Raw genomic sequence first — 56211 nt, 5'->3', positions numbered from 1 at the left:
GAGACCGGTCACGGGTCCGATGTCGCGGCGATCGGCACGACGGCCACCTACGACGAGGCCAAGCAGCAGTTCGTGATCAACACGCCCTTCCGCGGGGCGTGGAAGGACTACCTCGGCAACGCGGCGCTGCACGGCACCGCTGCGGTCGTGTTCGCGCAGCTCATCACCAAGGGCGTCAACCACGGCGTGCACGCGTTCTACGTGCCGATCCGCAACACCAAGGGCGGGTTCCTGAAGGGCATCGGCGGTGAGGACGACGGACTCAAGGGCGGCCTCAACGGCATCGACAACGGCCGGCTGCACTTCACGAACGTGCGCGTGCCGCGCGAGAACCTGCTCAACCGCTACGGCTCGGTGGCCGAAGACGGCACCTACTCGAGCCCGATCGCGAGCCCCGGCCGTCGCTTCTTCACGATGCTCGGCACGCTCGTGCAGGGCCGTGTCTCGCTCGACGGCGCGGCCACGAGCGCTGCGGCGATGGCGCTCACGATCGCCATCACCTACGGCAACCAGCGCCGTCAGTTCAACGCCGCGAGTGACACCGACGAAGAGGTGCTGCTCGACTACCAGCGGCACCAGCGGCGCCTGCTGCCGAAGCTCGCGACGACCTACGCGCAGGTCTTCGCGCACGACGAGTTCCTGCTGAAGTTCGACGCCGTGTTCTCGGGCAGGGAAGACACCGACGACGACCGTCAAGACCTCGAGACGATCGCCGCGGCGCTGAAGCCGCTGTCGACGTGGCACGCGCTCGAGACACTGCAGGAGGCCCGCGAGGCCACGGGTGGCGCCGGCTTCCTCGCCGAGAACCGCATCGTCGGCCTGCGCCAGGACCTCGACATCTACGTGACCTTCGAGGGCGACAACAACGTGCTGCTGCAGCTCGTGGCCAAACGCCTGCTCACCGACTTCTCGAAGCAGTTCGCGAACGCCGACGCGGGGGCGATGGCACGTTACGTCGTGCAGTCGACCGCCGAGCGCGCGTACCACGGCAGCGGCCTGCGACGCCTCGCGCAGACCATCGCCGACTTCGGCTCGACGGCCCGCTCGGTCACCGAGCTGCGCGACGAAGAGACGCAGCGCGAACTGCTGACCGATCGCGTCGAGGCCATGATCGCCGAGATCGCCGGCCACCTCCGCGATGCGCGCAAGCTGCCCAAGGCCGACGCCGCGGCGGCGTTCAACCGGCACCAGAACCAGCTCATCGAAGCGGCTCGCGCGCATGGCGAGCTGCTGCAGTGGGAGGCGTTCACCCGCGCTCTCGCGAAGACCACCGATCCCGGCACCAAGCAGGTGCTCACGTGGGTTCGCGACCTGTTCGGCCTCGGGCTCGTCGAGAAGCACCTGGCGTGGTACCTCATGAACGGGCGGCTCTCGCCGCAGCGCGCGCAGGCCGTGACCGCGTACATCGACCGACTGCTCGAGCGGCTCCGGCCGCACGCGCAGGACCTGGTCGACGCGTTCGGCTACACGCCCGAGCATCTGCGGGCGAAGATCGCGTCGGGCGCCGAGCTCGAGCGTCAGGACGAGGCGCGTGCCCACTACGCGGCGCAGCGGGCGGCGGGCACCCTGCCGGTGCCCGAGAAGTCCAAGAAGTAGCATCCGCTCGCGGGTCGAGGAGGTCGCTCTGCGACCGTCTCGAAACCACGTTGCTCGAGTTCGGTTTCGAGACGGCGCTGGCGGGCCTCCTCAACCCATGTGCCTTCCTAGCGCCGCAGGCGCCGGTACGCCGTCGCCGCGAGCGGCAGGAACACGCCGGTGATCACGAGTGGCCAGACGGATGCCGCGACCACGGCGTTCTCGGCGAGCCACCCGCTCGTCGCGCCCGTGGGGTTGCCGAACAACTCGCGCGCGGCGGTCGCGGTCGCGGAGACCGGATTCCACTCGGCGATCACGCCGAGCCACCCCGGCATCGTCTCGGCCGAGACGAAGACCGTCGACAGGAAGCCGATCGGCCAGACGAGCACCTGCACCGCCGTGGTCGCCCCGGTGCCGCGAAACGTCAGCCCGAGGAAGATGCCGAGCCAGAGCAGGCCGAACCGCAGCCAGAGCAGCAGCACGACGGCGACGGTGATCTCTGCCGGGCCGGTCGTCGGGTGCCAGCCGATGAGCAGGCCACCGAGCATCAGCACCGCGAGGCTCAGCGCTGACGAGCCGAGATCGGCGATCGCACGACCGAGTGCTACCGAGGCGCTCGTGATGGGCAGTGACCGGAAGCGGTCGGTGATGCCGCGCTTGGCGTCTTCGGCCATCGCGGTCATGGTCGATTCGAGACCGAAGAGCATGGTGAGGGCGAACATTCCGGGCAGCAGGTACGCGATGTAGTCGCCGCCGCCCGGTAGCTCGATCGCGCCGCCGAAGAGGAACCCGAACATCAGGATCAGCATGATGTTGAACGCGAGGCCGAACACGATGCCCCAGGGTTCGCGAATCTGGTGCAGGGCGTCGCGTCCGGCGATGAGCAGGCCCTCGCGCAGCGCGTTCGGGCGTCGGTCGCGCAGGTCGGCTGCCGCGGCGATGGGGGAGCGGGTGGTGGTCATCGTGCCTCCTGGACGGGGTCGAGTGCGGTGGGGCCGGTGTCGCCGGTGTCGCCGGTGTCGCCGGTGAGATGCAGGAACACCTCGTCGAGCGTGGGGCGGCGCAGGGTGAGGTCGTCGACGGCGAGACCCGCGGCGTCGAGTTCGCGCACGATCGGCGCGAGCGCTCGCGCGCCGTCGGCGACCTCGACGGTCACGGTGCGGGTATCCGCATCGACGGATGCCGCGGCGCCGGTAGCCCGGCCGATCACGTCGACCGCCTCGGCGAGCCGGGCGACCTCGGCGATGACCGCGTCGACCCGGTCGCCGCCGAGGCGGCGCTTGAGGTCGTCGGGTCGATCTTCGGCGATCACGCGGCCGTGGTCCATGACCGATACCCGGCTCGCGAGTTGATCGGCCTCGTCGAGGTACTGCGTGGTGAGCAGCACGGTGGTTCCGGAGGCGGCGATCTCGCGCACCGCCTGCCACACGGTGGCGCGGCCGCGCGGGTCGAGGCCGGTGGTCGGTTCGTCGAGGAACAGGATCGCGGGGGTGAGCACGAGGCTCGCGGCGATGTCGAGTCGTCTGCGCATGCCGCCCGAGAATCCCGTGACCGTCCGGTCAGCGGCATCCATCAGCTCGAATGCATCGAGCAGGTCGTGCGCCCGCGCTCGCGCGCGGGCTTTCGAGATGCCGCTGAGCCGGGCGAAGAGCACGAGGTTCTGGCGGGCGGTGAGCGCCTCGTCGACGGCGTGGAACTGGCCGACGAGGCCGATGCGCTCGCGAACCGCGGCGGGGTGCCGCCGCACATCGATGCCGTCGATCATGGCGGTCCCGCCGTCGATCGTCGTGAGCGTCGCGAGCGCGCGCACCGCCGTGGTCTTGCCGGCGCCGTTCGGGCCGAGCAGGCCGTGCACGGTACCCCGCTCGACGTCGAGATCGAAGCCGTCGAGCGCGCTCGCACGCCCATAACGCTTGCACAGGCCGGCGGCATGCAGTGCGGGGCTGGAACTGGGGTCTGGGTGGGTGGTCGGAGTCATCGCTCTCCTTTAACGTACTCTGTACGGAATTATTCCGATCGAGAGCGTACACCATACGGAGAATGTAGGCTAGCCCGCATGGCGACCGAATCCACCGGCCGGGGCGAGCCCGATCGCACGCTCAGGCTGCTGTGGCGCTCACGCCTCGGCGAGCCGGTCGGCACGCGCGGGCCCAAGCAGCGATCGAGTGTCGACGAGGTCGTCGGCGCCGCCATCCAGCTCGCCGACGACGAGGGTCTCGAGGCGGTGTCGATGCGCCGCATCGCCGATCGTCTCGGGCTGAAGCCGATGTCGGTCTACACCTACGTGCCGGGCAAGGCCGAACTGATCGACCTCATGGTCGACCAGGTGTCGGGCGAGGTGACGCTGCCCGTGCTCGACGGATCGCTTCGCGACCGACTCGCGGGAATCGCGCGCTTCCAGTGGAACGGATACCTGCGGCATCCGTGGCTCCTCTCGATCGACACGAGCCGGCCGCCGCTCGGGCCGAACGTGTCCGATCACTGGGAGTGGTGCCTGCGAGCCGTCGACGGGCTCGGCCTCACCGATCTCGATATGGATCGCGTCATCGCCCTGCTGCTCGGTTTCGTCTCGGGCCCGGCGCGCGACTACGCCGATGCCGAGCGGTTGCGCGCGTCGAGCCTCGAGTCCGACGTCGAATGGTGGGAGCGCAACGCGCCGCTGCTCGAGCAGATCATGGATCCCGAGCGGTATCCCGTCTCGGGGCGGGTCGGGCAGGCTGCGGGCGAGGCCTACAACGCCCCCGCCGACCCGGCCGATGCGTTCGAGTTCGGTCTGGCCCGCGTCATCGACGGCATCGTCGGGTACGTCGAGCAGGCCGACGAGCGCTGAGCGGAGCCGACGAAGGCCGGCCTACTCAGCGGGCGGCTTCATGAGCGCGCCCGCCGCGAGACCGACGGCGGCACCCGCCGCCAGCCACAGCCAGAATCCGGTCCACAGGCTCACCACGACGCCGATGATCAGGCCGACGACGATACCGACCATGATCTGCTTGCGACGGGCGGCGGGCGAGGGTGCGTCTGGGGCCATGCCCCCCAGCCTAAGTCGCAGGGATCACGTGGTGCGCGGGCGATACTCGCGAACGTGCGCCACCTCGAACACGAGCGGATGTGCGGAAGTGTCGCGAGCAGTATCGGTCGGCAATTCGTAGACATCGAGCATGAACTGCACCGGATAGTCGATCGACTGCTCGACGACCTTCACGAGTCGCCCGTCGATGAAGAACCGAAGTCGATCGGGCAGCCACTCGACGGCATAGTCGTGGAATGCAGTGAGATCGCCCTCGACACGCACCTTCTCGAAGTCCATCACGAGCCGCGGGTCGCGCTGGGGCTTCACCCCGACCCCGACCAGGCCGCCGGCCGCGTCGACCTCACTGCCGAAGATCTCGAAGATGCAGATCTCGCCGCAGTTCACCCCCTGGTCCTCGAAGCCGATCGGCCACAGGGCGACCATCGCCGACGGGTGGCGGATTCCGCGCACCCGCGCCTCGATCACGCCGAAGTGCGGAAGCCACAGCCGCTCCTCATCCTGCTCCTCGCGCACGACCAGTCCCGCTCGGAACCGGTGCTGACCGACCGGGCTGCCGACCGGCCCTGAGAACTGACCGGTCTGCAGGTGGGACACGCGCACATCGCCGTCGTACTCGGGTGACCACGGGGGCGTGTCCGCATCGATGCGCAGCTTCAGCGTGCCGCCGGAGACCTCGGAACGGGCACGAGTCGCCGCCCTCGAGCTCCAGTGCGGTGTGTAGTAGGGGAACCACCGCGTCTCGGCCAGGTCGTCCCCGTCGAACTGCTCGTCGACGGCGAGGTCGTAGCCCGAGAGGTCGAGTGTCGCGGCATCCGTCATCGTTGCCCCTTCAATCGGCGACCCATGCGCGCCATCGCTCAGAGGAGGCCGAGGGAGCGCACGGCCTCGCGCTCGTCTTCGAGCTCCGCCACCGATGCCGCGATGCGGCCTCGGGCGAAGTCGTCGACGTCGAGCCCCTGCACGACACGCCACGACCCGTCGACCGACTCGACGGGGAACGACGAGACCAGACCCTCGGGCACGCCATACGACCCGTCGGAGACGATCGCCGCGCTCGTCCACCCGTCGGGGGTGCCGCCGACCCAGTCGCGCACGTGATCGATCGTCGCCGAGGCCGCCGACGCGACCGATGACGATCCCTTCACCTCGATGATCTCGGCACCGCGCTTGGCCACGCGCGGAATGAACTCGTCGGTGAGCCACCGCGTGGCGGCGTCGGCACCGCCGAGGCGCGCCGCCAGCCGCTCGGGCACGGGTTCGCCCGCGGCGGTCGCGTAGGCGATGTCGGGGAATTGCGTCGCCGAGTGATTGCCCCAGATCGTGAGACCGCGGATGTCGCCGACCGAGGCGTCGACGGCGACGGCGAGCTGCCCGAGGGCACGGTTGTGATCGAGACGCGTGAGGGCGGTGAACCGATCGCGCGGGACATCGGGTGCATGCGCGGCCGCGATGAGCGCGTTCGTGTTCGCGGGATTGCCCACCGCGACGACCCGGATGTCGTCGGCCGCCCCCGCGTTGATCGCCGTGCCCTGCGGGCCGAAGATGCCGCCGTTCGCCGTGAGCAGGTCGCCGCGCTCCATTCCCGGCCCGCGCGGGCGCGCGCCGACGAGCAGCGCGTGGTTCGCGCCGTCGAAGGCGGCGGTCGCGTCGTCGTAGATCTCCACGTGGGCGAGGAGGGGAAAGGCCGAGTCCTGCAGTTCGAGGGCTGCGCCCTCGGCCGACCTCAGCCCCTGCGCGATCTCGAGCAGGTTGAGACGCACCGGCGTCTCGGGGCCCAGCATGGCACCCGAGGCGATGCGGAAGAGGAGGGCGTATCCGATCTGCCCGCCGGCTCCGGTGATGGTGATCGTGACGGGCCTGTTCGCTGCCATGGGTCGAGCCTAGCCGCGGCGCATCTGCCGTGAGTATGGTGAGAGCTGTGGAAGTCGAGGGTTCCGCACGATCACCGGTGCACGACGACGACCGAACGCCGCCGCGCATCCCGAGGCGCACGGCGCTGCGACGCTGGGCGTTCACCACCGGCTATCTCGGGCTCGCTTCTGCGCTCGCGCTCGCCCTGTTCTTCGCACTGGCCGATCCGTTCGGCGCCGAACTGCGCACCTGGTACTGGCTCGGTCCGGCGAACGACGTGCTGAGCGTCGTACTGGCGCTGGCACAGATCGTTGCCGCCCTCCTGCTCTGGCGCGCGCTCGCCCCAAGTGCAACACTTGCCGCGCTCGCCGTGGTGATGTCGCTCGCGACCGCCTACCTGGCGGTCACCACTGTGCGCATGCTCATGGGCCTCGCGACCCTCGACGACCAGTACGTGGCCGCGATCCCGGCGATCGCGCTCATGTTCGGCTTCCTCGTCGCCGCCGGCCTCGTCGGTCTGCGGCGCGATCGGATGTGCCACCGCCTCGCTCGCTGGGCTGTCGCGATCGGCTCGGCCGGGGGCGCCGCCCTGCTCGTGTTCGCGATCGGGTTCCTGCTGCCCGCCGGATCGGCCGGCCAGTGGACCGTGTTCATCATCGGCGGTATCGCCGGAGCGTTCGCGTATGTCGCCTATCCCGTGTGGTGGCTCGTCGTGGGCTTGATTCCCCTGCAGAGATGAGTGGGCCGGTGCCTGCGGCGCGGCACCCGGGCGGGGCATCCGTCGCTCGGTACCGTGAGCAGATGCGAGAGATGTATCCGGAGATCGAGCCGCTGGAAACCGGCATGCTCGACGTGGGGGACGGACAGCACATCTACTGGGAGGTGTCCGGTAACCGGAACGGCAAACCCGTGGTGTTCCTGCACGGCGGCCCGGGCGCCGGCACGAGTCCGTCGCATCGTCGCCTGTTCGACCCCGAGCGCTACCGCATCGTGCTGTTCGACCAGCGCGGCTGCGGGTTCTCGATCCCGCATGCCAGCGAACCGAAGGCCGACCTCTCGGCGAACACGACGTGGCACCTCGTCGCCGACATGGAGCGACTGCGCGGGCACCTCAGCATCGACCGCTGGCAGGTCTTCGGCGGCTCGTGGGGGAGTGCGCTGGGACTGGCATACGCGCAGACGCATCCCGAGCGGGTGACCGAACTCGTGCTGCGCGGCATCTTCACGCTGCGTCGCCAGGAGCTCGACTGGTTCTACGAGGGCGGCGCGTCGGCGGTGTTCCCCGACCTTTGGGAGGAGTTCCTCGCTCCGGTCGCGCCGGCCGACCGCGCCCACCTCATCGAGGCATACGGGCGGCTGCTCGCCGACCCGAACCCCGAGGTATACGAGCCCGCGGCGATCGCCTGGTCGCGGTGGGAGTCGTCGACGATCACCCTGCTGCCCCATGCCGAGACGATCGCCCGGTTCACGGCACCCGAGTACGCCGCGGCGTTCGCGCGCATCGAGAACCACTACTTCCGCCACGGCGGCTGGTGGGCCGAGGGTCAGCTGATCCGGGATGCCTCGCGGCTTCGCGACATCCCGACCGTGATCGTGCAGGGCCGCTACGACATGTGCACGCCCGTGATGACGGCGTGGGACCTGCACCGCGCCTGGCCCGAGGCCGAGTTCACCATCGTCGACGATGCCGGGCACGCCTACGACGAACCCGGCATCCTCGACGCCCTCATCACCGCGACCGATCGCTTCGCCGAGGATTCGCAGGGCGATTCGCCTTCGGACGCGAACGAGTCGGAGTAGTTTCACGTCATGACGTTCAATCCCGACGCGGACATCAGCGGGGGCAAGGCCTCCAAGCGAGGGCGCAACACGGGCATCGCCGTGGCGGGCGGCGGCATCGGCGTTATCGCGCTGTTCGTGATCTCGCAGTTCCTCGGCGTCGACCTCACGGGCCTCTTGGGCGGCGGCGAGCAGCCGCCTGCTGAGGACTCATCACTCGAGCAGTGCCGAACCGGTGCCGACGCCAACGAGGACATCGAGTGCCGCATGCAGGGAGCCTCGGCCTCGCTCGAGGCGTACTGGTCGACCGAGGGCCCGGCGATCGGGCTCAGCAACTACGTCGGACCGCAGGATCTGATCCTCTTCGACACTGCGACGACCACGGGATGCGGCAACGCGTCGTCGGCGACCGGGCCGTTCTACTGCCCGCCCGACCAGATGATCTACATGGACGTGACGTTCTTCGACGAGCTGCGCAGCCGATTCGGCGCCAGCGGCGGCCCGCTCGCGCAGATGTACGTCGTCGCACACGAGTGGGGCCATCACATCCAGAACATCGGCGGCATCCTCGAACGCTCGCAGGACGGGCAGACCGGCCCGACGTCGAACGCGGTACGGGTCGAGCTGCAGGCCGACTGCTTCGCGGGTGCGTGGACGGCGAATGCCGCGACCGTGCCCGACGACAGTGGGGTGCCGTTCCTGCAGGAACCCACCGAAGCCGAGATCCGCGATGCGCTCGATGCCGCGGCCGCCGTCGGCGACGATCGCATCCAGCAGGCAACGCAGGGGCAGGTGAGTCCGCATACCTTCACCCACGGCACCAGCGAGCAGCGTCAGCGGTGGTTCGCGGTCGGATATCAGCAGGGTGCCGGCGCCTGCGACACGTTCGGCGTCGCCGGGTCGCAGCTCTGACCGTGAGTCCCCCAGCCGTCGCTGCACGATTCTCGGGAATCCGCGTCATGATCGCCGCGGTCGGGCGTCTCTTCGGTGAGCGCGTATCGTGCGCGCCGGAAACCGAGAGAGCTCGATCCATGCGCCGAAGTCGCGACACCAGTGTTCCCCATCGCGAGTTCTTTCGCGCGGTCGTGATCGGTGAGACGGTCGCGCTCGCGTGCACCTGCGCGCGCGGCGAAGACCACTGGTTCGAGCCGGGTGAGGAGAACCCAGGCGATCCGCGCATCGGTGCGCGACTCCGAGCGAAGCTCGCCCTGGCCGACGACGGCGAACGCCCGTCGAATGAACGCGGCTGACGAGCGGGATCCCCGTCTCAGCCGGCCAAGGTCGCGACGATCGCCTGACCCAGCTGGACCGGCTTGGTGAACTGCGGCCAGTGCCCGGTGGGCAGGTCGACGTAGTCGGCGTGCTTCACCTTCGCGAGTTCGCGGGTGAACGGCGAACCCGCGGCGATCCACTCGGTGAGCATGGCGCTCGGGAACTCGCACGCGATGACCGTGATGGGAACGTCGTACCGGCGTTCGTCGGTGAGTTGCATCGCATCGGTCGCGACCGCGGCGGGCTGGGGGATCGCACGGGCACGGAACGCGGCCCTGATCTCGTCGTCGAGGTCGACGAGGTCTGCGTCGTCGAACGCCTCCCATGCGGGGAAGGGCATGTCGGCGCCCTCGATGGGCAACTCGTCGTTGATGCTGGCGCCTTCGCCGAGCGGCCCGGCATCGACGTACACGACGCGGGCGATGCGATCGGGCCGAGTGTCTGCGACGCCGTGCGCGATGGCCCCGCCGCCCGAGTGGCCGACGAGCACGACCTCGCCGTCGAGTGAGTCGACCACGGCCGCCACGGCATCGATGTGGGTGCGCAGTCCGATGCCCGATCGGTCGGCGTCGACCGATTCGAGGCCGGGAAGCGTGAGCGCATGCACGGTGTGGCCAGCCTCTTCGAGGAGCGGCGTGACCTGCTGCCACGATGATGCGTCGAGCCAGAATCCGGGAATGAGAATGACGTCCATACGGCGAGGCTAACGGGCGCCACCGACACCGCGAACGGGGGCTGCGGTCGCGTCAGCCGCGTGCTCCGGAACCGCTGCCGACGGCTCAGGGCGCGCTCGGTCGCGCCGGCCTGCGCGACAGCCGACGCGCCCGCCGCCCCTGCGACCGGTCGCGAGCAGCACGATCCCGGCGGCGAGCACGACGAGCCCGGCGACCGCGCCGGCCGGGAGCGTCTCGCCGAGGACCACCACGCCGAGCAGCCCCGCCGTCAGCGGCTCGGCGAGCGTCAGCGTCGACACCGTCGCGGGCGCGAGCCCGGAGAGGCCGAACCCGAACAGCACGTAGGCGAGCGCCGTCGCCACGAGGCCGAGCCAGAGCGCCATCGCGATGCCCGGACCGGTCGCGAGCCACGAGGCATCCGTCATCGCGAGCACGGGCACGCTCGCGACGCCGGCCGCACCGAACAGCGCGCCCATGCTGCCGGTCGCGGTCCAGCCGCGATCGAGCAGCGCCTTCGCCGCGAGCGTGTAGACGGCGTAGGAGGCGCCGGCGCCGACCGAGGCGAGCAGGCCGAGCGGGTCGGCCGATGCGGCTCCGGCACCGCCACCGACGACCTCTGCGCCCGACCCGGTCGAGGCCGCGAGGATCGCGACCCCGACCGTCGCGATCGCCGTCGCCGCCCCCCAGCGGTGGCCGGGGTAGCGCCGGTGCAGCGCCCAGTCGAGTGCTCCCGTGAGGACCGGCGCCGAGCCGAGCGCGACGACCGTGCCGACGGCCACGCCGTTCGCGGCCGTGCCGGCGAAGAACGCGGGCTGGTAGGCGAGCACGCCTGCCGCTCCGACCCCGATGAGCGCCCAGGTGGGCAGTCGGCGCGCGGGGGCGCGAACGGCGGTCGGATGTCCCGGGCCACGCCGGCGCGTCGATGCGGCGGGTGTGCCGACCGCGTCGCGCCGACGCGCCGCGACGCTCAGGACGACCGCGACGAGCCCGAGTGCGCCGCCGCCCACGACGAGCCGCGCGGCGCCGATCGAAAGCGCGCTCGCGTCGGGCCCGAGGGCCTGCGCGGTGCCCGTGGTGCCGAAGCACACGGCGGCGAGCAGCACGGCCAGGACGAAACGCATGGCATATTGTTACACAATCTGCGCACCGCGGCAGCGGGTAGGCTGCGGATGTCGCACGCGCGGCGCGGCGACGAGGCCGTCGCCACGCGGCATCCGATCGCCCTGAATCCCCGCAGGGTCACCCGAACCGGAAGGATTCCCGTGCGCGCCGTGCACTTCAACGCCTTCGGTGAGCAGCCCGAACTCGCCGACATCCCCGAGCCCGAGTGCCCGCCTCGCGGGGCGGTCATCAGGGTGCGCGCGACCGGTCTCTGCCGCAGCGACTGGCATGCGTGGATGGGGCACGACGACACGGTGTCGCTGCCGCACGTTCCGGGGCACGAGTTCGCGGGCGAGATCGCGGTGCTCGGCTCGGAGGTCGGCCCCGAGTCCGGCTGGGCCGTCGGCGACCGGGTCACCGCGCCCTTCATCTGCGCCTGCGGGCGCTGCGACGAGTGCCGCTCGGGCAACGAGCAGGTCTGCGACAACCAGTCGCAGCCGGGCTTCACGCACTGGGGATCGTTCGCCGAGTACGTCGCGATCGACGAGGCCGAGCTCAACCTCATCCGCCTGCCCGACTCGCTCGGGTTCGTCGAGGCCGCATCGCTCGGGTGCCGGTTCGCGACGGCGTACCGAGCGATCATGGCGCGCAGCCGACTCGCCACCGGCGAGCAGATCGCGGTGCACGGATGCGGCGGGGTCGGGCTCTCGGTGATCATGATCGCCGTGGCGGCCGGGGTGAAGGTCTACGGGGTGGACGTCTCGGACGCGGCGCTCGCCGCAGCCGAGAAGCTCGGTGCCGTGCCGGTGCGCGGCGGCGAGGGCGCGGCGGAGCGCATCCTCGACGCGTCGGGCGGCGGCGTCGACGTGTCGGTCGACGCGTTCGGCAGCACCGAGACCTCGTTCGCGTCGGTGCGGAGCCTCAAGAAGCGCGGCCGCCACGTGCAGATCGGGCTGATGCTCGGTGACAATGCGCTCGCCGCGATGCCGATGGATGCCGTCATCGCCGGCGAACTCGAGATCCTCGGCAGCCACGGCATGGCCGCGCACGAGTACCCGTCGATGCTCGGTGCGGTCGCGTCGGGCTACTTCAGGCCGATCGAGCTCGTCGGTCGGCGCATCACGCTCGACGAGGTGCCGAAGGCGCTCGCCGCGATGGGCACGGCCGGCAACAGCTCGGGCATGACCGTCGTCGAACTGTAGTCGGGGGCTCAGCGGCTCGGCGTCAGCACCGCCAGCACGGTGTCGGTGATCAGGGCGGGAGCCTGCGCTTCGGTGATGTCGCCGCGGTGCAGGGCGTCGGCGGCACCGTGCACGGTGCTGTGCGCCACCTCGATGAGCCAGGCGATCGGCAGGTCGGATCGGAACGCGCCCGACGCCTGGCCGCGCTCGATCAGCCCGCGCATGCGGATGATGGGCTGCACGTGCGCATCGTGGATGTCGTCGGGCGGCAGCGCCGCCTCGGCGGCCACGACGAGGGAACCGTACCGGTGCGTCAGCCGCCACGTCGCTTCGAGCAGCCGGGCGATCGCCTCGCGCGGGTCGCCCTCGAGGTCGAGGTCGTTCAGCTCTCGGTCGGTGTCGTCGATGGCGCGATTCACGACCTCGCGGATCAGCGCCGCCCGCGAGTCGAAGTGCCCGTAGAGGGTGACCCGCCCGACTCCGGCTGCTTTGGCGATGTCGTTGACACTGACGTTCGGGTCCTTGGCGAGCGACACGGTGGCCGCCTCGATGATCGCGGCGATGTTCTTGCGGGCGTCGGCGCGCTTGGCGCCGGTGGCCGCCGCGGTGCCCAGGGTCTGCATCGTCATCCTCTCGTCCTCGTGTTGAGACACTATCGCCGAATCCCGGTTCTCGGACACATGTGTCAACATTGTGGTTGTCAAACAATGATGTTCGAGTTAGATTCTCTGCGAACAGTTTTTCGACGACGAGAGGAACCACCGATGCCCGAGTTGACCGTCGACTTCATCACCTCGCTCGACGGCTACGGCGCTGCAGAAGGATGGCCGGGGTTCTGGGGCATGGAGGGGCCCGAGTACCTGCAGTGGCTGGCCACGACGCCCGAGCGCGACCACCCGGCCCTGATGGGGGCCAACACCTATCGCCTGATGGCGGGGATGGCCGCGGAGCACCCCGATGAGGCCGGCATGGCCGAGATGGCGGCGATGCCGAAGGTGGTGTTCTCCTCGACGCTCGATGAGCCGTTGTTCTGGCCGAACACCGAGTTGATCCGCGGCGACGCGATCGAGGCGGTGCGACAGATGAAACGCGAGGGCACCCTGCCGCTGCGCACCCTCGGCAGCCTCTCGCTGTGCCGCTCGATGCTCGCCGCCGGCCTCGTCGATCGGTTCCGCGTCGTGCTGTTCCCGGTGATCACCGGCGCCACCGGCCGGGAGCGCATCTACGACGGGTACCCCGACGTCGCGCTCGAGCTGGTCGCCAGTCGCCTGTTCGACGGGCGCCTGCAGTTGCTCGAGTACGTCCCGACCGTGCTCGCCGGGCCGCCCCGCTCCGGGGGTGCATTCGCGCCACCCCGAGACGAGTACGCACGTGATTCTGGCGCGAAAGCACCCCCGGAACGGAAGAGCGTGATTTCCGAGTGACGGATGCCCCGGGGCGGGCCACAATGGTCGGGTGGACCCCGTCGCAGCGCTCGAGGAGATCGCCTTCCTGCTCGAACGCGATCGGGCGTCGGCGTTCAAGTCGAAGGCGTTCCGTCGGGCGGCCGAGGCCGTGCGGGGGCTCGACGCCGACGAGATCGCCGCGCGCGTGCGCGACGGCAGGCTCAAGCGCATGGCGGGCATCGGCGACTCGACGTTCACGGTCATCGCACAGGCCGTCGACGGTGCAGTGCCCGACCGGCTCGCCTCGCTGCGGGCCGAGGCGGGCCTCTCGCCGACAGGCGTCGTCGAGGGCCTGCGCGCCGAGCTGCGCGGCGACCTGCACAGCCACACCGACTGGAGCGACGGCACCACGAGCCTCGAGGTGATGGCCCGCGCGGGCGCCGCACTCGGCCTCGGGTACCTCGCGATCACCGACCACTCGCCGAGCCTGCGCGTCGCCAACGGCTTGAGCGCCGAGCGCCTCACCGAGCAGCTGGGGCTGCTCGCCGACGTGCAGGCACGCGTCAGCGACATCCGCCTGCTCGCCGGAATCGAGGTCGACATCCTGCTCGACGGCAGCCTCGACCAGACGCCCGAGATGTTCGAGCGACTCGATGTGGTCGTCGCGAGCGTGCACTCGAAACTGCGCATGGAGCGTCGCGAGATGACCGAGCGGATGCTCCGTGCGATCGCCGACCCGCACATGAACGTGCTCGGGCACTGCACCGGGCGGCTCGTGGAAGGCTCCCGCGGCACGAGACCGCAGTCGGAGTTCGATGCCGAGGTGGTGTTCGCGGCGTGCGCCGAGCACGACGTCGCGGTCGAGATCAACTCGCGGCCCGAGCGTCAGGACCCGCCCGACGAACTCATCCAGGTCGCGCTCGAGGCCGGGTGCCTCTTCTCGATCGACAGCGACTCGCACGCCCCGGGGCACCTCTCGTTCCTCGAGCTCGGCGCCGCGCGCGCGACCGCCAACGGGGTGCCGGCCGAGCGCATCATCACGACGTGGCCGGTCGAGCGGCTGCTCGAATGGACTGGCGCTGGTCGTTGACCCCATGGAATGACGTGGCGTGGCGCGCCGTCAGACGAACGAATGGCGCAGACCGTTGGGTTGTCGGTCGGCAGAACGCGCGGGAGGATCGACGCATGGGTCGACGCTGGGGCGGTCGCATGCTGCTCGTGATGGCGGCGGCGCTCGGTGCCGCCGTGCTCGCGGGGTGTGCCACGGCCGCGCCGTCGCCCGGCGCGGCGCCGAGTCCGTCGGCGCCGTCATCGGGCATCGACACCGACGCCACGCTGCGGTGCGGCGACACGCCCGTGCCCGCTCGAGCACTCACCGAGCCGCGGCCGGCCACCGAGCTGTCGGCCGAGGTGCTGGCCGTGCTCGAGAATCCGCTGGCGGATGTCGACGAGCCGCTGTCGGATTGGCTCATCGCTCATGAGACCGTCGAGCGCGTGGTCATCATGCGCGAGCGCGAGGAGCCCGTGGATCTGGGCGGGGGCGACATCGCAACCTACGATCTCCGTGCGATCGAGGCGGCCGACGAGCATGCGCTCCCGCTCGACGCGCCGTGGGGCCTTGTCGGCGCAGCGAACTGCACCCCGAGGATCGACCTCGGAACCCTCACCGGGGCGGGCGTGACGCTCGACCCCGACGCTCTTCCGGATGGTGGTGACGAGCGGATCGTCCTGCTCGTCACCGAGCGGGAGTGCAACTCCGGCCGGCCGGCGACCGACCGGGTCGAACTCGTCGAACTCGTCGAGACCGAGACCACCGTGGAGGTCGTCATCGGAGTGCGACCCCATGAAAGCGGGGCGTTCACCTGCCCGTCGAATCCGCCGACCCCCTTCACGGTCGAACTCGAGCAGCCGCTCGGTGACCGCGTGATCTTCGACGCTGCAGTGGCTCCCGCTCGCGAGATCAGCGCGGGGGAGCGGTACTGACCTCGCGCAGCCGCCCGACGAACGGGGCGAAGACGACGGCGACGAGCCCGAGGAATCCACCGAGCACGAAGGCGCCCTGCGTCCCGACGACCTGCGCTGCGACATCCGCTGCACCGTCACCGGCGGCAGCCGCCGCGCCGATCGCCATTGCGGCGATGAAGAGCGCGGTGCCCCGATCAGGGGGCCGCTGCAGCTTTTCAGCAAGGCTTCAGGTCACCCGAGGACGATTGGCCCCGACGGAGGGGGGTCTGTCGATGCGCGCGCCGATCGCTGCGAGCGACACGCACCCTGCCGAGGCGTCGAGCGCCGGCCTGAAGCCTTCCGTGCGCACCCGCAGACGAGTTCTCGAGTGGGGTGCACGGTTCGCCGCGCCACTGCTCGGGTCGGCCGCGGCAGTGCTGGTGTTCGCCGGAGCCGGGGTCCCGTCGTACTGGGGCGACGAAGCCGCGAGCGTGGTCTCGGCCGGCCGGCCGCTGCCGAGCCTGTTCGCGATGCTCGCTCACGTCGATGCGGTGCACGGGCTCTACTACCTCTTCCTGCACGGCTGGACCGCCCTCGTCGGCACCTCGGAGGCCCTCGTGCGGTTGCCGAGCGCGGTCGCCATCGGGTTCGCCGTCGCCGGAACGGTCGTGCTCGGCGTTCGGCTCGGCTCACGGTCGACCGGAATCCTGGCGGGAATGGTGCTCGCAGTGCTCCCGGTCGCAACCCGCCTGGGGATCGAGGCGCGTTCCTACCCATTCGTGATGGCCGCGGGGGTCTGGCTCCTCGTCTGGCTCGTCGTGCTCGTGCGGCGCCAGGAGCTGCGATGGTTCGTCTGGTCGGCGTACGCGGCGGCGTGCGCCGCGGCCCTGTACCTCTACCTCTACCTCGCGCTGCTCGTGTTCGCGCAACTCGCGATCGTCATGGCGTTGCGCGGCACCCGGCCGACGATGCTGCGATGGCTCGCGGCATCCGTCATCGCAGCACTGCTCGCCGTACCGATCCTCCTGGTCGGCATCTCGCAGAGCGATCAGGTCTCCTTCCTCGCCAGGCGCGACTATGCGAGCGCCGAATCGGTGCTGGTGCGCCAGTGGTTCGGAACTGCCGAGTGGTTCGCGGCCGTGGGGTGGCTGCTCGTGCTCGCCGCGGTCGCGACGGTCGCGTTCGTTCCGGCGATGCGGGGGTCACGGCCGCTCGTCGTCATCGCCTCGGCGTGGATCGCCGCGCCGACGGCCGCGCTGCTCGTGATCGACGCGTGGATCGCACCCACCTACAACCCGCGCTACCTCTCGTTCTGCGCGCCGGCGCTCGCCATGCTGCTCGCGGTCGGACTGCGTGGTCTCGGGGTCGTCGTGGCGGAACTGAGTCGGCGTGACGGCGCTCGCCGTCTCATACCGCTCGTCGGGCTGGTGCTCGTCGCAGCGCTCTCCGTGCCCGGGTATCTCGCCCAGCGAGGCCCGTTCGGCAAGGGCGGCGCCGACTTCCGCCAGGCCGCCGACGTGATCGCGGCCCGCGCATCGACGGGTGACGCGATCGTCTTCGACGACTCGGTGCGTCCGTCGAGAAAGCCCCGGCTTGCGTTGAACCTCTACCCCGACCGGTTCGCGGGGCTCGATGACGTCGCCCTGCGACAGCCGCTGGCCGCCACGAACCGCCTGTGGGACGCGGTGACGCCGCTCGACGAGGTCGACGATGTTCGCGAGCACAGCCGAGTCTGGGCGGTGGTGGTGGGCCGGAAAGCGCCCGACCTCGATACGCTCCGGTTGCTCGGATTCTCGGTCGAACGCGCCATCCCGGTGCACCGCGTGGTGGTCTACGAGATGGTCAGGCCGTGAGCGCGCCGTCGGGGCGCCTGAGCAGACAGGCTGCGACGTTCGTCGCGGTCGGCGGCGCGGGATGGCTCCTCGATGTCGCCGTGTTCAACCTGCTCACCGCCACCGTGCTCTCATCGGACGTCGAGGGCGGGCCCATCGTCGCCAAGGCGATCTCGACGACGCTCGCGATCATCGCGAACTGGATCGGCAACCGCACCTTCACGTTCCGTGAGACGCGCCGCACCGACGTCGTCCGTGAGGCCGTCGAGTTCGTGCTCGTGAGCCTGGCGGGAGGTGCGATCGCGATCGGATGCCTCGCGGTGTCGCACTACGTGCTCGGATTCACGTCGCGTCTGGCCGACAACATCGCGGCGAACGTCGTGGGGCTCGCGTTGGGTGCGGCCTTCCGCTTCGTCGTCTACCGCTCGTGGGTATTCAGCCCGCGCCGCGCATCGGCGGAGCCGGTGCGCTCGGTGGTGGAGCGGGCGCCGTGACCTCCCCCTGTGCCCGACGCTAGGCGCCTACTGTGCCCGACGCGGCGCCTCCTGTGCCCGACGCTAGGCGGAAGTCGGCCCCTGTCCGATGCTCAGCCATTCGTCGCCCTCGTCCCTCGTTCCGCCGGAACGCGCCGATGCGGATGTCGTCTCGTCCTGCTTCATCGCCTGCAGCTGGCGGTCGATCTCGGCCTGCGCGCTCAGTGCCGCGAGTTGCCGTTCGATGTCGGCGTCGGGCGCGGCGGTCAGGTCTTTCAACGCACCGCTCGAGAGCAGTTCGTCGGTGGCCGCGGCGCGGGCCTGCATCTGGGCGACGCGGTCTCGTGCGCGTTCGAGGCTGGTGCCGACGTCGTCGATCGTCGCGCCGATGCCGGCGACGGCCTCGTTCGCCCGCACCTGTGCTTCGGATGCCGTGTAGGTCGCTTTGATGGTCTCCTTCTCGACGCGGAACGCCGCGATCTGCTCGGAGAGCTGTCGCTCACGTGCCTCGAGCTGCTCGGTCTGCTTCTGCAGCGACGCGAACTGCTGTTGCAGGTTCGCGACCTGGCGCTCGAGCAACGAGCGGCGCTCGAGTGCGGCACGGGCGAGGTCCTCGCGGCCCTGACTCAGCGCTTCGCTCGCCTGACCGGCAAGGCGTTGGTAGCGCGCACCCATCTCGTGGCCTTGCAGGTCGATGCGCTTCTTCGCGGTCGCGACCTCGGCCAGCGCCTGGCGCACCTGCTGCAGCAGCTTCACCTGCTGGTCGTAGCTGTCATCGAGCGTCTCGCGCGGGTCCTCCATCTTGTCGAGGGCCTTGGAGGTCTTGCTTCGGAAGATCGTTCGCATACGTGACGTGTTGTTGCTCATGATCGGGGCTCCTTGTCTCGTGCGGTTGAGGCGGTCGGTTGGCTGATGCCGGTCGGTCGGCTGATGGTCGTCGGTTGGGTGATGCCGGTCGGTGCGGCGGGTTGATCGCGTTGATTCAGGGTGCGCAACTCGTCGACGCCGGCGCGCAGCGCGACGACTTCGCGGTCGATATCGGAGCGCAGTGCGGCGAGGGTGTCGTCGGTGAGGCCTTCGAGGCCCGAAGCGACGGCCGAGCGGAGGCGGCGAACCAGGCCGGCGACCTGCTCGACGCGGTGGCCGGCGGCTGCGAGACCCGCGGTCAGCACGGCGGTGTCGATCTCGCTCTCCATCAGGCGCAGCTGAAGCTCGAGGGCGGCACCCTCGTGCTCGATGCGCCGGAAGAGCTTCGGAAGGTCACCGCGTGGTCCATCACCGCGGGCGGCGAGGTCGGCCGCCGCCCGCCCGCTGGCAAGGATCTCGTCGAGTCTGATTCGCAGCCTGAGCACCTGCCTGCGCGGCCCCGAGCTGAACTGGGCGCGGGTGCGCAGCGCCGCACCGGCGAGCGCGCGATTCCGGCGCGCGCGCTTCACGAGCGCCCGGATGACGAGCACCACCGTCGTGATCGAGATGGCGACCATGGCCAGCAGCGAGACGAGCACCCAGATGAGGACGTCCACGACGACCACCTCTCCACATTCCGAGAAGCGCTCCCGAGGTGCCCTACTGCATCGAGCACGGTCGTCGCGCCACCCAGGTCGAACACGCGATATAACGCAAACTTACGCTGACAGACGGCCGAGTGTCAGGGCATAGACGAAACTCGCAGCTTACGAGGGGCATCGAGCGGCAACGAGCCGACCCGCGGCGGTCTCGGGTGAACGAGAAGACCCCCGGCGAACACGCAGGCCGATCCGGACCTTTTTGAGTTTGATAACCATTATCGATAAGCTTCGCGAGTCCGACATCTGAGAGGCCAGAGTGGAAACGAATCCTCCATTGGAGCGCGCCGGCACACCCGTCGGGCAGGCGAGGCCGGCCACGGCTCCCGCCCGTCGTCCCGCCGGCGCAGCTCTGCCTCGTCGAGCACGGGGACCGGGACGAATCGGGCGACCGTCGGTCGTGATCCTGAGCGTCGCGCTCGGCATTGCTCTCGCCGCCCTCATCGTGGTTTCGGGCGCCGTCGGCACGGTTGAGGTGGGGGTCCTCGATGCCGCCCGCATCACACTCGGCCACCTCCTGCCGAACGCACCGTGGATGTCCGACGGCAGCCTGACGGTCCTGCAAGACCAAGCGGTCTGGCAGTTCCGGCTCCCGCGAGCGATCCTCGCCGGGCTCGCGGGCGCCGGCCTTGCCCTCGCGGGAGCCATCATGCAGGTCGTGGTACGAAATCCGCTGGCCGATCCGTACATCCTCGGTGTCTCGTCAGGCGCGAGCGTAGGGGCTGTGCTCGTCATCGTCCTCGGGTCGGCCGCAGTCGCAGGTCTGCCGCTGAGCGGCGCCGCCTTCGTCGGGGCGCTCCTCGCGAGCGCGCTGGTCGCCGTGCTGGCGCAGCAGGGTGGCCGGCTCCCGCCGACACGGATGATCCTCGCGGGCGTGGCGCTCGGAACGCTGTTCAGCGCCATCACGAGCTACCTGACGATCACCACTGACGCACAGAACGTCGTGAGTGTCGTGTTCTTCCTGCTCGGCAGCGTTTCGGCCGCGACGATGGCGAGCCTCCTGCCCCCGGCCTTGGCCATACTCCTCGCGTGCCTGATCGTCGGCACGCAGGCGCGCTCGATGAACGCGCTGCTCACCGGCGACGAGTCCGCCACCGCGCTTGGCGTTCAGGTGAATCGGCTTCGAGCGCTACTCCTCGTCGTCGCGTCACTCCTCACCGGCGCCATCGTCTCGGTGAGCGGTGGCATCGGGTTCGTCGGTCTCGTCATTCCACACGTCGCTCGAATCCTGGTCGGGTCCGATCATCGACGGATGCTCCCGGTGACCGTGCTCGGCGGTGCCGTCTTCCTCATGATCGCCGACCTGCTCGCCCGCACGGTGGCCGCGCCGACGGAGATCCCGCTCGGCATCCTCACTGCATTCGTGGGCGCGCCCTTCTTTCTGTGGCTGATGCGGCGCGGTGCGGCCTCGCGCGCGGGCTTCGACCGATGAGGGTCGATTTCGACGCGGTGAGCGTCGAGCTGGGCGGCAGGGAAGTCCTCCACCGCGTGAGCCTCTCGGTGGAATCCGGTCATTTCGTCGGGCTGCTCGGACCGAACGGGAGCGGAAAGTCCACGCTCCTGCGCACGCTCTACCGGGTGCGCACGCCGGCCGGCGGACAGGTGCGGCTCGACGAGGCGGACGTGCTTCGGATGCGTCGCCGAGAGCTCGCCCGCACGGTGTCGGTGATGCTGCAGGAGACGTCGAGCGAGTTCGATCTGACGGTCCTCGAAGTGGTGTTGCTCGGGCGTGCCCCGTACCACGGGTCGTTCGGACGTGACACGGCCGTCGACCTGCGCATCGCGCACGATGCGCTTCGGCGAGTCGGTTCGCTCGACCTCGTCGACCGCATGGTGGGCGAGCTCTCGGGTGGCCAGAAGCAGCGCGTCATGCTCGCCCGGGCGCTCGCGCAGGGGGGCCCGGTGCTCGTGCTCGACGAGCCGACGAACCACCTCGACATCGCGCACCAACTCGAGCTCATGCGCATCGTCGGCACGCTGGACTGCACCGTGATCGCGGCCCTGCACGATCTCAATCTCGCCAGTGCACACTGCGATGAGGTCGCGGTACTGAACGACGGCCGGCTCGTCGCGTTCGGCCCACCCGACGATGTGCTCACTCCCGACCTGGTGCGTGAAATCTTCGCCGTCGACGCGCGATACCTGCCCGACCCGGCCGCCGACCGTGCCGTGCTGGCCTTCGGGCACCTCGACGACATCGTGACGCCCCTGCCACGCCGCAGTGGACACCGCCCTACCGGCTGATCGGCTGCCTGCACCCGACCACACTGACCCTGTTCACCAATCACCTGGAGATCACACGATGAATGCAAATCCCCGGCGCAGTGCCGGCATCCGAGCGACGTCAGCCGTCGCCTCCGCAGCGGCCCTGGTCCTCCTCACCGGTTGCGGTACCGGCGTGTCAGGAGGCTCGGACGGCGCGGCGGCTGCCGACCAACAGCAGCTCACGATCGAGAACTGCGGCCGCGAGGTCACGATCAGCGGTGTCCCGGACGCGGTCGTCGGCATGAGCCCGTCCCAGACCGAGTTGCTCCTTCGCCTCGGCCTCGCGGATCGGATCGTCGGGCAGGCCCAAGTCGACACGACCGCTCTTCCTGCAGACATCGCGGGTGTTGCTGCAGACATCCCCGTGCTCAGCGACGCCCAGCCGCCGGCTCGTGAGGACCTGCTCGCGGTCGGACCCGATTTCGTCTACTCGCCCACCACCTACGAGTTCACCGCCGAGCAAGGTTTCGCCAGCATCGAGCAGCTCGAGGAGGCCGGCACTGCGGCGTACGTGGCGACCGGCGGATGCTTCGACCGGCGCATGGAGGGAACCGTCGACGACCTCTTCGTCGACCTCGAGAACCTCGGCCGGATCTTCCAAGTGGAGGACGAGGCGGGCAAGATGATCGACACTGCCGAAGCGGAGCTCGCCGAGGTCGCAGCGGCGCTCGATGGACTCGACAAGCCGAAGGTCGCGCAGGTCTACATCGAGGGCACCTCGTTGTCGGCGATCGGCGCCGGTATCGAGTACGACATCCTCCGGCTCGCCGGGGCCGACAATGTCTTCGGCCCGCAGGATGCCGCGTTCTCGGACTTCTTCGCCGCGCAGATCAGTCCCGAGTCCCTTGCGGCCGCGGCACCGGACGCGGTCGTTTTCGCCGCAAGAAATCCCGCACAGGAACAGGCCGCTCGCACGTACCTGACGACCACGTTCCCCGACCTCCCGGCTGTCGCCAACGACCGGCTCATCGCGATCTCGCCCGCCGACACGTTCCCCGGCACGCTCGGCAATGTGTCGGTGGTGCGCCAGATCGCCGAGCAGCTCTACCCGGAGGCGTTCGCCGGATGATCCATCGCCGCCTCCTGCAGCTCGCCGGTGCGGTGCCCGGGGCAATCGCGCTCGTCGCGTCGGCGACACTCATCGCGACACTCGCGCACGTGCTGTTCGCGCTGCAGGTGGCGGCGATCCTCGCCGCGCTCATCGCAGGGGAGGTCGACCACGTGCCCGCCGCACTCCCCTGGCTGCTCGCGACCACCGCGGCACGGGCGGCGGTCCTCTGGGTGCGCGAGGTCGTGACCGCCCGCTGCGGAATCGCGATTCGCGCACGTCTCCGTGACCGCCTCCTCTCGCAGCTGTCGGCCCTCGGGCCATCGCACCCGCTGAGCTCCCGAGCCGGCGGGGCGACAGCGGCGATCGTCGATGGCGTCGAGGGACTCGACGCCTACTACGCCAAGTACTTGCCGCAGCTCGCCGTCGTCGCGATCGTGCCAGCGACGATCGTCATCCTGGTCGCGAAGCAGGCACCAGCCGCGGGAGCCGTGCTCGCAGCATCGGCCGCCGTCGCCGTCATCGCGCCGCGATTCTGGGATGCACGCCTCCTCGCGAACGGCCGCGGCCGGTGGCAACGCTACGATCGTCTCTCGTCCGACTATCTCGAAGCCACCCAGTCGATTCCGCTGCTGCGTGCCTTCGGAGCCGGCGCGCGCGTCGGTGAGCAGCTCACCCGCCGATCCGAAGAGCTCCACGCACAAACGATGGCGCAGTTGCGAGTCTCTCTCGTCGAGAGCGGCATCAGCGCGTTCGCCGCACACGTCGGCACCGTCTCAACCGTCGTCGTCGCACTCCTCACCTTCACCGGCGGCTCCATCGACGCCGCAGCGGTCATCGCGGTGCTCCTGCTCACCCGCGAGTGCTTCCGACCCCTCACCGAACTCTCGGGACACTGGCACGCAGGCTACCTCGGCCTCACCGCAGTAGACGGCATCGACGAGCTCCTCAACGCCACTCCCGTCGTGCGTGACAACGGGAAAGACGACCGCCCCGCTGCACGCGGAGCGAGCCTGGCGTTCCGCGACGTGCACTTCACCTACCCAGACAACGGGAATGGGGTGCACGCCATCGACCTCAGGTTCGCGCCCGGATCGACAACCGCGATCGTCGGCCCGTCGGGATCGGGGAAGAGTACTCTCGCCCGCTTGCTCCTGCGCGAGTTCGACCCCGACCGCGGCGTCATCGACATCGACGGTCACGATGCGCGGGAGTACACCCTCGCGGCATTGCACCAGAGCATCGTCGTGGTGCCACAGGACACCTACCTGTTCGCCGCCTCCGTGCGAGACAACATCGCCCTGCACCGGCCGGATGCGTCGGATGCCGAGATCCGGGACGCCGCCGCGGCGGCCGACATCGACCGGTTCATCGAGACGCTCCCCGAGGGGTACGACACCCGGCTTCGTGAGGGCGGCGCCGGTCTCTCCGGCGGGCAGCGGCAACGACTTGCGATCGCGCGCGCCCTCCTCGCCCAGCCGTCGGTGCTCGTGCTCGACGAAGCCACGTCGGGACTTGACATCAGCACCGAACACCGAGTGCTCGAAGGTATCGAGCGCATGACCAAGGGATGCACGCGCATCGTCATCGCACATCGCGAGTCAGCCGCGCGCGGCGCCGGGAATATCATCCGCATGCGCGATGGGAGGGTGTCACCGGAACCGCTCCCCGTCAGCACCGAATCGATCGAGGCGTCGGTCGACCTCGGAGCCCGAGGATGACCGCAATCCGCCGGCTGCTTCCCTTCATCGCCACCCGGCCACGGCTGTTCCTCGAGACCCTCGCCTGCAACGTCGTCGTACAACTCGGGGTACTCGGAGTCGCGATCGGTCTCTCCCTCCTCATCGGCCGCATCCTGTCAGGCCAGCCCACATCGCTCCTCGGCTCGGGCGCCGTGCTTGCCGGCGCGGGAATACTCATCTCGCTTGCGACCTGGCGCGAGTCGTGGATCTCCCACGACCTGGCGTACGGGCTCATCGGAGTGCTGCGCGACCGCGTCTTCGCCGCACTCCGCGAAAGCCTTCCCGACCGACGCGACCCGCGGCACAGCGGCGACCTGGCCGCCGTCGCCCTCGCCGACGTCGACACGCTCGAATGGCTCTACGCCCACACAGTGGCCCAATCGCTCTCCGCGGTATTCATGCTCGCCGTGATGGCGGTGACCTCGCTCCTGGTGTCGCCATGGCTGTTGCTCGTCTGGCTGCCGCTACTCGTTGCCGGTGTGGCCGTGCCGTTCCTGACAGCTCGGGCCTCCGACCGGCAAGCCGCGGAGCTCACGACACGCAGTGCTGCGCTGCGCTCCGAGGTCATCGACACCATCCAAGGCATGCGCGAGCTGCGCAATGCGGGCGCACTCGGCCGGCGCCGCGCGCAATTGGCCGCGCATTCGACGGCCATGGCGGTCGCGCAATCCCGGGTCGCGTCACGCATCGGGCTCGAACGGGCCGCTTCGGACACCCTGTTCGCTCTCGCCGCGTTGGGCGCCATCACGGTCGTCATGGCGCGGATCGACACACTGCCCCCGGCGCTCACCCCACTCGCATTCACGATCTCAACGGCGGCGCTCATCCCGGCTGCGCAGATCTCCGACCTGCTCCGAAACGCCGGGGCACTGCGGGAGTCGAGCCGACGGATCTTCGAAGTCCTCGACCGATCCCCGTCGGTGGCACCCGCCACTGCCACGACCACCGCCCATCCATCACCGCACCGCGGTGCCGGACTGGAGTTTCGCGGCGTAGGCTTCCGGTACGACCCGGACCGACCACCGGTGCTCGAATCCGTATCATTCACTGTGCGGCCCGGTGAGACCGTCGCCCTCGTCGGGTCGACCGGCGCGGGCAAGACCACCTGCGCTCGACTCGCCCTGCGACTCTGGGACCCGGACACCGGCGCTGTCCTCGTCGAGGGCTACGATCTGGCCTCACTGCCCGATCATCGCTTGCGCCGACTCGTGAGCACCGTGCCGCAGGAGGCTCCCCTACTGAGCGGCACCATCGCAGGCAACCTGCGACTCGGCAACCCCGGTGCGTCGACCGAACAACTCGAACAGGCGGCCGCGCACACCGGACTCCTCGCCGACGGCGCAGGATTGCCCCACGGTCTCGAGACGCCGGTAGGGGAGCGTGGCGCCGGCTTGTCCGGAGGCCAGCGGGCCCGCGTCGCGATCGCGAGAGCGCTCGTCGTCGACCCAGTCGTCCTGATCCTCGACGAAGCAACCGCTGCACTCGATCCCGATGCCGATGCCGCGATCACTGACTTTCTCCGTGCGTCCAGCACCCGGGCGACACTCGTCGTCGCCCACCGTCCGGCCACCATCGCAGCGTGCGACCGCGTCATCGAGCTCGCCTCGGGAAGCGTGCGTTCGGCTCCCAGTGCCGAACTGCGGAGCTTCGGATAGCGCGTGTCTCTCTCACCTCCCCCATATGTGTACCCAGGTGACCACGCATACGCGCAGATACCCCCAAGGCTGCGACCTACGCTGGAGACCATGAGCCCGCCCCCAGCTCCGCTGCGACCTGCGCCACCCAAACCCTCCACCCGCCCGCGAGCTGCCGTCGGCCTCTCGCTCGGCGTCGCGCTCGTACTGTTGTTCGTCGCGATCCGAGTGCTCGCGCCCGAAGCGGTCGGCGATGTGCTCTCGAACTCGGTGCAGGACTTCTTCACCCTCTCGATCAGCGTCGTCATCGAGAGCCTGCCGTTCGTGTTCCTCGGCATCCTGCTCTCGATCGGTGTGCAGGTGTGGCTGCCCGACGGCTTCCTCCTCCGGCACCTGCCACGGAACCGGGTGGCCCGACGTGTGACCGTCTCCCTGCTTGGTGTGCTGCTGCCCGTCTGCGAATGCGGAAACGTGCCGCTCGCCCGCGGCCTCATCCTCCGCGGGCTCACGGTGGGTGAGTCGATGACGTTCCTCCTCGCCGCGCCGATCCTGAACCCGGTCACGATCATCACGACCTACCAGGCGTTCGGCTGGTCCGACGGCATCCTCGTCTCCCGCATCCTCGGCGGCTTCGTGATCGCGAACCTCATCGGCTGGATCTACAGCCGGCACCCCAGCCCGATGAGCCTCCTCACCCCGAAATTCCAGGCGAGCTGCGCGCACGCCCACGACGAGGTGCGGGCCTCGCGCACCCGGCGGAGCGTCGCCATGTTCGACAAGGAGACTTCCGCCATGCTGCCCGCGCTGTTCGTCGGCTCGGCCGTCGCGGGCCTCATCCAAGTCGCCGTCTCCCGCGACGTGCTCGTCACGCTCGGCCAGAACCCCGTGCTCTCGGTGTTCGCGCTCATGGCGCTCGCGTTCGTGGTCGCGATCTGCTCGAACGTCGACGCCTTCTTCATCCTCGCGTTCGGGTCGACCTTCATGCCGGGCGCGATCGTGGCCTTCCTCGTGTTCGGGCCGATGATCGACGTGAAGATGCTCGCGCTCATGCGCACGACCTTCACCGCCAAGACACTCGTGCAGCTCACGGTCATCGTCGGTCTCGCGAGCGCCGCCCTCGGGTTGGCGGTGAACGCCCTTGCTTAGACGACTCATCGCACGGTGGCAGGGTATCGTCCTCGCCCTCATCGGCATCGTCGCCACGGTGTGGCTGGCGCTGACCGACCAGCTCAGCCTCTACATCCACCCCGGCACGTCGTGGTTCGCGATCGTCATGGCGCTCATCGGTGCCGTGCTCGTGATCGCCGCATTCGCGCTCACCCCTCTCGAAGACGATCATCAAGTCGCGTCGGATGCTTCGCAGCCCGGCCCCGCCGTCCACCTGCACGAGCACGACCCCACGGCCCCACGCTCTGTGGGGTCGGGCACGATTCGTGCCGCGCTCGCAGCAGCGATCATCGTGGGAGCGAGCCTGGCGCTCCTCGTTCTCCCGCCGGCGACGCTGACTTCGGCGGCCGCGGCTCAGCGCAGCATCAACAGCGAGACGTCGACTCTCGACCAGGATGCCACCGCGCTCGTCGGCGGTGACACCTCGAGCTTCACGGTGAAGGACTGGGCTGTGCTGCTCGGACAGAGCCCCGATGCCGACTTCTTCGCCGGCAGGTCCATCGACTTGGTCGGATTCGTGTCGTCGTCACCTGACGACCCCGACAACGTCTTCTACGTCACGCGATTCGTGGTGACGCATTGCGCCATCGACGCACAGCCGGTGGGCGTCCCTGTCTACCTGCCGGGCTGGGCCGAGCGCTTCGAGCCCGATCAGTGGGTGACTGCATCCGGTGCCATCGTCCCGAATCCGGGATCATCGAGTGCCGAGCCGCTGCTGCTCACGCCCGACGAGATCTCGGTCACCGACCAGCCGGAGCAGCCGTATGTCTACTGATCCCGGCACGTTGTCCGACGTGCGCCGCACCGAGCGGGATCGCGGGGTGTTCCGCCGCCGAATCGTGGGCACGATCGTGGTGCTCGCGGTCGTCGCGGGCGGCTTCGCCTTCGCGAGCGTCATGCAGGGTCCGCGTCTCGAGGCAGGCCAGATCGATGCCGCGAGCGCCACGCGCCTCGCCGGCGAGCAGCTCACGCTCACGATCAACCAGCCCGTGGCGTCGATCGATGCCGAGGCCGTGGAGGTCGAACCGGTGGCATCCGTTTCCGCCGCGGCCGACGACCGCAGCATCCTCATCACCTTTGAGCGCCCACTCGATTACGCGGCGGAGTACACCGTCCGCGTCCCGAACGTCGTCGGCGCCTACCAGGGCACGCCGGCGATGCTCGAGTATCGCTTCGAGACACCCGATGAGGAGGTGTACAGTCTGCTGCGCCGCAGCGACCAGGGCGAAGACGACATCGTGCAACGCACGTCGTTCGCACACCCCGAGACCGAGGTGGTCTTCGCCGCCCCGCGCATCCAGGAGTTCGCGCGCGTCGATGACATCCTCGCGGTGGTCACGGTCGGCGAGCAAGATCGGAACGACCTGTTCCTCTCGCAAGGCGACCAACCGCAGCCCGCCGAGGTAGGCCTCCCAGATGACGCCTCGATCCGCGAGCTCGCCGCGTCGACGACGCACCCGCTCATTGGTTTCGTGCTCGATACGCCGGCACGCGACGGTGTGAAGCAGTACGAAGCGACCCTGATGACGATGGACCTGTCGGGCGCCGGTCCGGCGGAGCCCCAGCCTGTGCTCGGCCTCGACGGCGCCGCGCTGCGGGCTGCGGCGTGGGCCTTCGTGCCCGGGTCCACCTCCCTTATCGTGCAGGCCTTCGACAAGTCGCTGTTCCTCATCGACGTGCTCGGTCTGCAACCGGTGACCCCGCTCGGTGTGCACGACGAGATCCGTGGCTTCATCGCCGGCACAAGCGACCTCGTCGTCGCCGATCCTGATCGGGGCGCACTCATCGACCTCGCAGACGGCACGACCGCGACCCTGGAGCTCGCGTCCGCTGATCTGGCAGACAACGTCTACACGGGCCGCATCGCGATGCTGGACGAGTCACGCTACCTGGTCACTCTCACCATGGTCGACATCGAGGGCGGCCGCACCGTGCGGAGTTCGATGCTCGCCGAGGTCGACGCCGAGGGCGAATTGCGGCAGGTCTTTGCGCCCGCTTCCGACACGAGTTCTGTCCGCGACTACTGCGTGTCGCCGAACGGCCAGTACGTCGCCGTTGCGGTATCCGGTGAGCAGAGCCGTCCAGACAGCTACTCCCACAATCCGGGTTACACGCAGACGATGACCTCGATCGTCGAGATCGCGACCGCACGAACCGTGCTGAGCCTGCAGGGCGGATTCTCCGACTGGTGCGCCGACTGACGGACCCAGCGCAACGACGACGCGACGAGGTTCGAGACGGCGCCCGACACCGGCCGAAGACGACGAGCTCGCCCCGACGATCCGCCACGGAGCACCGCACGGGTGAGGCGCACATACGTGGTACCCGACTTCGAGCCCCGGGATGGTGAGTTGGATGATGGACAACGGGTGAAGGCGTTGCTGGTTGCTCTTGCGGCGCACGAGGCGTGGGGTTACATTCGAGAAAGCCGAGGGTTCCTCGGTTCGCTTCGAAATGGCACCATTGATCAGCCCGATACCTGGACGGCAAATGCCCGCTCGAAGGTGTCCGGAGGTGTCAGGACGGTGCCAAGTGTCAACTTCGCCGGGGGAACTCGATCGCCGACAGCCGCGGGTCGTTTCACCGCCATCTCATCTGCCGGAACCGTTCCGACGACGTCGAGCCTGAACGGTGGCAATGCATGACGAGACGGTCCTGCTTGGCCGCTCGAGGGAACGTCGAGTACTCGATCGCATGCTCGCCGACGCGCGGGAAGAGCGTGGCGCTGTCCTCGTCGTCCGCGGAGAAGCCGGCGTCGGCAAGACCGCGCTTCTGCGCTACTGCGCAGAGCAAGCAGGCGATTTCCAGATCCGTCGGACGGCGGGGGTCCAGTCGGAGATGCAACTGCCGTTCGCGTCCCTGCACCAGTTGTGTCGTCCGTTGCTCGATCACCTGCAGGCGATTCCGCATCCGCAGCGGGTCGCGCTGAGCGTCGCGCTGGGATTGGCTGACGGGGCATCGCCAGACCCATTCCTCGTGTCGCTGGCTGCGCTCAGTCTGCTCTCCGAAGCCGCGACGCAGCGACCCATCCTGTGTCTCATTGATGACGCGCAGTGGCTTGACAGCGCCTCGGGGCAGGCGCTCGCGTTCGTCGCTCGGCGCCTTCTGGCCGACTCCGTCGCGATGCTCTTCGCGGTTCGCGAGCCGGCGTCGAACCGCGACCTGACGGGCCTGCCCGAAATGAACCTTGAGGGCCTCGCCGAGGATGATGCACGGATTCTCTTGCAGATGGTGATCCCAGGACGGCTCGACCCGCAGGCTCGCGACCGGCTCCTCGCGGAGACACACGGCAACCCCCTCGCGTTGTTGGAGTTGCCGCGCAGATTGAACTCGACGCAGATGCCGGGCGTGTTCGGTCTGCGGGACGGGCAGGAACTGCCGCAGCGGATCGAGGAAGCCTTCCTCCGGCGGCTCCTCGCGCTTCCGCGCGACGCTCGCCTGCTGCTCCTGATCGCCGCGGCGGAGCCGGCGGACGACCCCATCCTTCTCTGGCGGGCCGCGGAGCGACTCGACATTCCGATGTCGGCCGCAGAGGCGACAGAGAGCGAGGGCCTCCTTGAGATCGACGACGGCGTACGGTTCCGCCACCCGCTGGTGCGCTCTGCGGTCTACCGGGCCGCGACCCCGCACGACCGCCGCGCCGCTCACCTGGCGCTCGCGGAGGCGAGCGACCCGGTCGCCGACCCCGATCGGCGAGCCTGGCACCTGGCCGCCGCCGCCATCGGCCCGGACGAGAAGGTTGCCCTGGAGTTGGAACGTTCAGCGGGCCGGGCGCGCGCACGCGGTGGCCTCTCCGCGGCGGCCGCGTTCCTGAAGCGGTCGGTCACGCTGACGAAGGACCCCACCAGGCGCGCCGGTCGCGCCCTCGCGGCCGCTCAGGCGAGCCTGCACGCGGGCGAGTTCGATTCGGCGCTGCAAGTGCTGGCAACCGCGGACTCCCCTACCCTCGACGAGTTCCAGCGCGCGCAGGTAGAACTCCTGCGCGCCCAAGTCGTCACCGCATCCGGTGCGCTGGGGGAGGCCCCGGCGCTCCTGCTCGCCGCTGCTGAACAATTGGAGCCCCTCGACCTGCCGCTGGCTCGGGAGTCCTACCTCGACGCGTGGGGTGCCGCGCTGTTCGCCGGCAAACTCGCGAATGCCAACATGCGCGAGGTCTCTGAAGTCGTTCGCTCCCGACACCTTGCCAGTGCGCAACCCCTCGCAGCTGAGTTGCTCCTGGATGGCATGTCCGTGCTGATGACCGACGGCCGTGAAGCTGCCGCGCCGACCCTGCGCAGGGCGATCGGTGCCTTCCTGGAGGAGGATCTCTCAGTCGATAAGGGGATGCGATGGAGCGTGATCGCCTCGTGTGCGTCGGTTGAGCTCTGGGATTTTGAGAGCTGGGATGCGATCATCACCCGGCAGATGCAGCTCGCCCGTGACGCGGGTGCGTTGGCGCCGCTCGCGTTCGGCCTGAACGGGAAGGCCATCACGGTCGCGTGGACCGGCGACTTCGAGGCCACAGCCAGAGTCGACGCCGAAGCAAATGCCATCACCCAGGCGACCGGCAGCCGGGTCGCCCCGTTCGGCGGGATGCTGTTCGCCGCGCTCCGCGGGCGCGTGGATGAGGCGTTCGCGCTCATGACCCGGACCACCGAGAACGCCGTCGGAAGTGGAGCCGGCTTCGCACTCCAGTGGGTGCAGTGGACGACTGCCATGCTCTGCAACGGCCTCGGTCGGTACGAGGACGCGCTGGTCGCCGCACGGCGAGCGTGGCAGGACTGGCCCGACTGGTACGTGTCCATCTGGGCTTCGTCCGAGCTGATCGAGGCTGCGGCCAGACTCGGGCAACCTGAGCTCGCAACCGAGCCGCTGCAGCGTCTCGTCGAGAGCGCAAGGGTCGGCGCCTCCGGCTGGGCGATCGGCATCGCGGAGCGATCCACCGCGCTCGTCACAGAAGGTGCCGATGCTGAACGGCACTACAAGAACGCGATCGAACATCTGCAGAGCACCCCGCTGCGTCCCGAGGTGGCACGCGCCCACCTCGTCTACGGTGAATGGCTTCGCCGCGAGCAACGGCGGGTCGATGCTCGGGAGCAGTTGCAGATCGCGTACACGATGCTGGCTGAGATGGGAGCCGAGGGGTTTGCAGAGCGAGCCAGGCACGAACTGCTGGCCACCGGCGCCAAGGTGCGCAAGCGCGCCGAGACCGAGCATCACGCGCTCACCCCGCAGGAAGCGCACGTCGCCCGGCTCGCGGCAGACGGTCACACGAATGTCGAGATCGGTGCGGAGGTCTACCTCAGCCCGCGCACTGTCGAATGGCACCTGAAGAAGGTATTCCAGAAGCTGGGCATCAGCTCGCGACGAGCGCTGCGCGAGGCTCTCCGGAAGCAGGACCACGACAACGAACTTGCTTGACCGGCCATTCGCCTCGCTCAGTGGCGCGCGGTGAGGAAGGGGCCGAGCACGCCCAGCAGTTCCTCGGGCGCCTGCTCGGCGACCCAGTGTCCCGCGCCGGCGATGACGACACTCTGCACGTCGACCGCGGCGTGCTGCATCCCTTCGCCGACGTGTTCTGCCCAGCTGTCGGCGCCCCCGACGGCGAGAACGGGAATCTGCAACGGCCGGGTCGCACGCGTCTCGTTCTGTGCGAGAGTGACATCCCAGTCCCGGTAGATCCCCAAGCCGCCTCGCAGTGATCGTTCATCCGAGAAGTTCCCGATGTAATACCTGATTGCGTTCTCGGGCAGCGGCCTTCCGCCCTGGGTGGCGAACTCGTGGCCGAAGTAGATGTCCTCGCGACCTTGGATGAGCTGTTCCGCAACCATCCCAGCCCGGTTGAACGGGATGTGCCACACCTTGTCGTTGAGTGGTTTCGGAACGAACAGCGGTGGCGATGGCACCACCCCCGGAGGCCCCGGAATCTCGGCCACAACCAGCCGGCTCACGCGTTCGGGGTAATCCGCGGCCAGCGCGTAGCCGATGATCATGCCGGTGTCGTGACCGAACACGCTGAACCGTTCGTGGCCGAGCTCATCCATGAGCGCGACGAGGTCACCGGCCAGCGTCCCGGCGTCGTATCCGTCCTCGGGCTTCCCGGTCAGCCCGATGCCCCGCTGGTCGACGGCGATCACGCTATGGCTCTGCGCCAGGGTGGGCATCACGAGCCGCCACGCGTACCACGATTCCGGCCAGCCGTGCACGAGGAGAAGCGCGGGGCCGTTGCCGCCGACGACCACGTGCTGGCGCAGCCCGCCCGCTTCCACCATGCGACTACTGAACTTGTCGGCGAACCCTGCTGGGAGGTCCGGAGCCTGAGACACGGCGCCGCGGGCGTCCGGGACGGGGAACGGGCCGAAGTCCGCGTTCATGTGCTGTCCTCTCAACTGGGCGAGCTCTGCACGACGCATGCCCGCCACCTCAGGCTCGCGCACCGGCCACGACCTCGCACCAGTCACGATCACTGGTAGTCCCCAACCAGTCACCCCGGTTCTCGTGCGCACGAACAGCCCTGACGCCGGCGGCACCGTCTCGGCGGCCACCCGCGGTGCACGGGCCTTGGAGTACCCGGGACTTCGACGGGTGCGACGAGAACGCTGGTGCGACGAGGCTGTGCGGTACGACCGAGCGATGCAACCCATCCATTGATCCACCAACAATGGAATCCATCATGAACCCCTCCACCAACCTCGAGCGGCTCGCCATCGCCGATGGCCGCGGCTCCGTCACTGACGCGCCCAACCTCCCCGCCGGCTTCACCGACACCTTCGTCAGTCGCTATATCGACGCGAATGGCGTACGCCTGCATGCGGTCATCGGTGGCGAGGGACCCGCGCTCCTGCTCGTGCACGGCTGGCCCGAGAACTGGTACGCCTGGCGCCACCTGATGCCCGAACTCGCGAAGCGATTCACCGTGATCGCGGTGGACCAGCGCGGCGTCGGCCTCTCGGACAAGCCGGCGACGGGCTACGACACCGGCACCGTCGCGGCGGACCTGATCGCCCTCGTGGATGCGCTCGGCTTCGATCGGTTCGCCGTCGTCGGCCACGACACCGGATTCGCCGTCAGCTACGCGCTCGGCGCCGACCACCCCGACCGGGTCGCCCGCCTGGCGCTCGCCGAGATCCCTGGCGCTCCCGGCACCACCCCGCCCCCGCCCCTGTTCGTACCGTCGCAGGTGAACGACAAGCTGTGGCACATTCCGTTCAACCGGGCAGTAGGTCTTCCCGAGCAGCTCATCGCCGGTCGCGAGGACGTCTACTTCGGCTATGAGTTCGCCGTCCAGGGCGGCGGCGTCGCCCAAGAGGTCATCGACTACTACATCGGCCTCGTCTCCGACCCGGAGTCGCTGACCGGTAGCCTCGGCTTCTACCGGGCGTTCGACGAGACCGTCGCCCAGAACCAGGAGCGAGCCGCCCGAAAGCTGCAGGCGCCGGTGCTGGCCATCGGCGGCGAACGCAGCTACGGCGAGCACGTCGCCGAGGCGACGAGCGTCGTCGCCGAGGACGTCGAAGGCGTCGTCATCTTCGGCGCCGGCCACTGGGTCGCGGAGGAGGCTCCCGAGCAGATGCTCGAGGCCTTGAACCGATTCCTCGCGCCGTACGCCGCCGAGGCGAGCAACGTCGCACACGTGGCATCCGTTCGCTGAGCCGTTCACTACACACCGTGCCGCGGAGCCTCGTCGCTCCCGGCACGGTGTCGGCCTTGTCTGCCAAGGATTGGGCTGAAACGGTCCACCGCTTCAGCGCTCTGGGTCGCAGCGCTCATCGACTGGTGCCACACGAGAGTCCGCACCGAACATGGCACCCGAATCAGTGCACGGTCCCGGGTCTCTCCCAGGTGCGATACGGGCGAACGCCGCGGCACGCTGGGAGCAGCGGGATCGAGAGAACCCGCCGGTGACCTTGGAGGCCGATCATGACCATCACAGCTCAGACCAAGACGACGCCCGGGGCTGGCGACTGCGACTGGATCTCTGCCGTCGGTGGCATCACCCACATCACGAATCGAGAAGAACAATGGACGAGGTCAAGCTGTCACTGATCATCGAGGTTCCCGCTCGGCCTGTGGAGTTCGAAAGCGCCTTCCCGGCACTGCTCGATCTCGCCGGCACGATGCCAGGGCTGCTCCGTATCGAAACCGCGCGAATCTTTCCATGCAGGGACGGATCGCCTTCTCCAGTCCATCGCACCCTCGATCTGTACTTCGACTCCTATCGAACCGCGTCACGCGCCACCGACACACCCCTGGCGAAGACCTTCTTCGACGGCCTGACCGGCGCCGGCGGAAGATTCACTCGGCTGCTTGGTCACGTGGAAACCCATGCAACTGCCTGCGCCGTGCCAAGCGGGATGCAGTGGCCGGCGCGAGAAGCCGCGCTTGCCGGTCAAGCGGCGTGACCGAGGCGGAGGCCGAGTCCGGCCGAGGACACGGCCCGACGAGCATGGGCCATCGGCGTTACTCGGCAGCGATCATGCAGCAGACCGCCCGTTCTCGAGGCCCAGCAGCCGCATGCTGTTCTGCCACAGCTGGTCGAGCTGTCCCGGGTCGTTGAACAGCTTCGCGAAGAGCACCATGCCCTCGATCTGGGCGACGATGGCCTTCGCGGCCTCGCGCGGTGCCGTCACGCTGCCCGGGCCGGCCTCGCCTGCGGCACGGATCGCGTCTTCGACGATGTCGATCTGCTCTTCGAAGATCTCCTGGAGACGAGCCCGAACCGGGTCGTCCTGGGCGCTCACCTCGAGTGCCAGATTCCCGAAGAGGCATCCCACCACTCGGCCGGTGCCGTCGACCGCCTGCCGCTGCACTTCCCTCGTCGAGATGAAGAGCGCGCGCAGGCGATCAGGAAGCGAGTCCGGTGCAGTGAGGATGCGCAGCCATTCGGCGCGCTGCCGCTCCCAGTGCCGGTTCACGACCGCGAGCGCCAGGTCCAGCTTCGATGGGTAGAAGTAGTAGAAGCTCCCCTTCGGGACACCCGCCTCAGCACTGATCTCGGCGACGCCGATCGCGGCGTATGAACGCTGGCCGAAGAGCTTCGCACCCGCCTCGAGGATTCGATCCCCTGCATCTGATTTCCGTCCCATGGTTGCAATTATACGACCGGTCGACTATAACTGTCTACATCGGTAGTTGACCGATCATCTAGTAATTGCAAAGGACACAGCAGCACATGGAAACACGCAAGGTCGCCGTCATCACCGGCGGATCACAGGGAATCGGAGCCGGTCTGGTCGAGGCATACCGGCGCCACGGATACGCCGTCGTCGCGAACTCGCGCAATATCGCGGCATCCGACGACGCTCTCATCCGCAACGTTCAGGGCGACATCTCGGATCCCTCCGTCGCGAGCACGGTCATCCAGACCGCCGTCGACACGTTCGGGCGGGTCGACACCCTCGTCAACAACGCAGGCGTCTTCATCGCCAAGCCGTTCCTCGACTACACGCACGACGACTACGACAACGCCCTACGAGTGAACCTCGGCGGGTTCTTCCACATCACCCAGCAGGCGGTTGCGCAGATGTCGGCACAAGGCACCGGGCATGTCGTGAACGTGACGACCACTCTGGTGGAGAACGCCAACTCCAGCGTGCCCTCGGCACTCGCCTCGCTCACCAAGGGCGGGCTCGCGGCCGTCGTCAAATCGTTGGCCATCGAGTACGCCGCTCGCGGCATCCGCTTCAACGCAGTGTCCCCCGGCATCATCAAGACGCCACTGCACGCCGTCGAGGCGCACCCGACTTACGCCGCGCTGCACCCGGTCGGTCGCATGGGCAACATCGACGATGTCGTACACGGTGTGCTCTACCTCGAGCAAGCGCCGTTCGTCACCGGAGAGTTCCTGCACGTCGACGGCGGCCAGAGCGCCGGGAACTGACACCTCGGCGGGGTGGTGCACGACACCACCCCGCCGCCAACTCCGAAGAAAGCAGCACAGCATGTCAATCATCGACACGACCGAGCAGAGCCGGCTCGCTACCAGGGTTCTCCGGGTTTGGGCCGACGGCATCCGCGCGCACGAGCCCAACGAAGTGGCGTCCGTCTTCACCGAGGATGCGGTCTTCCAAGGGTTCGACCCGACCCACACCGTCGGCCGCGCGGGAATCGCGGCCTACTACGACAAGCAACCCGTCGGCCTTCGCGCCGCCTTCCACATCGCCGAACAGCGGCAGATCGCCGCGGACGCTCTTCTGGTCTATGCGCGCGTCGACTTCAGTCCGCCCGACGCCGCGGTGATCCCGGTTCACCTCACCGCCGTACTCCGGCGGAGCGCTGAGGCGTGGCTCATCAGCCACTACCACGTCTCGAAGATCGAGCGGCCGAGCGGCTAGGGAGCGGACCAGTGATTCTCCCGGGCGCGAGGATCGTACCCGTTCGACAGGCTGCAGGTGTGGCCGGGCGCGCCGGTCTCATCCGGAAGGAGTCAGCTATGTCCACTCAATCACCCACGGGCAGTTCGCCCACCGACCACGAGTCGGCCTCGGCCGGCTCCCGTGGCATCTCGCGGCGCGGGCTCGTCGTCGGCGTCGCAGCCGCAACGGGTATTGCCATTGTCGCCGGCGCCGAGCCGGCCGCAGCAGCAGCCGGCAGCGCGCGCGAAGGCACGGCGGCGGATGCGCCCAACTTGCCTCGCGGGTTCACCGACGTTTTCAAGGACCAGTACGTACAGGCGAACGGCATCCGTCAGCACATCGTCGTCGGCGGTGACGGACCCCCGCTGCTGCTCGTGCACGGTTGGCCCGAGAACTGGTACGCGTGGCGATTCATGATGCCTGCGCTCGCGCAGCAGTACACCGTGATCGCAGTCGACCAGCGGGGCATCGGACTGACCGACAAGCCGGCCGGCGGCTATGACGCCGGCACGCTCGCGACCGACCTCGCCGCACTCATGGAGGCGCTGGGGTACTCGAAGTACGCGGTCGTCGGGCACGACACCGGCTACGTGATCAGCTACGCCCTGGCCTGCGACTACCGCGACCAGGTCGCCCAAGTGGCCCTCTTGGAGATTCCCGGCCCTCCCGGCGTCGGCGACTATCCCCTCGGACCGCCGTACTTCGTTTCGGAGGCCGACAACAACAAGCTCTGGCACATCGCCTTCAACCGGGTCAACGACGACCTCATCGTCGACATGGTGAAGAGCAATGCGGACAAGTACTACCAGTACGAGTTCGCGGTTCAAGGCGGCGGAACGACCCTGCCGCGAGAGACCATCCGCTACTACGTCAGCCTGTACACCAGGAACCGGGACACCCTGCGGGCGAGTTTCGGGCTCTACCGAGCCTGGGAGACCACGCTGAACCAGAACATGGCGCGCGCGAGTATCCCGCTCACCATCCCGGTCCTCGGAATCGGCGGCGAGAACAGCTACGGCCCTGTGCCGGCCGCGGCCCTCGAGAAGGCAGCCACGGACTTGCACTCGGCCATCATCTCGGGCGTCGGGCACTGGCTCGCCGAGCAAGCCCCCGACCAGATGGTCCAGGTACTCAGCGACTTCTTCGCCCCGTACCGAGCCGAATGAAGTGCAACGAGCCGCCACGCACGGACCGTGCGACGACAAGGAAGGAACAGGCAATGGGTCTGCTCGACCGCATTCTCGGCCGAAAGGCTGAACTGGAAACCGAGGCCGTCACGGCTGACGTCCCGATCGGCGACGCCAGAGCCATCGACCGCTACGAGCGCATGCTGCGCACCGCACCACGGGAGGTCATCGAACGAGCGCACGTGGAAGCCTTCGAACAGCTCACTCCAGCCCAGCTCGACGTCCTCTTCGAACGCTTCTCCGCGACCGCCGCAGCCGATGACGAACGCCCTTCCGACGCCCGACCGGCAAGCCTCGCCCGTTCGGCCGCCCAGGCTGAACACCACCGACCAGGCGCCATCACCCGGACGCTCGAGGACACGCAGACGCGAGCGGGGACGAACGCGTTGGTGGGCGCATCGATTCTCGACGCGGTCGTTTGGTACTCGATCGCATCGGTCGCATGGAGCACCTGGAGCGTTCCTGATGACGCATCCGCAGCCTCGTCGGACGCGTTCGACGCAGGTGGCTTCTACGATCTCGGCTTCTGACGAACTGGGGGCAGGGTCATGACCACCGAAGACAACACCGAAGACAACACCGACGATGCGGTCGGCGCCGACACCACAATCAACCGCGGTCGTGATCGGCGCTTCCGGTGGGTCGCCCATCGACCGGCGGGCGACCCGCCGAGGCTGCCGTTCGAAGGGCGACTCGGGTCCTTCTCCGGAGCGACCGCGTGGCTGAACTCCGACCCACTCACCCCGCAAGCGCTTCGCGGCCGGGTCGTTCTGGTCGACTTCTGGACGTTCACGTGCGTCAACTGGCTGCGCACGCTCCCCTATGTTCGCGCCTGGGCAACCAAGTACGCCGACCTCGGCCTCTCCGTGGTGGGCGTGCACACCCCCGAGTTCAGCTTTGAAAGCGACATCCGAAACGTGGCCGCTCAGATCCAGAAGCTCGGAATCGACTATCCAGTCGCGGTCGATGACAATTACGACGTCTGGCACGAGTTCGCGAATCACTACTGGCCCGCGATCTACCTCGCCGACACCCGCGGCCGCATCCGCTACCACCACTTCGGCGAAGGTGAGTACGCCACAACGGAGATGGCGATCCAGCAGCTCCTGTACGACGTCGGCGCAGGGAGTGTGCACTCCGAACTGGTCGTCGCCGAACCGCACGGACTCGAGGTCGCCGCCGATTGGCAGACACTGCGCTCACCCGAGACATACCTCGGGTACCGCCAGAGCAGCGGCTTCGCCTCCGAGCATCGCGCTTCGCCCGACCGGCCTCACATGTATGCCGGGACGCCCTCCGCCCTGAACTCATGGGACCTCACCGGTGACTGGACCTTCGGCCCAGAAGCCGTTCGCCTGAATCAGCCGGGCGGCCGCATTTCGATGCGCTTCCATGCCCGCGACCTCAACCTCGTCATGGCCCCCGGCCGTTCGGCCCAGCCGATCCAGTTCAAGGTCAGACTCGATGGGCTCGAAATCGCCACAGCCCACGGCACGGACGTCGACGACCGCGGCCAGGGGATACTTGCCGAGCAGAACACATACCAGCTCATTCGACAGACCGGACCAATCACTGACCGTCTGTTCGAGATCGAATTCTTCGAGGCGGGCGCTTCCGCCTTCTGCATCACGTTCGGCTGAGCCCGCCGCGCACGTCTCACCGTCCTGGCCTGCGATCGAGTCATCCATTCGCGGTGCTCTCGCGTCTGCTGGATGGCGCCCGCTGCTCCCGCTTCGTCGACTTCAACCTGGCGCGCGAGGTCTGGTCGATGCCAGCGACGCACAGCCGACTTCACACGCTCGCCCGACTCGACGATCAGCCCGCGCGATCGGATGCGGCGACGATGAGCTCCTCGAGACGCCCCCGGGCCCCCATCAGCTCTGCGATGCGCGCATCGATCCGCACGCGCTCCTCGGCAAGCATCGCCCGCTGCTGCGCGTTCGTGGTGCCGTTGTCGAAGCACGACAGCATGTCGGCGATCCGCCGGCTGGATAAGCCCGCGGCATACATCGACTGGAAGAAGCGGACCCGTTCGACGGCAGTGTCGGGATAGTCACGCTGGCCCCCAGGGGTGCGCTCGCTCTCCAGCAACCCTTGCTCCTCGTAGTACCGGAGCGCACGAACGCTCACTCCGGCGCGCGAAGCCAGTTCGCCGATTCTCATCATCTCTTCCTCAGTATCACCATGGACTTGCATCTGACGTTAGCGTCAGGTCTTACAGTACACGGATGAACACAAACATCGACTCTTCCTCACCCCTCGCCGGCTCTGTCGCTCTCGTGACCGGCGCGAACCGTGGCCTTGGCCGGCACCTGGTCACGCAACTTCTGGAGCGCGGGGCTGCGAAGGTGTACGCCGGGGTCCGCTCGCCCGTCGACTACGACCTGCCGGGTGTGGTCCCCATCCTGCTGGACGTGACGGACCCCCGACAGATCGAGGCCGCCGCATCCGCAGCATCCGACGTGACCCTTCTGATCAACAATGCCGGCATCAGTCGTCCGGGTTCGCTTCTCGAGAGCCCCATCTCCGACCTCGAGGCGGAGATGGACACGAACCACGGGAGCATCCTGCGCATGGTGCGGGCGTTCGCGCCGGCCCTGGCCGCGGCCGAGGGTGGCACGATCGTCAACGTCCTGTCGGCACAGTCGTGGTTCGCATACCCGGGCACGAACGGCTATCACGCCAGCAAAGCGGCCGCCTGGGCACTGACGAACGGCTTTCGCCTCGAGTTGGCCGGTCAGGGGACGCGCGTGGTCGCTGTGCACGCCGGCGCATTCGACACGGATTTCTCTGCGGGGTACGACGGACCGAAGGAGAACCCGGCCGACATCGCTCGCGCACTCCTCGACGGCGTCGAGCACGGCGACATCGAGGTTCTGGCCGACGACTGGACGCGGTGGGTGAAGTCGTTCCTCGACAATGACCCGTCGGATCTGTACGAGCGACTCGAGCTCGACATCGCGCGTTGAGACCGTGCCGCACTTGCGGTACGTTCCGGACGCCCGGCCGGAGGTGCACACACGCCTACGCCCGGAGCGTTCTGTACCGCGATTCGCGACATGCTACAGAATGGGATTGGCCTCGGTTCCCGTCTCGTCAAGCCTTACCCGGCGCGGCCGCGCCGCCCGGGGGCAGCACACCGCGGTTGCGAGCCTTCGTGATCGGGTCGCCCGGACGCCACGGCAGGTAGATCACGCCGGTGACGCGGACCCCCTCGGGCACGGCGAAAAGCTGGCGCAGGACAGCCTCACCGGCCACCTCCCGGAATCACCCGTTGACTCGAGAAACCCCCCGGTTACCCGGGGGTTTTCGTCTGTGGCTCCGACCGGCATCCATCCGGTGACCTTTCGATTTTCAGTGAGCCTGGGCGGTTTTCGCTCAGTTCTTATGGGGATGATATCGCGCTGATCAGGGATTCTTCCGAATGGTCTCAGTTGGTTTCAGATCGTTTTCGTGCATTTAATGGCACATTAATGGCACAGAATCTCGCTCCAGGTGGCGGGGTCGCCTGCGTCGACCGGGGCATCTTGGGCTAGTCTGTCGCTCGGTCTTCACGGACGTTCTTCCTTCTTCGCCGGTTGCGTCGACAGGGCAAGTGAGACCCAGTCAACCGCGTGCAGTTGCGTCGTCAGTCGCGTATGCGAGCCTGACGATGCGGTCGCTGCAGCGACGCCGCTCGTGGTCTCGATCATCGGGAGGTTCTCGAGGTACTGGGCTGCGATGAGGCCGCCGAGTTCGGGGATCGACGCGATCTGCTTCGCGATGCTGTTCTGGTCGATGCCTGCGACACGCATGAGTTCCTCGAGCAGCGCATCACCATCACCCCTGCGGTGGCCGTTGCGATCAGCGAGCGGGCACAGGAGTTCGGTGAGTCGGTCCACGTCCAGACGGGACTGCCAGGCCGCATCGCGAAGTGCATTGCCCACGATGCTGAGGTCGTTGCGATCCTCGACCAGGTCGGCGATCGTGCGTTCGCGCGTGGTCGTGGGGAGGCCTTCCCGCACCGTGACGTCCTGCTCAGGCAGTGCACGAGTTCGGTACCGGATGTCTGCTCGCTGGGTCTGCTTGCGGGTCGGGGTTGTGAACTCGCTCTTCATCGCTCGCAGGTCTCCGATGCCGTGGAGACGAGCTGCGGATTCGCCGGAAACGACGGCGCTCCCCGGGTGTTCGCTGAGGCGCTCGTATGCAAGCTTCGCGGGGTCGGTCGCCAGCCACGCCGCGCGCAGGTCTTCGTACTGCCCGCCCGGTGCGCCGGCATCCCTGTAGACCCCGTGCGATAGGCGGACCAGGTCACCGGACTCAGCCAGTCGCGTGATGTTCATGTGGCTGACGCCGCGCGCGCTGGCCTGTGCGGAGGTGACCATGCCCCACTGGGACGCGGACACCTCCGCCAGTGCTCGGAGCGCGTCGCGCGACTTCATGCTTGGATTCTAACGTTCGTACGAGAGTTTCCAAGCCTGTAGTCGGGGGTTTGATGCTATTCCGGGTGAAGACCGCCCGCGTGGCCTCTCGCATCGTGCGCGGTGATCAGGGCGAGACCTGCTCCGGTGCGTACCCCGTCGTTGATGCGACGCGCAGAGTCTGCGACGAAGCACCGCACCGGTGAGACGCTCATACACAGACGCCCAACCCGCAAACCCGGCTTCCGAATTAATGTAACGTGCGCTACATTAACCACATGAGGGAGCAGAGAGAGGGAGCCGACATGGTGCACACGGCCGAGCGGCCAGCCGCCGCGAACCCGCGATTCTTCCGCGACGTGCTCGCGCACAACCCCACGGGGGTCGCGCTCGTCACGGCGATGCAACCGGATGGAACGCCCGTCGGCATGATCGTCGGCACGTTCGTCTCTGTGTCACTCGATCCACCCCTCGTCGCCTTCCTGCCCGGCAAGAGTTCGACGTCGTGGCCCAAGATCCGCGAGGCCGGCTCGTTCGCCGTCAACGTGCTCTCGTCGGAGCAGTCGGGCCTCTGCCGCTCCTTCTCCAAGGCGAGCGCCCAGGACAAGTTCGCGGGTATCGAGTGGAGCCGTTCGGAGCGCGGCAACCCCATCCTCGATGGATGCGTCGCGTGGGTCGACTGCACCGTTACGACGACGCACGAGGCGGGAGACCACGAGATCGTCGTCGGGCTCGTGCACGACCTGGCCATCGAGCGGCCCGCCGCGCCGCTCGTGTTCTTCAGGGGCGGGTTCGGCGAGTACGCCGACGTCGCCGCGGCATCCGCAACGACAGTAGAGAGGAAGGCCGGTTGAACATGGCCAGCAGCAACGACCGGAGGATGGTGCTCGGCGCGGTCCTTTCGCCCACGAGCACCAACATCGCCGGATGGCGCCACCCGAACGCCGTCTCGAACGCGGGCGTCAGCCTCAAGGACATGACGCGATTCGCGGAAGAGGCCGAGAAGGCCAAGTTCGACTTCGTCTTTCTCGCCGACGAGCTGTGCGCCCCCGACGCCTCGCCCGGCATCCTGAGCCGCGACCCCGTCATCTACCGCTTCGAGCCCCTCACGCTGACGGCGGCGCTCGCCGCGGGCACCGAGCGCATCGGCCTCATCGTCACGCAGACGACCACCTACAACGAGCCCTACCACGTGGCCCGCAAGCTCGCGTCGATCGACAACCTGAGCGAGGGTCGCGCGGGGTGGAACCTCGTGACCTCTTACGTCACCGCCGAGGCCGCGAACTTCAGCACCGCGAAGCACGCCTCCAACGTCGACCGCTACGCGCGCGCCGAAGAATTCTTCGAGGTCACGCGCGGCCTGTGGGACAGCTGGGACGACGACGCCTTCGTGCTCGACAAGGCCGAAGGCCGATACTTCGACCCCGCCGGCCTCCACGTGCTCGACCACGAGGGCGATTCATTCAGCGTGCGCGGCCCCCTCAACGTCGTGCGACCCGTTCAGGGGCGGCCCGTGCAGGTGCAAGCGGGGTCCTCGCCCGCGGGCATTGCGCTCGCCGCCAAGTACGCCGAGGTCGTATTCACCGCGCAGACGACGCTCGAGAACGCGCTCGCCTTCACCACCGAGCTGCGCGAGCGCACGGTCGAGGCGGGACGCCCGGCGGGAGACATCCGGGTGCTCGCCGGCACGATGCCCATAGTCGGCGAGACCATGGCCGAGGCGCAGGCGAAGGCCGACGAGCTCGGCGCCCTCATCCACCCCGAGGTCGGGCTCGCGCGACTCTCGCAACTGCTCGGGTTCGACGTGTCGGGCATGCCGCTCGACTCCTACCTGCCCGACGAGATCCCCGAGACCGAGGCCTACAAGAGCCGGCAGGCGCTCATCGTCGACCTCGCGCGCCGCGAGCACCTCACGATCGGCGAGCTCTACCCACGCGTCGTCGGCTCCTACGGGCACCGCACCGTCATCGGCACGCCCGAGCTCATCGCCGACGAGCTCCAGGCGTGGTTCGAGGCGGGGGCGGTCGACGGGTACATCATCGCTCCGGCCTTCCTGCCGGATGGCCTCGACGACTTCTCCCGCCTGGTCATCCCCGAGCTCCGCCGTCGCGGGCTCTTCCGCGACGAGTACGAGGGCCGCACCCTCCGCGACCACCTCCGCCTCGCGTGGCCCGCTCGAGGGGCGGGCTGGGACGAGTAGCCGCACCGCCCTCGCCGCTAGGCTCGGTGGAGCATCCGTCAGTCGAGTGGAGGGAGCGCGCGTGCCACGACCCTTCGCCCCCGAACGCCGCGAGGAAGTGCTCGACCAGGCCGTCGCGTTCCTCGCCGAGAACGGCCTCGCCAACTTCTCGACGCGAAAGCTCGCGACCGCGATCGGCGCGAGCACGAACGTCATCTTCTACCAGTTCGGCTCGAAGGAGAACCTCATCGCGGCCGCCCTCGAGCGCGCGCGCAGCGAGAACTTGCGCGTGCTGGAGGGGTTCCGGACCGCGACGCCGGATGCCTCGGTAGCCGACGCCTTCGAGGGGATCTGGGTGTGGTGGATGGAGGAGCCATCGCGGCTCACCTATTCGCGGCTCAACATGGAGGCCATGACGACGGGCGTCGGCGACGACGCCGCGCGCACCGACCTCATCGACTACTGGGTCGACTACTTCGGCGGATGGCTCGTGCGCGACGGCCACAGCGAGGCACGTGCCCCGCAGCTTGCGACGCTGCTGCTCGCGACCCTCAGCGGACTCACGATCGACCTCATCGCCACGGGGGATCGAGCGCGCCTCGACGCATCCGTCGCCGACTTCGCCGCCTACCTGCGCGCGACCTGACCGCGCCCGGTCTGCTGCGGCGCAGCGCGACGCCTACGCGACGACCGCGCCGCCCTTGACGACGAGGTCGACGTTCTGGAAGACGCGCACGTCGTCGGCGTCGCGCACACCTTTGATCGCGATGAAGTCGGCGTAGCGCCCTGGCTCGAGGGCGCCGACGTCCTCGGTGCCGATCGCGTCGGCCGCGTTGAGGGTCGCCGTGCGCAGGATCTCGATGCCCGGCATGCCCGCCTCCGCGAAGTCGACCATCTGCATGGCGTTCGCACCGTGCGGGAAGATGATCGCGTCGGTGCCGTAGGCGAGCTTGACGCCCCGACGCACGGCCGTGCGCAGCGCCTCCATAGAGATGTCGAGCCCCTCGTGCACCTTGCGCCGCACCTCGGCGGGGAAGTCGGATGCACCGTGGCTCTCGACCCACTTGATGACGAAGGTCGTTGGGACGTAGAAGGTGTCGCGCTCGACGAGCAAGTCGAAGATCTCGTCGCCCTCGATGTACGAGCCGTGATCGAGGGTGCGCACGCCCGCGCGCACGGCGCGCACTGCGCCGAGCACCCCGTGGGCGTGGGCCGCGACGTGCTTTCCGTAGAGCGCCGCCTCCTCGACCGCGGCCCGGATCTCGGCCTCGCTGAACTCGGGCGCTCCCGGTACGGTGCCTGCGGCGAAGCCGGCGCCTGTCGCGATTATCTTGATGAGGTCGGCACCGCCGTGAATGAGCGTGCGCACGGCTCTGCGCACCTCGTCGACCGAGTCGGCGACACCGATGCGGAAGTCGCGGGGGAGCGGGATGTCGCCCACGAGGTCGGTGATCTCGCCGCCGCCCGTCGAGCTCGTGACGTACCCGCCCGTCGTGAACATGCGGGGGCCCGGCACGATGCCATCGTCGATCGCGTCGCGCAGGTCGCAATCGATGAAGGCGCGGAACGTGCCGAGGTCGCGAACGGTCGTGAAGCCCGAGCGCAGCGTCGCGGCGGCGTTGCGCACTCCCTGGAGCGCCGCCCACGACGCCGACTTCGTGATGAAGGGCGCGTAGCTGCCGTGGTCGAGACTCCCGATGAGATGCGTATGCAGGTCGATGAGGCCAGGGGCGACCAGGTGGTCGCGCAGGTCGACATAGTCATCGGGGCGCTGGGCCCGCCCCCACGGCTCTACCGCGACGATCCGGTCCCCATCGACGACGATCGCCTGATCGTCGAGCAGTTGCAGGTTGCGCACATCCGCGAGGGTTCCTGCACGGTAGGTGGTGGTCGACATCGTTGGCCGGTCCTTTCGTCGAGCGGTACAGGTCAGTCTTTCCAAGGTCGACCCGAAGAGATTTGGACAATTGTTGGATTCGGCGTGCCTTTGCTCTAAACAACCGCGCAAGGCACCTCGCCAGCGTGCGGCGAAGAATCGAACGGAGGCGCCGAACGGGCGCCGACTCCGACGAAAGCGACACCCATGACGCATCCATCGCTCAATGCCGAGCTCACCCGCGCGAACTCCATCGTCTCCCCCGTCGAGCTCGCGTTCGACGCCGCCGAGTACGACCGCCGGCTCGGCGTGCTGCGCGAGGCCATGCGCGCCGCGGGCGTCGACGTCGCCGTCATCACGGCCCCCGACACCATGGCCTGGCTGCACGGCTACCGCACGCGCTGGTACCGGCAGCACACCTCGACCTCGCTGCCGCCCGCGCAGTGCACGGTCGTGCACGCGAACGATGACGTCTACTTCATGATCGAAGCGGGCTACCACCTCGACGTCGTCGCTGCGAACTCGGTTGTGCCCGAGATCCGTCCCCTCCCCTCGTCCTTCGAGGAGGAGGTGACGCTCGCCGAGTACGTCGCCTTCCTCGAGCACGAGTTCCGCCGCGAGGGGTGGGAGGGGGCGACCGTCGGCATCGAGCGCTGGTCGTGCATCCCGAGCCCCGCCGTCGCCAACGTCGTCGAGGGCATGCTCGAGAGCATCGGCTGCAAAATCGTCGACACGACGATCCCGTTCCGCTCCGCGCGATCCAAGAAGTCGGCGGCCGAGGTCGAGAAGATCGAGCTCGCGCAGCGGGCGTGCGACGCGGGCATCCTCGCCCTGCAGGCAGGTGCGACGCGCGAGATGACGGAGCTCGAGGGATGGGCGCTCTACACGTCGGGCATGGTCGCCGCGGGCGGCGAGCCCGCAGCACTGCACGAGACCGTCGCAACGGGCACGTCGCTCTCGGGGCTGCATCGCTTGAGCGGGCGCACGCCGCTCGGCGCGAGCTACCTCTTCCACCCGGATGCCGCGGCGGCATACGACGGCTACCACGCTCGCGCGACGCGGCCCCTCGTCTTCGGAACCGCGCCCGCGGAGGATGTCTCGAACGCGGCCGTGCAGGCCGAGTCGTTCGAGGTCTTCGCCGAGCACGCCGTGCCCGGCACGCCATGGCGGCACGTCCAGGAGAAGCTCCGCGAGCACTATCGGAGCGCTGGTCTCGAGCCCGCGGGCGCCGGCTACGAGCTCGGTGTCACGGTCGCACCGGCCGACTGGGTGGGCGAGTTCTCATGGTCGATCGACACCAAGACGGACGCCGTCATCGAAGCCGGAATGGTCATGAACTATGAGACGTGGAGCACCGTCGTGATCGTCGACACCTTCGTGTTCGAGGAGACCGGCCCACGATTCCTCTCCTCCCTCCCGCGCACCGTCCTGGAAGTCGCGTGAGCGCCGTTCCGCGGACCGCCGCGCCGTGGACCGCAGAGCGATTCGTCGCCGACGGGCACGGCGGGCCGCTCCGCATCCGTCAGTGGGGGCCGGATGACGCGCCCGCGGTCGTCTTCCACCACGGCACGCCGAGCACTGGGGCCGCGATCCCTGGCGGGTGGGCCGCGCCGGGCGAGCTCGGCATCCGCGTCATCAGCTACGACCGACCGGGCTACGGCGGATCGACCGCGCGAGCCGGGTACGCCATCGCCGACGGTGCGGAGTGGGCACGGCGCGCGGCCGACGCGTTCGGCGTCGACGCGTTTGCGACCATGGGCACGTCGGGCGGGGGGCCGTTCGCGGCCGCGACCGCAGCGCTCGCTCCCGATCGGGTCACGCGGCTCTGCATCTGCGTGGGCATCGGCCCCGCCCAGGCGCCGGGCTTCGACTCGAGGGCGGGCATGCTCGCCGAGACGGTCGAGGAGATCGACGCGGCGTCGCGCGGCGAGGCAGAGCTGCGCGCCTTCATCGATCGGCTCGGCCGCGGCGAGGGCGACCTGAGCGCGTGGATGTCGCAGCTCCCGGCGCGCGATCGCGCGATCCTGGGCGACGCGGCCGTGCAGCACGAGGAGGCGGTCGAGCACGAGGAGTGGACGACCGCGGGCGTCGAGGGCTGGGTGAACGACGACCTCGCGATCTTCGAGCGCCCGTGGGGGTTCGATCTCTCGTCGATCGCGGTGCCGACCCTGCTCGCCTACGGCGCGGCCGACGTGCTCGTGCCGCTCTCGCACGGCGTCGCCTACGAGTCGATCATCCCCGGCGCGCGACTGTCGATCGTGCCGGATGCCGGCCACTGGCTGCGCCCCGAGGAGCGCGACCTGCTGGTCTGGCTCACGCGCGACGACGGAGCTGGATCCACGCGCTGAGGGCGAACCGCGTATCGCCGTCGTCAAGGTCGATGCCGTACGCGTCGGCGAGCCCGCGGAGCCGGTAGTAGACGGTGCCGCGGTGCACGTTGAGCCGAGCAGCGATCTCGGCAACGCTCCCGCCCGAGTCGAAGTACGTCTCGAGCAGCTCGAGCACGTCGGCAGGCGCCGTCTCGAGAGCCGCGAAGACGGGTGGCAGGAGATGGGGCGCGGGGGCCGAGAGCATCGCGCTGATGGCGGCCGGCATCGCGGCATCCTCCCAGTGCGTCGCGGTCTGGCCCGTACGCCGGGCAAGGCCGGCCGCGACGCTCGCCTGGTCGAAGGAGCGCCACACGTCGGCGAGGGCGGGTACGGCGCTGCCGACGCCCACGCTCGCGGCGTCTGCGAGCCCCGGGTCTTTGAGTTCGCGCAGGATGTTGCGGCAGATGGTGTCGAGCGAGTCCCGCGGGGGACGATTGCGGTAGCCGACGATGATGATCGTGTCGGGCGTCGACGGAGCGAAGGTGTACGAGTCGATCGTGGGCGCGGCCATCGCGCGCCAGAGCGCGTCGAACACCGTGCGCCGCGGCGACGGGCCCGACCACGCCGTCCACTGCACGGGCAGGTCGAGGGCGAGCGCGACGAACCAGTTCGACCGGTTGAACATGCCGAGGTCCTTGAGCTCTTGAGCCGCCGCCTCGCGCGTCGGCTGGTCGTAGGCGAGGAGCGTGATCGTCTGCGACTCCACTTCGGCGTTGACCGAGCTGATCGACTCGAACATGTTGTGCAGCATGTGCTCGAGAGTCTCGACGGCGTCGGCGATCGCGTAACAGTCCGGCGGGAGGAGGGGTGCGGTGGCCGTGATCCAAAGGTAGCCGAGCACCTCGACGCGGGAGCGGATGGGCACGCAGACGCGCGGGTTGACGAACCCCGACTCCGGATGCGGCGCGACCATCGTGGGGCCGTGGTGCATGTTGAGCCGGAGCGAGCCGAGGTGCTCGCGCTGGCGCGCATCCGGCTCGCGATTGATGAGCGTGCTGAGGCGCGCGGCGTCGACGTCGCCGTAGTGGGGGCTGGAGGCCAGGAGGTGGAATGCGGCGTCGTCGAGAACGACCGATCGGCCGACGGCAATCGAGAGGCGATCGATCGTCTCTTGCAGGGCATCAAACATGTCGACTGGCCAAACGTTCGAACGGACGCCCTGATCTTATGACATGTGTTCAGAGTTTTGCTTGCTCCCCTGCACTTGAGTTGTCCCGAACGCATCCCCCATCGTCGTGATAAACACATTGGAGTGACCATGGCCGTGACCGACACAGGCGTCGAAGCCCCGCAGCAGCCGCACCGGACGATCCTCGGCCTGCCGGTCAAGGTGTGGCCCGTCTCGATCATCGGGGTATTCGAGAGCTTCGCCTTCTGGGGCACCCAGACGGTCCTCGTGTTCTACGTCTACTTCGCGGTCGGCGACGGAGGCCTCGGGCTGCCGACGAGCCTCGCGATCGCGGTGTCGTCGGCATACGGCGGCAGCGTCTTCCTCGCGACGGTCTTCACGGGCTGGGTCGCCGACCGTCTCCTCGGCGCCGAGCGCACTCTCCGGCTCGGAGCCGTCGTCGCCTTCGTGGGCTACGCGCTCCTCGCGGTGCTCCCGGGCGCACCGGGCCTCGTCACGGGACTCGTGGGGATCGCGTTCGGCACGGCCGCGATGTGGGTGAGCGAGGGGACTCTCGTCGACGCCGCGGTCGCCGACGACGAGCCGAAGCGGGATGCCGCGTTCACGGTCTATTACCTCGCGACCGCGACGGGCGCGCTCCTCGGCATCACCCTCTCGGGCGTCTTCCAGTCGACGGTCGGCTTCCGCATCGGCTTCGGCATCACGGCCGTCGCGCTGCTGATCGGCCTTTGCATCTACCTGCCGTTCCGCAAAGGCATCGCAGCGATCGCGCCGGCACCGAGCGGGAGCGCCGCACGATCCACGGCCCTCGTCGTCGGGATCGTCGTCGCGATCGTGCTCGCGCTCGTGGGCGCGACCGTCATCGGCGTCAACCCCGCGCTCATCGTGCTCGTGCCGAGCGCCATCCTCGCGCTCGTCTTCTTCACGCGCTTCTTCGTGAGCTCGCGCGTGAGCCACGAGGAGCGAGCCGGCGTCCGCCGCTACCTGCCGTTCTTCGTCGCGACTCTCATTTTCTGTGCCCTCTACCAGCAGCTCTACACGACAGTCGCGATCTACTCCGAGGAGAACACCGACCGCTTCCTCTTTGGCCTCGAACTCCCGGCCTCTACGATCCTCGGCATCGCGCCCCTCTGCACGATCGTCGTCGCGCCCATCCTCGCGATCATCTGGGGCGGCCTCGGCGACCGCCAGCCGGCGTTGAGCCTCAAATACGCGGGCGCGTTCGCGTGCTGCGCGATCGGCCTCGGGCTCCTCGCCGCGGCATCCGGCTCGTCTTCGCTCACCCCGCTCATCGTGCTCGCGACCGTCGTCTTCATCTTCGGTGCGTCAGACATGGTCGTCTCGCCCGCGGGCATCTCGATGGCCACGTCGGTGGCACCCAAGAGCTTCCAGGCGCAGACGCTCTCGCTCCACTACCTCGCGGTCGCGATCGGGATCGCGGGTGCGGGCATGGTCGGCGAGCTCTACCGCCCGGGTGAGAACGAGACCGGATACTTTTGGGCCCTCTCGGCCACCGCCCTCACGGTCGCGGTCTTCATGGTCATCGTTCGCGTCATGAGCCGCAGGAGCGCGGTCGCCCGCTAGGATCCGCCACCGGACGTCCGCTGAGGACCGGCTTGCGGGCGAGTCTTGGCGCACGAGAGGTATTTACCGCCGCGACGGCAATCCACCCGATCTCGGGAACTCCCGACTCGCCGGCATCCAGAGGAGCACCATCGACCCAAGTGCCAGCAGGCACCCGATGTAGCCCCACGGGTCCCCTTGAGTCGTGAGGAGGATCAGCGTGACCAGGAGGAAGATCGACCAGTACGCGGCACCGACTGACCCCCGTAGAGCGGCGCGAGCAATCCACAGTGGAACACCCACAGCCAGCAAGACGCCGCCCGCGGACACACAGAGCAACACAACGGTTGACGTGTCGAGCCCCCGGCCGAGCAAGCGTGCGATCGTGAAAGCGGCGATGATGCAGTTCACCAAAGCGGCCGCCACGAGGGCCACTGCCGCGACGGTGACCGCCTTCGGTCGTCTTCCGTCGATCTTGAATGCGACTCCCGCAACCACGGCGCGATGACGTTCACCCTCATGTCCGATCTTCACTAGACCGCCAAGAGTATCCGGACGCGTGTGCCTAGGGCATCGTGCCGAATCTCTCAGCGGGGGCTTCGACAGTTCCGTGGTCTCTGCCGGTCGAACTAGCTCGGCTCGGTGTCCAGCGCCGCGAGCACTGCGATTACCTCGACGACGAGGTGGTCTGCTATCGACTCGGGGTATCCGTGAAGCTCATGGATCGCCTTCGAGGCAAGCTGCACACGCGCGCGATACATCGCTTAAAAGTGTCGACGGCGGGAGACGTCGGTCCTCGCTGCGTTGATGCTCTCCTCAGTGAGGCGCCCCCGCAGGGATTCGAGAGCGGCATTCAGCGCATCTTCGTTCTCGCGCCATGTCGACGGGGGCTGCGGGATCCCACCTAGTTGAACTCCGGCCTTCATTGCTTCCGTCGCATTTGCATAGCGTTCCTCTGGCATGGCTTCTCTCCTATCTCGAGCCCACGACCTACTCCCGCCCCCTATCGAGGCGGTCCCCTGGTGCCACCCATGACTTGTCCGGCGGAGTGATAGCAACCTGCACACGGGTCTCGCGGAGCGCATCCGCGTCGACGGTCTGCACGGGCACATTCTGCTTGGACTCCCAGTCGTCTTGTGCGAGTTGGCCGGTCATCATGAGCACCTCCAGCGCGCCCCCGTACGCGAACGCAAGGAAGGCTCCGCCGGGCATGAGCGCGAGCGCGCCGAGCCCGAAGTAGAACAGGAGCCGGATCCACGTGCGGCCGCGTTCGGTGAGCGGGTTGACCGTGAACGCGATGCGCACCGAGCCGGGGCCGACCCAGATGACGTCGTAGACCACGTCGGGCATGTCAAGGATGGCGGCGGCCACCTCGGGGATCTCGAGCTCGAAGTCCCGGTACAGCACGGCGAGCTGCGCGGCGTCGAGTGCGAGTTGGAGGGCCTGCTGTACGGCCACGATCTCGCGCAGCCGTTGAGCCTTAATCTGCACCTCGACGACGTAAACACCGTTCGGGTCTGAGGGCTCCAAGTACGGGATAGTGTCCCAGAGTGGCTCGATGGCCCGTGCCAGCCTGGCTGCATCGGCGGCGTACTCCAGCGAGGTCATGGGCGGAACGTTATCGCAGGAATGCGGCCGAATGGCTCACCCAGTGGGCGTGGTGAGGCCGAAGTCGTGTGATGCGTAAGGGCTCTTCTGCCTTCCGGATTGGATAGCTCGGTGGAAGGGAACATCGTCCGGTCCGTCGTTCCGGCCCAACGTCTTTGGAACTGACCGATGTGGCTCTCCACCACTCCCGCGTGCGGCCGCATCCTTCATGCACTCGTAGAGCATCGCTGGCAGCGCCCCGCTGAGCTCAACGAACATCCGCGAATCTCCGACCTCTTCGCCTACGATCTGCGGCGTCTCTTTTCCACATCTCCATGACCGCCTTCGTAGGGCTGGCGAGCGGCTGGGTTTCCAGGTGCCGAAGGAGATTGACTGCCATCCCCGACCGGGCCACTTCTACGATGAGATCGCCGTCCACGTGAAGGATCGTTTTCCAACATCCGGTGAGTAACGGGACTTGAACCCGCAACCTTCGACCCGCTCGCGGACCCATAAATCGCTCACCGCCCGACCGCAAGTAGCGTGGTCACCAAAGCTTGGAATGGACGGAAGAGGGCAGTATGACGTTCGACAACGAAGACGCGGTGGCCAGGGCGCTCGAAGTGGCTTCCCTTCGCGACCTGAGCAAGGAAAAGCGGGTCGAGCTCGCCGCGATGCTGCCCGATATACCCGAGCCGCTCCGGTTCCGGCTCTACGACATTGTCCCCGACTTCCGGGCGACCGAACTCGCGGCCGTCGACGCGTACGAGCGGACGTACGCGGCTGGCCTAGACGCCGACGACAAGAACCAGGAGCGCCTTCACGCGTCCCTCGGACGTACGCGCGACATCATCGAAGGCAAGCTCGCTCGCGACGGCCTGAGCGAGGAGTACGAGCGCTATCTCATCGAGTCGCTCAAAGAAGCCGACCAGCTCGAAGCGGAGAAGGACACGGAGAACAAGGCGTTCATCTCGAACCAGGCGCGGGAAACGCGCAGGGGCATGCTGCTCCTTCAGCTCGGCGTTCCGATCGTCACGGCTATCGTGGTCGTCGGCGCCGAGGCGATCCTCGGTCGCGGAGTTCCTCGCAGCACCCGCTGACCTTTACAGTCGGGAGATATCGCCCGCTGCCATCGTTCTACGCTCGGCCTCGCGCTACGTGATCGGCGGCGCTGCGTCGTGGTCAGCGCTCTCCAGTGTTCGAGGAGTGCAGCGCGAAGTTGATTCGGAGACCACGCACCGATCCACACCAGCTGCGAGAACGTATACATCTCTCGCCGAGACCTTGTCCACGCCGAATCTCGGCGCTGTAGAGGGCTAGAGCTAGGGCAACGATGTCCGCCCCCAGAAATACGAGTGAGCCCATCGGCGATCCGAAGCCCGCCTGGATGAGCGCGATAACTGCGACGAACAGGAGGAAGAGGAGCGACAGAAATGGCAGGAGCCGAAACCGAGGGGTACGTGCTTGCGCGGTGAGGACGACCGAAGCATAGCCCAGCGACGCCCATCACAACGTCGTCATGGTGTCCTATCCTTACGCACTTCGCGCCGCCAGTGGGGCGAGAGGCGTCACGGACCACAGCCGCGCGAGCGGCTGGTATCGCTGGGGGATGGTGATTTGCGTCGCGGCAGTCATCTCAGCTGCTCGACGACGAGGAGAGTCTCCTGACGAACGCGAGCTCGGCGCGGCTGGGCCCGATGTCAATCCCAGTGGCATCTGGCCAATGGGGTGACGCGGAGGCGGGGGGTGCGAGTTCTCCGTGTAGATCACCGGAGTTGTGGAGCCAGCTGAAGCCGACGAGGTCAGCGGGGCGTTTGTTCGTGTCCTTGCGGTCTGGGTTTTCGGCACTGCACCAATCGCCGCTCAAATCAGCCGAGCCCTGGCACCCTGACATGTCATGGGTGACAAGAAAATGTCACTCGACTGCGGCATTGACGCACGTTATCTTCACCATATGCGGCGTTCACGACGGTGACGTCCCGCTGTGTGGTGGAGTTTCTCGACACCGTGCGGGATCAGCTGTTTGTGATTATGCCGCAGCGAGTTCGGGGATCGCGACCTCCTCTGC

General features: G+C 68.4%; 56 protein-coding genes (1 of these 56 only partly in view). 36 read left to right on the top strand and 20 right to left on the bottom strand.

What is annotated here, in order from left to right; all coding sequences use genetic code 11:
* On the top strand, nt 1-1596 hold the 3' portion of the coding sequence (locus LSF15_RS18330; RefSeq protein ID WP_232500013.1) for an acyl-CoA dehydrogenase family protein. The gene continues 555 nt to the left of window position 1, outside the view; 1596 of the gene's 2151 nt are visible here — the last part of the coding sequence; its start codon lies beyond the left edge, outside the window; the stop codon is at nt 1594-1596.
* Between the two features lie 107 nt (nt 1597-1703).
* On the opposite strand, the gene LSF15_RS18325 is transcribed toward LSF15_RS18330, so the two are convergent.
* Both LSF15_RS18325 and LSF15_RS18320 read right to left on the bottom strand, forming a co-directional pair.
* Nucleotides 1704-2537 carry an ABC transporter permease gene (locus LSF15_RS18325; protein WP_232500012.1) on the bottom strand — a complete coding sequence of 278 codons (834 nt, stop codon included), beginning with the start codon at nt 2535-2537 and terminating at the stop codon, nt 1704-1706.
* Entirely contained in the window at nt 2534-3553 is a 1020-nt protein-coding gene (locus tag LSF15_RS18320; RefSeq protein WP_232500011.1) for an ATP-binding cassette domain-containing protein, read from the bottom strand. Before LSF15_RS18320 ends, LSF15_RS18325 begins: the two co-directional genes overlap by 4 nt.
* 78 nt (nt 3554-3631) lie before the next feature.
* On the opposite strand from LSF15_RS18320, the gene LSF15_RS18315 reads away from it, so the two are divergent.
* Nucleotides 3632-4405 carry a TetR/AcrR family transcriptional regulator gene (locus LSF15_RS18315; protein WP_232500010.1) on the top strand — a complete coding sequence of 258 codons (774 nt, stop codon included), beginning with the start codon at nt 3632-3634 and terminating at the stop codon, nt 4403-4405.
* Nucleotides 4406-4426: 21 nt separating this feature from the next.
* Here the strand turns inward: LSF15_RS18315 and LSF15_RS18310 are convergent, their stop codons facing one another.
* The 3 genes from LSF15_RS18310 to LSF15_RS18300 are packed head-to-tail and all read right to left on the bottom strand — an operon-like array spanning nt 4427 to nt 6477.
* Nucleotides 4427-4603, bottom strand: coding sequence for an HPP family protein (locus LSF15_RS18310; RefSeq protein ID WP_232500009.1), 177 nt, complete (start codon nt 4601-4603; stop codon nt 4427-4429).
* Between the two features lie 24 nt (nt 4604-4627).
* Nucleotides 4628-5425: a glycoside hydrolase family 16 protein gene (locus LSF15_RS18305; RefSeq protein ID WP_232500008.1), complete on the bottom strand. Its 798-nt coding sequence runs from the start codon at nt 5423-5425 to the stop codon at nt 4628-4630.
* A gap of 38 nt (nt 5426-5463) precedes the next feature.
* On the bottom strand, nt 5464-6477 hold the full coding sequence (locus LSF15_RS18300) for a malate dehydrogenase (RefSeq protein WP_232500007.1): 1014 nt from the start codon (nt 6475-6477) through the stop codon (nt 5464-5466).
* 77 nt (nt 6478-6554) lie between these two features.
* Here LSF15_RS18300 and LSF15_RS18295 point away from each other — a divergent pair, with 77 nt between their 5' ends.
* The 4 genes from LSF15_RS18295 to LSF15_RS18280 all read left to right on the top strand — a co-directional run bounded on the left by LSF15_RS18295 (nt 6555) and on the right by LSF15_RS18280 (nt 9486).
* Nucleotides 6555-7196, top strand: coding sequence for a hypothetical protein (locus LSF15_RS18295; RefSeq protein ID WP_232500006.1), 642 nt, complete (start codon nt 6555-6557; stop codon nt 7194-7196).
* Nucleotides 7197-7258: 62 nt separating this feature from the next.
* On the top strand, nt 7259-8257 hold the full coding sequence (gene pip / locus LSF15_RS18290) for a prolyl aminopeptidase (protein ID WP_232500005.1): 999 nt from the start codon (nt 7259-7261) through the stop codon (nt 8255-8257).
* A 9-nt stretch (nt 8258-8266) separates the two neighbouring features.
* Nucleotides 8267-9148: a KPN_02809 family neutral zinc metallopeptidase gene (ypfJ, locus tag LSF15_RS18285; protein ID WP_232500004.1), complete on the top strand. Its 882-nt coding sequence runs from the start codon at nt 8267-8269 to the stop codon at nt 9146-9148.
* A 47-nt stretch (nt 9149-9195) separates the two neighbouring features.
* Nucleotides 9196-9486 (top strand): hypothetical protein, encoded by a 291-nt coding sequence (locus LSF15_RS18280; protein WP_232500003.1) that lies wholly within the window; start codon nt 9196-9198, stop codon nt 9484-9486.
* 17 nt (nt 9487-9503) lie between these two features.
* Here the strand turns inward: LSF15_RS18280 and LSF15_RS18275 are convergent, their stop codons facing one another.
* A complete protein-coding gene (locus tag LSF15_RS18275) occupies nt 9504-10202 on the bottom strand; it encodes an alpha/beta fold hydrolase (RefSeq protein ID WP_232500002.1) in 699 nt (232 codons plus the stop codon).
* Nucleotides 10203-10211: 9 nt separating this feature from the next.
* The gene (locus LSF15_RS18270; RefSeq protein ID WP_232500001.1) at nt 10212-11303 is read right to left on the bottom strand and encodes an EamA family transporter; all 1092 of its coding nucleotides are present in this window, start codon (nt 11301-11303) and stop codon (nt 10212-10214) included.
* Nucleotides 11304-11351: 48 nt separating this feature from the next.
* On the opposite strand from LSF15_RS18270, the gene LSF15_RS18265 reads away from it, so the two are divergent.
* Nucleotides 11352-12485: a zinc-dependent alcohol dehydrogenase family protein gene (locus tag LSF15_RS18265; protein ID WP_269756619.1), complete on the top strand. Its 1134-nt coding sequence runs from the start codon at nt 11352-11354 to the stop codon at nt 12483-12485.
* 8 nt (nt 12486-12493) lie between these two features.
* Here the strand turns inward: LSF15_RS18265 and LSF15_RS18260 are convergent, their stop codons facing one another.
* Nucleotides 12494-13093 carry a TetR/AcrR family transcriptional regulator gene (locus LSF15_RS18260; protein WP_232500000.1) on the bottom strand — a complete coding sequence of 200 codons (600 nt, stop codon included), beginning with the start codon at nt 13091-13093 and terminating at the stop codon, nt 12494-12496.
* Between the two features lie 135 nt (nt 13094-13228).
* On the opposite strand from LSF15_RS18260, the gene LSF15_RS18255 reads away from it, so the two are divergent.
* From LSF15_RS18255 to LSF15_RS18245, 3 genes are all read left to right on the top strand, one after another.
* On the top strand, nt 13229-13888 hold the full coding sequence (locus LSF15_RS18255) for a dihydrofolate reductase family protein (protein WP_232499999.1): 660 nt from the start codon (nt 13229-13231) through the stop codon (nt 13886-13888).
* A gap of 31 nt (nt 13889-13919) precedes the next feature.
* Nucleotides 13920-14939 carry a PHP domain-containing protein gene (locus LSF15_RS18250; protein ID WP_232499998.1) on the top strand — a complete coding sequence of 340 codons (1020 nt, stop codon included), beginning with the start codon at nt 13920-13922 and terminating at the stop codon, nt 14937-14939.
* 95 nt (nt 14940-15034) lie between these two features.
* Entirely contained in the window at nt 15035-15832 is a 798-nt protein-coding gene (locus LSF15_RS18245) for a hypothetical protein (RefSeq protein ID WP_232499997.1), read from the top strand.
* Here the strand turns inward: LSF15_RS18245 and LSF15_RS18240 are convergent.
* A complete protein-coding gene (locus LSF15_RS18240; protein WP_232499996.1) occupies nt 15810-15980 on the bottom strand; it encodes a hypothetical protein in 171 nt (56 codons plus the stop codon). The two genes, LSF15_RS18245 and LSF15_RS18240, sit on opposite strands and share 23 nt — an antisense overlap.
* Before the next feature lie 106 nt (nt 15981-16086).
* On the opposite strand from LSF15_RS18240, the gene LSF15_RS18235 reads away from it, so the two are divergent.
* Complete coding sequence (locus LSF15_RS18235; protein ID WP_232499995.1) at nt 16087-17646, top strand: glycosyltransferase family 39 protein; 1560 nt, start codon at nt 16087-16089, stop codon at nt 17644-17646.
* The gene (locus tag LSF15_RS18230) at nt 17643-18119 is read left to right on the top strand and encodes a GtrA family protein (RefSeq protein ID WP_232499994.1); all 477 of its coding nucleotides are present in this window, start codon (nt 17643-17645) and stop codon (nt 18117-18119) included. The genes LSF15_RS18235 and LSF15_RS18230 overlap by 4 nt, the downstream gene beginning before the upstream one ends.
* A 63-nt stretch (nt 18120-18182) precedes the next feature.
* Here LSF15_RS18230 and LSF15_RS18225 read toward each other — a convergent pair whose 3' ends face one another.
* Both LSF15_RS18225 and LSF15_RS18220 read right to left on the bottom strand, forming a co-directional pair.
* Entirely contained in the window at nt 18183-18965 is a 783-nt protein-coding gene (locus LSF15_RS18225; RefSeq protein ID WP_232499993.1) for a PspA/IM30 family protein, read from the bottom strand.
* On the bottom strand, nt 18962-19621 hold the full coding sequence (locus tag LSF15_RS18220) for a hypothetical protein (RefSeq protein WP_232499992.1): 660 nt from the start codon (nt 19619-19621) through the stop codon (nt 18962-18964). Before LSF15_RS18220 ends, LSF15_RS18225 begins: the two co-directional genes overlap by 4 nt.
* Nucleotides 19622-20063: 442 nt before the next feature.
* Here LSF15_RS18220 and LSF15_RS18215 point away from each other — a divergent pair, with 442 nt between their 5' ends.
* The 9 genes from LSF15_RS18215 to LSF15_RS18175 all read left to right on the top strand — a co-directional run bounded on the left by LSF15_RS18215 (nt 20064) and on the right by LSF15_RS18175 (nt 32919).
* Nucleotides 20064-21095, top strand: coding sequence for a FecCD family ABC transporter permease (locus LSF15_RS18215; RefSeq protein WP_232499991.1), 1032 nt, complete (start codon nt 20064-20066; stop codon nt 21093-21095).
* A complete protein-coding gene (locus tag LSF15_RS18210; RefSeq protein ID WP_232499990.1) occupies nt 21092-21907 on the top strand; it encodes an ABC transporter ATP-binding protein in 816 nt (271 codons plus the stop codon). Before LSF15_RS18215 ends, LSF15_RS18210 begins: the two co-directional genes overlap by 4 nt.
* A gap of 154 nt (nt 21908-22061) precedes the next feature.
* The gene (locus LSF15_RS18205; RefSeq protein ID WP_232499989.1) at nt 22062-22997 is read left to right on the top strand and encodes an ABC transporter substrate-binding protein; all 936 of its coding nucleotides are present in this window, start codon (nt 22062-22064) and stop codon (nt 22995-22997) included.
* On the top strand, nt 22994-24697 hold the full coding sequence (locus tag LSF15_RS18200) for an ABC transporter ATP-binding protein/permease (protein ID WP_232499988.1): 1704 nt from the start codon (nt 22994-22996) through the stop codon (nt 24695-24697). Before LSF15_RS18205 ends, LSF15_RS18200 begins: the two co-directional genes overlap by 4 nt.
* Nucleotides 24694-26373, top strand: a complete 1680-nt coding sequence (locus LSF15_RS18195) for an ABC transporter ATP-binding protein (protein ID WP_232499987.1) — start codon at nt 24694-24696, stop codon at nt 26371-26373. The genes LSF15_RS18200 and LSF15_RS18195 overlap by 4 nt, the downstream gene beginning before the upstream one ends.
* A 90-nt stretch (nt 26374-26463) precedes the next feature.
* On the top strand, nt 26464-27498 hold the full coding sequence (locus LSF15_RS18190) for a permease (protein ID WP_232499986.1): 1035 nt from the start codon (nt 26464-26466) through the stop codon (nt 27496-27498).
* Entirely contained in the window at nt 27491-28294 is an 804-nt protein-coding gene (locus tag LSF15_RS18185) for a TIGR03943 family putative permease subunit (RefSeq protein WP_232499985.1), read from the top strand. The genes LSF15_RS18190 and LSF15_RS18185 overlap by 8 nt, the downstream gene beginning before the upstream one ends.
* Nucleotides 28284-29720, top strand: coding sequence for a hypothetical protein (locus LSF15_RS18180; protein WP_232499984.1), 1437 nt, complete (start codon nt 28284-28286; stop codon nt 29718-29720). Before LSF15_RS18185 ends, LSF15_RS18180 begins: the two co-directional genes overlap by 11 nt.
* Before the next feature lie 436 nt (nt 29721-30156).
* On the top strand, nt 30157-32919 hold the full coding sequence (locus LSF15_RS18175; protein WP_232499983.1) for a helix-turn-helix transcriptional regulator: 2763 nt from the start codon (nt 30157-30159) through the stop codon (nt 32917-32919).
* 17 nt (nt 32920-32936) lie between these two features.
* On the opposite strand, the gene LSF15_RS18170 is transcribed toward LSF15_RS18175, so the two are convergent.
* Nucleotides 32937-33872 (bottom strand): alpha/beta fold hydrolase, encoded by a 936-nt coding sequence (locus LSF15_RS18170; protein ID WP_232499982.1) that lies wholly within the window; start codon nt 33870-33872, stop codon nt 32937-32939.
* Nucleotides 33873-34171: 299 nt separating this feature from the next.
* On the opposite strand from LSF15_RS18170, the gene LSF15_RS18165 reads away from it, so the two are divergent.
* Nucleotides 34172-35149, top strand: coding sequence for an alpha/beta fold hydrolase (locus LSF15_RS18165; RefSeq protein WP_232499981.1), 978 nt, complete (start codon nt 34172-34174; stop codon nt 35147-35149).
* Nucleotides 35150-35519: 370 nt separating this feature from the next.
* Complete coding sequence (locus LSF15_RS18160; RefSeq protein WP_232499980.1) at nt 35520-35900, top strand: EthD domain-containing protein; 381 nt, start codon at nt 35520-35522, stop codon at nt 35898-35900.
* A gap of 72 nt (nt 35901-35972) precedes the next feature.
* Here the strand turns inward: LSF15_RS18160 and LSF15_RS18155 are convergent, their stop codons facing one another.
* Nucleotides 35973-36584, bottom strand: coding sequence for a TetR/AcrR family transcriptional regulator (locus tag LSF15_RS18155; protein WP_232499979.1), 612 nt, complete (start codon nt 36582-36584; stop codon nt 35973-35975).
* A gap of 86 nt (nt 36585-36670) precedes the next feature.
* Here LSF15_RS18155 and LSF15_RS18150 point away from each other — a divergent pair, with 86 nt between their 5' ends.
* From LSF15_RS18150 to LSF15_RS18130, 5 genes are all read left to right on the top strand, one after another.
* Nucleotides 36671-37378, top strand: a complete 708-nt coding sequence (locus LSF15_RS18150) for an SDR family NAD(P)-dependent oxidoreductase (protein WP_232499978.1) — start codon at nt 36671-36673, stop codon at nt 37376-37378.
* Nucleotides 37379-37439: 61 nt separating this feature from the next.
* Nucleotides 37440-37832, top strand: a complete 393-nt coding sequence (locus LSF15_RS18145) for an SgcJ/EcaC family oxidoreductase (protein ID WP_232499977.1) — start codon at nt 37440-37442, stop codon at nt 37830-37832.
* Nucleotides 37833-37930: 98 nt separating this feature from the next.
* Nucleotides 37931-39019 (top strand): alpha/beta fold hydrolase, encoded by a 1089-nt coding sequence (locus LSF15_RS18140; protein WP_232499976.1) that lies wholly within the window; start codon nt 37931-37933, stop codon nt 39017-39019.
* A 53-nt stretch (nt 39020-39072) separates the two neighbouring features.
* Nucleotides 39073-39570, top strand: a complete 498-nt coding sequence (locus LSF15_RS18135) for a hypothetical protein (protein ID WP_232499975.1) — start codon at nt 39073-39075, stop codon at nt 39568-39570.
* Between the two features lie 18 nt (nt 39571-39588).
* Nucleotides 39589-40680, top strand: coding sequence for a redoxin family protein (locus tag LSF15_RS18130; protein ID WP_232499974.1), 1092 nt, complete (start codon nt 39589-39591; stop codon nt 40678-40680).
* A 175-nt stretch (nt 40681-40855) separates the two neighbouring features.
* On the opposite strand, the gene LSF15_RS18125 is transcribed toward LSF15_RS18130, so the two are convergent.
* Nucleotides 40856-41203 (bottom strand): MerR family transcriptional regulator, encoded by a 348-nt coding sequence (locus tag LSF15_RS18125; protein ID WP_232499973.1) that lies wholly within the window; start codon nt 41201-41203, stop codon nt 40856-40858.
* A 65-nt stretch (nt 41204-41268) separates the two neighbouring features.
* On the opposite strand from LSF15_RS18125, the gene LSF15_RS18120 reads away from it, so the two are divergent.
* Nucleotides 41269-42009 (top strand): SDR family oxidoreductase, encoded by a 741-nt coding sequence (locus tag LSF15_RS18120; RefSeq protein ID WP_232499972.1) that lies wholly within the window; start codon nt 41269-41271, stop codon nt 42007-42009.
* 127 nt (nt 42010-42136) lie between these two features.
* Here LSF15_RS18120 and LSF15_RS18935 read toward each other — a convergent pair whose 3' ends face one another.
* Together LSF15_RS18935 and LSF15_RS18115 are read right to left on the bottom strand one after the other, a co-directional pair.
* Entirely contained in the window at nt 42137-42262 is a 126-nt protein-coding gene (locus LSF15_RS18935) for a hypothetical protein (protein ID WP_269756618.1), read from the bottom strand.
* A gap of 329 nt (nt 42263-42591) precedes the next feature.
* Nucleotides 42592-43461, bottom strand: coding sequence for a type IV toxin-antitoxin system AbiEi family antitoxin domain-containing protein (locus tag LSF15_RS18115; RefSeq protein ID WP_232499971.1), 870 nt, complete (start codon nt 43459-43461; stop codon nt 42592-42594).
* 257 nt (nt 43462-43718) lie between these two features.
* Between LSF15_RS18115 and LSF15_RS18110 the strand changes: the two genes are divergently transcribed.
* From LSF15_RS18110 to LSF15_RS18100, 3 genes are all read left to right on the top strand, one after another.
* Entirely contained in the window at nt 43719-44294 is a 576-nt protein-coding gene (locus LSF15_RS18110) for a flavin reductase family protein (protein WP_232499970.1), read from the top strand.
* A gap of 2 nt (nt 44295-44296) precedes the next feature.
* The gene (locus LSF15_RS18105) at nt 44297-45640 is read left to right on the top strand and encodes an LLM class flavin-dependent oxidoreductase (protein ID WP_232499969.1); all 1344 of its coding nucleotides are present in this window, start codon (nt 44297-44299) and stop codon (nt 45638-45640) included.
* Between the two features lie 61 nt (nt 45641-45701).
* Nucleotides 45702-46265, top strand: a complete 564-nt coding sequence (locus LSF15_RS18100) for a TetR/AcrR family transcriptional regulator (protein ID WP_232499968.1) — start codon at nt 45702-45704, stop codon at nt 46263-46265.
* A 33-nt stretch (nt 46266-46298) separates the two neighbouring features.
* Here LSF15_RS18100 and LSF15_RS18095 read toward each other — a convergent pair whose 3' ends face one another.
* Nucleotides 46299-47516 (bottom strand): metal-dependent hydrolase family protein, encoded by a 1218-nt coding sequence (locus LSF15_RS18095; protein WP_232499967.1) that lies wholly within the window; start codon nt 47514-47516, stop codon nt 46299-46301.
* A gap of 186 nt (nt 47517-47702) precedes the next feature.
* Between LSF15_RS18095 and LSF15_RS18090 the strand changes: the two genes are divergently transcribed.
* Together LSF15_RS18090 and LSF15_RS18085 are read left to right on the top strand one after the other, a co-directional pair.
* Nucleotides 47703-48938: a M24 family metallopeptidase gene (locus LSF15_RS18090; protein WP_232499966.1), complete on the top strand. Its 1236-nt coding sequence runs from the start codon at nt 47703-47705 to the stop codon at nt 48936-48938.
* Entirely contained in the window at nt 48935-49843 is a 909-nt protein-coding gene (locus LSF15_RS18085; RefSeq protein ID WP_232499965.1) for an alpha/beta fold hydrolase, read from the top strand. The genes LSF15_RS18090 and LSF15_RS18085 overlap by 4 nt, the downstream gene beginning before the upstream one ends.
* Here LSF15_RS18085 and LSF15_RS18080 read toward each other — a convergent pair.
* Nucleotides 49809-50993, bottom strand: a complete 1185-nt coding sequence (locus tag LSF15_RS18080) for a PucR family transcriptional regulator (RefSeq protein WP_232499964.1) — start codon at nt 50991-50993, stop codon at nt 49809-49811. The genes LSF15_RS18085 and LSF15_RS18080 overlap by 35 nt on opposite strands.
* Before the next feature lie 129 nt (nt 50994-51122).
* Between LSF15_RS18080 and LSF15_RS18075 the strand changes: the two genes are divergently transcribed.
* The gene (locus LSF15_RS18075; protein WP_232499963.1) at nt 51123-52577 is read left to right on the top strand and encodes a peptide MFS transporter; all 1455 of its coding nucleotides are present in this window, start codon (nt 51123-51125) and stop codon (nt 52575-52577) included.
* A gap of 63 nt (nt 52578-52640) precedes the next feature.
* Here LSF15_RS18075 and LSF15_RS18070 read toward each other — a convergent pair whose 3' ends face one another.
* Together LSF15_RS18070 and LSF15_RS18065 are read right to left on the bottom strand one after the other, a co-directional pair.
* A complete protein-coding gene (locus tag LSF15_RS18070; RefSeq protein ID WP_232499962.1) occupies nt 52641-53090 on the bottom strand; it encodes a hypothetical protein in 450 nt (149 codons plus the stop codon).
* A 456-nt stretch (nt 53091-53546) separates the two neighbouring features.
* Nucleotides 53547-54164 (bottom strand): hypothetical protein, encoded by a 618-nt coding sequence (locus LSF15_RS18065; protein ID WP_232499961.1) that lies wholly within the window; start codon nt 54162-54164, stop codon nt 53547-53549.
* 560 nt (nt 54165-54724) lie between these two features.
* On the opposite strand from LSF15_RS18065, the gene LSF15_RS18060 reads away from it, so the two are divergent.
* A complete protein-coding gene (locus LSF15_RS18060; RefSeq protein WP_232499960.1) occupies nt 54725-55243 on the top strand; it encodes a hypothetical protein in 519 nt (172 codons plus the stop codon).
* Nucleotides 55244-56211: the final 968 nt, after the last annotated feature.

This window comes from Agromyces humatus (assembly GCF_021228295.1).
GTDB classification, from domain to species: domain Bacteria; phylum Actinomycetota; class Actinomycetes; order Actinomycetales; family Microbacteriaceae; genus Agromyces; species Agromyces humatus.
This window is presented reverse-complemented; position numbering and strand designations above follow the sequence as displayed.

Coding starts and splice junctions, on each gene's coding strand:
- LSF15_RS18300 (WP_232500007.1), bottom strand. CDS start 6,477: ATGGCAGCGAACAGGCCCGTCACGATCACCATCACCGGAGCCGGCGGG.
- LSF15_RS18265 (WP_269756619.1), top strand. CDS start 11,352: ATGTCGCACGCGCGGCGCGGCGACGAGGCCGTCGCCACGCGGCATCCG.
- LSF15_RS18270 (WP_232500001.1), bottom strand. CDS start 11,303: ATGCGTTTCGTCCTGGCCGTGCTGCTCGCCGCCGTGTGCTTCGGCACC.
- LSF15_RS18260 (WP_232500000.1), bottom strand. CDS start 13,093: ATGACGATGCAGACCCTGGGCACCGCGGCGGCCACCGGCGCCAAGCGC.
- LSF15_RS18310 (WP_232500009.1), bottom strand. CDS start 4,603: ATGGCCCCAGACGCACCCTCGCCCGCCGCCCGTCGCAAGCAGATCATG.
- LSF15_RS18105 (WP_232499969.1), top strand. CDS start 44,297: ATGGCCAGCAGCAACGACCGGAGGATGGTGCTCGGCGCGGTCCTTTCG.
- LSF15_RS18125 (WP_232499973.1), bottom strand. CDS start 41,203: ATGAGAATCGGCGAACTGGCTTCGCGCGCCGGAGTGAGCGTTCGTGCG.
- LSF15_RS18275 (WP_232500002.1), bottom strand. CDS start 10,202: ATGGACGTCATTCTCATTCCCGGATTCTGGCTCGACGCATCATCGTGG.
- LSF15_RS18180 (WP_232499984.1), top strand. CDS start 28,284: ATGTCTACTGATCCCGGCACGTTGTCCGACGTGCGCCGCACCGAGCGG.
- pip (WP_232500005.1), top strand. CDS start 7,259: ATGCGAGAGATGTATCCGGAGATCGAGCCGCTGGAAACCGGCATGCTC.
- LSF15_RS18305 (WP_232500008.1), bottom strand. CDS start 5,425: ATGACGGATGCCGCGACACTCGACCTCTCGGGCTACGACCTCGCCGTC.
- LSF15_RS18200 (WP_232499988.1), top strand. CDS start 22,994: ATGATCCATCGCCGCCTCCTGCAGCTCGCCGGTGCGGTGCCCGGGGCA.
- LSF15_RS18315 (WP_232500010.1), top strand. CDS start 3,632: ATGGCGACCGAATCCACCGGCCGGGGCGAGCCCGATCGCACGCTCAGG.
- LSF15_RS18325 (WP_232500012.1), bottom strand. CDS start 2,537: ATGACCACCACCCGCTCCCCCATCGCCGCGGCAGCCGACCTGCGCGAC.
- LSF15_RS18060 (WP_232499960.1), top strand. CDS start 54,725: ATGACGTTCGACAACGAAGACGCGGTGGCCAGGGCGCTCGAAGTGGCT.
- LSF15_RS18190 (WP_232499986.1), top strand. CDS start 26,464: ATGAGCCCGCCCCCAGCTCCGCTGCGACCTGCGCCACCCAAACCCTCC.
- LSF15_RS18320 (WP_232500011.1), bottom strand. CDS start 3,553: ATGACTCCGACCACCCACCCAGACCCCAGTTCCAGCCCCGCACTGCAT.
- LSF15_RS18225 (WP_232499993.1), bottom strand. CDS start 18,965: ATGAGCAACAACACGTCACGTATGCGAACGATCTTCCGAAGCAAGACC.
- LSF15_RS18175 (WP_232499983.1), top strand. CDS start 30,157: ATGCATGACGAGACGGTCCTGCTTGGCCGCTCGAGGGAACGTCGAGTA.
- LSF15_RS18150 (WP_232499978.1), top strand. CDS start 36,671: ATGGAAACACGCAAGGTCGCCGTCATCACCGGCGGATCACAGGGAATC.
- LSF15_RS18135 (WP_232499975.1), top strand. CDS start 39,073: ATGGGTCTGCTCGACCGCATTCTCGGCCGAAAGGCTGAACTGGAAACC.
- LSF15_RS18080 (WP_232499964.1), bottom strand. CDS start 50,993: ATGTTTGATGCCCTGCAAGAGACGATCGATCGCCTCTCGATTGCCGTC.
- LSF15_RS18065 (WP_232499961.1), bottom strand. CDS start 54,164: ATGACCTCGCTGGAGTACGCCGCCGATGCAGCCAGGCTGGCACGGGCC.
- LSF15_RS18210 (WP_232499990.1), top strand. CDS start 21,092: ATGAGGGTCGATTTCGACGCGGTGAGCGTCGAGCTGGGCGGCAGGGAA.
- LSF15_RS18130 (WP_232499974.1), top strand. CDS start 39,589: ATGACCACCGAAGACAACACCGAAGACAACACCGACGATGCGGTCGGC.
- LSF15_RS18140 (WP_232499976.1), top strand. CDS start 37,931: ATGTCCACTCAATCACCCACGGGCAGTTCGCCCACCGACCACGAGTCG.
- LSF15_RS18245 (WP_232499997.1), top strand. CDS start 15,035: ATGGGTCGACGCTGGGGCGGTCGCATGCTGCTCGTGATGGCGGCGGCG.
- LSF15_RS18165 (WP_232499981.1), top strand. CDS start 34,172: ATGAACCCCTCCACCAACCTCGAGCGGCTCGCCATCGCCGATGGCCGC.
- LSF15_RS18095 (WP_232499967.1), bottom strand. CDS start 47,516: ATGTCGACCACCACCTACCGTGCAGGAACCCTCGCGGATGTGCGCAAC.
- LSF15_RS18120 (WP_232499972.1), top strand. CDS start 41,269: ATGAACACAAACATCGACTCTTCCTCACCCCTCGCCGGCTCTGTCGCT.
- LSF15_RS18280 (WP_232500003.1), top strand. CDS start 9,196: ATGATCGCCGCGGTCGGGCGTCTCTTCGGTGAGCGCGTATCGTGCGCG.
- LSF15_RS18145 (WP_232499977.1), top strand. CDS start 37,440: ATGTCAATCATCGACACGACCGAGCAGAGCCGGCTCGCTACCAGGGTT.
- LSF15_RS18240 (WP_232499996.1), bottom strand. CDS start 15,980: ATGGCGATCGGCGCGGCGGCTGCCGCCGGTGACGGTGCAGCGGATGTC.
- LSF15_RS18160 (WP_232499980.1), top strand. CDS start 35,520: ATGGACGAGGTCAAGCTGTCACTGATCATCGAGGTTCCCGCTCGGCCT.
- LSF15_RS18235 (WP_232499995.1), top strand. CDS start 16,087: ATGCGCGCGCCGATCGCTGCGAGCGACACGCACCCTGCCGAGGCGTCG.
- LSF15_RS18155 (WP_232499979.1), bottom strand. CDS start 36,584: ATGGGACGGAAATCAGATGCAGGGGATCGAATCCTCGAGGCGGGTGCG.
- LSF15_RS18195 (WP_232499987.1), top strand. CDS start 24,694: ATGACCGCAATCCGCCGGCTGCTTCCCTTCATCGCCACCCGGCCACGG.
- LSF15_RS18255 (WP_232499999.1), top strand. CDS start 13,229: ATGCCCGAGTTGACCGTCGACTTCATCACCTCGCTCGACGGCTACGGC.
- ypfJ (WP_232500004.1), top strand. CDS start 8,267: ATGACGTTCAATCCCGACGCGGACATCAGCGGGGGCAAGGCCTCCAAG.
- LSF15_RS18110 (WP_232499970.1), top strand. CDS start 43,719: ATGAGGGAGCAGAGAGAGGGAGCCGACATGGTGCACACGGCCGAGCGG.
- LSF15_RS18090 (WP_232499966.1), top strand. CDS start 47,703: ATGACGCATCCATCGCTCAATGCCGAGCTCACCCGCGCGAACTCCATC.
- LSF15_RS18075 (WP_232499963.1), top strand. CDS start 51,123: ATGGCCGTGACCGACACAGGCGTCGAAGCCCCGCAGCAGCCGCACCGG.
- LSF15_RS18115 (WP_232499971.1), bottom strand. CDS start 43,461: ATGAAGTCGCGCGACGCGCTCCGAGCACTGGCGGAGGTGTCCGCGTCC.
- LSF15_RS18170 (WP_232499982.1), bottom strand. CDS start 33,872: ATGAACGCGGACTTCGGCCCGTTCCCCGTCCCGGACGCCCGCGGCGCC.